Annotated in this window: 43 protein-coding genes and 1 tRNA gene; 14 read left to right on the top strand and 30 right to left on the bottom strand. The window is 52.7% G+C overall.

The window, feature by feature from the left end; genetic code table 11:
- Window positions 1-73: 73 nt before the first annotated feature.
- The 13 genes from ACN0RL_RS17350 to ACN0RL_RS17290 all read right to left on the bottom strand — a co-directional run bounded on the left by ACN0RL_RS17350 (window position 74) and on the right by ACN0RL_RS17290 (window position 17,813).
- On the bottom strand, window positions 74-2,701 hold the full coding sequence (locus ACN0RL_RS17350; RefSeq protein ID WP_417519111.1) for a hypothetical protein: 2,628 nt from the start codon (window positions 2,699-2,701) through the stop codon (window positions 74-76).
- Window positions 2,698-5,952, bottom strand: a complete 3,255-nt coding sequence (gene drmD, locus ACN0RL_RS17345; protein WP_417519109.1) for a DISARM system SNF2-like helicase DrmD — start codon at window positions 5,950-5,952, stop codon at window positions 2,698-2,700. The genes ACN0RL_RS17350 and drmD overlap by 4 nt, the downstream gene beginning before the upstream one ends.
- A gap of 44 nt (window positions 5,953-5,996) precedes the next feature.
- Window positions 5,997-9,089 carry a sacsin N-terminal ATP-binding-like domain-containing protein gene (locus ACN0RL_RS17340; protein WP_417519107.1) on the bottom strand — a complete coding sequence of 1,031 codons (3,093 nt, stop codon included), beginning with the start codon at window positions 9,087-9,089 and terminating at the stop codon, window positions 5,997-5,999.
- Window positions 9,086-12,694 carry a DEAD/DEAH box helicase gene (locus ACN0RL_RS17335; RefSeq protein WP_417519105.1) on the bottom strand — a complete coding sequence of 1,203 codons (3,609 nt, stop codon included), beginning with the start codon at window positions 12,692-12,694 and terminating at the stop codon, window positions 9,086-9,088. Before ACN0RL_RS17335 ends, ACN0RL_RS17340 begins: the two co-directional genes overlap by 4 nt.
- A 29-nt stretch (window positions 12,695-12,723) precedes the next feature.
- On the bottom strand, window positions 12,724-13,356 hold the full coding sequence (locus tag ACN0RL_RS17330; RefSeq protein WP_417519103.1) for a sigma factor-like helix-turn-helix DNA-binding protein: 633 nt from the start codon (window positions 13,354-13,356) through the stop codon (window positions 12,724-12,726).
- A gap of 85 nt (window positions 13,357-13,441) precedes the next feature.
- Window positions 13,442-14,371, bottom strand: coding sequence for a metallophosphoesterase (locus ACN0RL_RS17325; protein WP_417519101.1), 930 nt, complete (start codon window positions 14,369-14,371; stop codon window positions 13,442-13,444).
- Between the two features lie 21 nt (window positions 14,372-14,392).
- Window positions 14,393-15,040 (bottom strand): hypothetical protein, encoded by a 648-nt coding sequence (locus tag ACN0RL_RS17320; protein WP_417519099.1) that lies wholly within the window; start codon window positions 15,038-15,040, stop codon window positions 14,393-14,395.
- 2 nt (window positions 15,041-15,042) lie between these two features.
- Window positions 15,043-15,294, bottom strand: coding sequence for a hypothetical protein (locus ACN0RL_RS17315; RefSeq protein WP_417519097.1), 252 nt, complete (start codon window positions 15,292-15,294; stop codon window positions 15,043-15,045).
- Window positions 15,295-15,396: 102 nt separating this feature from the next.
- Window positions 15,397-15,753 carry a hypothetical protein gene (locus ACN0RL_RS17310; protein ID WP_417519096.1) on the bottom strand — a complete coding sequence of 119 codons (357 nt, stop codon included), beginning with the start codon at window positions 15,751-15,753 and terminating at the stop codon, window positions 15,397-15,399.
- 99 nt (window positions 15,754-15,852) lie between these two features.
- On the bottom strand, window positions 15,853-16,026 hold the full coding sequence (locus ACN0RL_RS17305; protein ID WP_417519094.1) for a hypothetical protein: 174 nt from the start codon (window positions 16,024-16,026) through the stop codon (window positions 15,853-15,855).
- A 24-nt stretch (window positions 16,027-16,050) separates the two neighbouring features.
- A complete protein-coding gene (locus ACN0RL_RS17300; protein ID WP_417519092.1) occupies window positions 16,051-17,052 on the bottom strand; it encodes a helix-turn-helix transcriptional regulator in 1,002 nt (333 codons plus the stop codon).
- Between the two features lie 193 nt (window positions 17,053-17,245).
- Entirely contained in the window at window positions 17,246-17,464 is a 219-nt protein-coding gene (locus ACN0RL_RS17295) for a hypothetical protein (RefSeq protein ID WP_417519090.1), read from the bottom strand.
- 82 nt (window positions 17,465-17,546) lie between these two features.
- Window positions 17,547-17,813, bottom strand: a complete 267-nt coding sequence (locus ACN0RL_RS17290; protein WP_417519088.1) for a hypothetical protein — start codon at window positions 17,811-17,813, stop codon at window positions 17,547-17,549.
- A 141-nt stretch (window positions 17,814-17,954) separates the two neighbouring features.
- Here ACN0RL_RS17290 and ACN0RL_RS17285 point away from each other — a divergent pair, with 141 nt between their 5' ends.
- The 5 genes from ACN0RL_RS17285 to ACN0RL_RS17265 all read left to right on the top strand — a co-directional run bounded on the left by ACN0RL_RS17285 (window position 17,955) and on the right by ACN0RL_RS17265 (window position 21,028).
- The gene (locus ACN0RL_RS17285; RefSeq protein ID WP_417519086.1) at window positions 17,955-18,380 is read left to right on the top strand and encodes a hypothetical protein; all 426 of its coding nucleotides are present in this window, start codon (window positions 17,955-17,957) and stop codon (window positions 18,378-18,380) included.
- 185 nt (window positions 18,381-18,565) lie between these two features.
- Entirely contained in the window at window positions 18,566-18,766 is a 201-nt protein-coding gene (locus tag ACN0RL_RS17280; protein ID WP_417519084.1) for a hypothetical protein, read from the top strand.
- An 88-nt stretch (window positions 18,767-18,854) separates the two neighbouring features.
- Complete coding sequence (locus ACN0RL_RS17275; RefSeq protein WP_417519082.1) at window positions 18,855-19,286, top strand: hypothetical protein; 432 nt, start codon at window positions 18,855-18,857, stop codon at window positions 19,284-19,286.
- 234 nt (window positions 19,287-19,520) lie between these two features.
- The gene (locus ACN0RL_RS17270) at window positions 19,521-19,751 is read left to right on the top strand and encodes a DNA-binding protein (RefSeq protein WP_417519080.1); all 231 of its coding nucleotides are present in this window, start codon (window positions 19,521-19,523) and stop codon (window positions 19,749-19,751) included.
- The gene (locus tag ACN0RL_RS17265) at window positions 19,748-21,028 is read left to right on the top strand and encodes an Arm DNA-binding domain-containing protein (protein ID WP_417519078.1); all 1,281 of its coding nucleotides are present in this window, start codon (window positions 19,748-19,750) and stop codon (window positions 21,026-21,028) included. Before ACN0RL_RS17270 ends, ACN0RL_RS17265 begins: the two co-directional genes overlap by 4 nt.
- 41 nt (window positions 21,029-21,069) lie before the next feature.
- Here the strand turns inward: ACN0RL_RS17265 and ACN0RL_RS17260 are convergent.
- Window positions 21,070-21,160, bottom strand: a tRNA-Ser gene (locus ACN0RL_RS17260).
- Window positions 21,161-21,373: 213 nt separating this feature from the next.
- Here ACN0RL_RS17260 and ACN0RL_RS17255 point away from each other — a divergent pair.
- Both ACN0RL_RS17255 and ACN0RL_RS17250 read left to right on the top strand, forming a co-directional pair.
- On the top strand, window positions 21,374-21,904 hold the full coding sequence (locus ACN0RL_RS17255; RefSeq protein ID WP_417519076.1) for an isochorismatase family protein: 531 nt from the start codon (window positions 21,374-21,376) through the stop codon (window positions 21,902-21,904).
- Between the two features lie 79 nt (window positions 21,905-21,983).
- On the top strand, window positions 21,984-22,634 hold the full coding sequence (locus tag ACN0RL_RS17250; RefSeq protein WP_417519074.1) for a cupin domain-containing protein: 651 nt from the start codon (window positions 21,984-21,986) through the stop codon (window positions 22,632-22,634).
- Between the two features lie 29 nt (window positions 22,635-22,663).
- Here ACN0RL_RS17250 and ACN0RL_RS17245 read toward each other — a convergent pair whose 3' ends face one another.
- The 6 genes from ACN0RL_RS17245 to ACN0RL_RS17220 form a co-directional block, all read right to left on the bottom strand.
- The gene (locus ACN0RL_RS17245; protein ID WP_417519072.1) at window positions 22,664-23,209 is read right to left on the bottom strand and encodes a lipocalin family protein; all 546 of its coding nucleotides are present in this window, start codon (window positions 23,207-23,209) and stop codon (window positions 22,664-22,666) included.
- Window positions 23,210-23,337: 128 nt separating this feature from the next.
- Entirely contained in the window at window positions 23,338-23,688 is a 351-nt protein-coding gene (locus ACN0RL_RS17240; RefSeq protein WP_417519070.1) for a hypothetical protein, read from the bottom strand.
- Between the two features lie 86 nt (window positions 23,689-23,774).
- Window positions 23,775-24,698: a LysR family transcriptional regulator gene (locus ACN0RL_RS17235; RefSeq protein ID WP_417519068.1), complete on the bottom strand. Its 924-nt coding sequence runs from the start codon at window positions 24,696-24,698 to the stop codon at window positions 23,775-23,777.
- 12 nt (window positions 24,699-24,710) lie between these two features.
- Window positions 24,711-25,898 (bottom strand): MFS transporter, encoded by a 1,188-nt coding sequence (locus tag ACN0RL_RS17230; RefSeq protein ID WP_417519066.1) that lies wholly within the window; start codon window positions 25,896-25,898, stop codon window positions 24,711-24,713.
- 3 nt (window positions 25,899-25,901) lie between these two features.
- Window positions 25,902-26,729: a CheR family methyltransferase gene (locus ACN0RL_RS17225; RefSeq protein WP_417519064.1), complete on the bottom strand. Its 828-nt coding sequence runs from the start codon at window positions 26,727-26,729 to the stop codon at window positions 25,902-25,904.
- 42 nt (window positions 26,730-26,771) lie between these two features.
- Entirely contained in the window at window positions 26,772-27,701 is a 930-nt protein-coding gene (locus ACN0RL_RS17220; protein WP_417519062.1) for a chemotaxis protein CheV, read from the bottom strand.
- 188 nt (window positions 27,702-27,889) lie between these two features.
- Between ACN0RL_RS17220 and flgA the strand changes: the two genes are divergently transcribed.
- The 3 genes from flgA to ACN0RL_RS17205 all read left to right on the top strand — a co-directional run bounded on the left by flgA (window position 27,890) and on the right by ACN0RL_RS17205 (window position 29,607).
- Entirely contained in the window at window positions 27,890-28,591 is a 702-nt protein-coding gene (gene flgA, locus ACN0RL_RS17215; protein ID WP_417519060.1) for a flagellar basal body P-ring formation chaperone FlgA, read from the top strand.
- 211 nt (window positions 28,592-28,802) lie between these two features.
- Window positions 28,803-29,129 (top strand): flagellar biosynthesis anti-sigma factor FlgM, encoded by a 327-nt coding sequence (flgM, locus tag ACN0RL_RS17210; protein ID WP_417519058.1) that lies wholly within the window; start codon window positions 28,803-28,805, stop codon window positions 29,127-29,129.
- A 7-nt stretch (window positions 29,130-29,136) separates the two neighbouring features.
- Entirely contained in the window at window positions 29,137-29,607 is a 471-nt protein-coding gene (locus tag ACN0RL_RS17205) for a flagella synthesis protein FlgN (protein ID WP_417519056.1), read from the top strand.
- On the opposite strand, the gene ACN0RL_RS17200 is transcribed toward ACN0RL_RS17205, so the two are convergent.
- Complete coding sequence (locus ACN0RL_RS17200) at window positions 29,608-30,345, bottom strand: pilus assembly protein PilB (protein WP_417519054.1); 738 nt, start codon at window positions 30,343-30,345, stop codon at window positions 29,608-29,610.
- 216 nt (window positions 30,346-30,561) lie between these two features.
- On the opposite strand from ACN0RL_RS17200, the gene ACN0RL_RS17195 reads away from it, so the two are divergent.
- The 3 genes from ACN0RL_RS17195 (at window position 30,562) to ACN0RL_RS17185 (ending at window position 33,628) form a co-directional block, all read left to right on the top strand.
- Window positions 30,562-31,173, top strand: coding sequence for a peptidylprolyl isomerase (locus ACN0RL_RS17195; RefSeq protein ID WP_417519052.1), 612 nt, complete (start codon window positions 30,562-30,564; stop codon window positions 31,171-31,173).
- A 22-nt stretch (window positions 31,174-31,195) separates the two neighbouring features.
- Window positions 31,196-32,920, top strand: a complete 1,725-nt coding sequence (mnmC, locus tag ACN0RL_RS17190; protein WP_417519050.1) for an FAD-dependent 5-carboxymethylaminomethyl-2-thiouridine(34) oxidoreductase MnmC — start codon at window positions 31,196-31,198, stop codon at window positions 32,918-32,920.
- 75 nt (window positions 32,921-32,995) lie between these two features.
- A complete protein-coding gene (locus ACN0RL_RS17185) occupies window positions 32,996-33,628 on the top strand; it encodes a CBS domain-containing protein (RefSeq protein WP_417519048.1) in 633 nt (210 codons plus the stop codon).
- A gap of 25 nt (window positions 33,629-33,653) precedes the next feature.
- Here the strand turns inward: ACN0RL_RS17185 and ACN0RL_RS17180 are convergent, their stop codons facing one another.
- From ACN0RL_RS17180 to ACN0RL_RS17160, 5 genes are all read right to left on the bottom strand, one after another.
- Window positions 33,654-36,362, bottom strand: a complete 2,709-nt coding sequence (locus tag ACN0RL_RS17180; RefSeq protein WP_417519046.1) for a Calx-beta domain-containing protein — start codon at window positions 36,360-36,362, stop codon at window positions 33,654-33,656.
- Between the two features lie 190 nt (window positions 36,363-36,552).
- Window positions 36,553-38,583 (bottom strand): NAD-dependent DNA ligase LigA, encoded by a 2,031-nt coding sequence (gene ligA / locus ACN0RL_RS17175; RefSeq protein WP_417519044.1) that lies wholly within the window; start codon window positions 38,581-38,583, stop codon window positions 36,553-36,555.
- A gap of 77 nt (window positions 38,584-38,660) precedes the next feature.
- Window positions 38,661-39,629 carry a cell division protein ZipA gene (zipA, locus tag ACN0RL_RS17170; protein WP_417519042.1) on the bottom strand — a complete coding sequence of 323 codons (969 nt, stop codon included), beginning with the start codon at window positions 39,627-39,629 and terminating at the stop codon, window positions 38,661-38,663.
- Window positions 39,630-39,776: 147 nt separating this feature from the next.
- The gene (gene smc / locus ACN0RL_RS17165) at window positions 39,777-43,277 is read right to left on the bottom strand and encodes a chromosome segregation protein SMC (protein WP_417519040.1); all 3,501 of its coding nucleotides are present in this window, start codon (window positions 43,275-43,277) and stop codon (window positions 39,777-39,779) included.
- A gap of 1 nt (window position 43,278) precedes the next feature.
- A complete protein-coding gene (locus tag ACN0RL_RS17160; RefSeq protein WP_417519038.1) occupies window positions 43,279-43,962 on the bottom strand; it encodes a GntR family transcriptional regulator in 684 nt (227 codons plus the stop codon).
- A 292-nt stretch (window positions 43,963-44,254) separates the two neighbouring features.
- On the opposite strand from ACN0RL_RS17160, the gene ACN0RL_RS17155 reads away from it, so the two are divergent.
- Window positions 44,255-45,181: a GGDEF domain-containing protein gene (locus tag ACN0RL_RS17155; protein ID WP_417519036.1), complete on the top strand. Its 927-nt coding sequence runs from the start codon at window positions 44,255-44,257 to the stop codon at window positions 45,179-45,181.
- 27 nt (window positions 45,182-45,208) lie between these two features.
- Here ACN0RL_RS17155 and rluB read toward each other — a convergent pair whose 3' ends face one another.
- From rluB to ACN0RL_RS17135, 4 genes are read right to left on the bottom strand one after another with little or no spacing between them, the layout of a single operon-like run.
- Window positions 45,209-46,240, bottom strand: coding sequence for a 23S rRNA pseudouridine(2605) synthase RluB (gene rluB, locus ACN0RL_RS17150; protein WP_417519034.1), 1,032 nt, complete (start codon window positions 46,238-46,240; stop codon window positions 45,209-45,211).
- Between the two features lie 39 nt (window positions 46,241-46,279).
- Window positions 46,280-46,921 (bottom strand): SMC-Scp complex subunit ScpB, encoded by a 642-nt coding sequence (gene scpB / locus ACN0RL_RS17145; RefSeq protein ID WP_417519032.1) that lies wholly within the window; start codon window positions 46,919-46,921, stop codon window positions 46,280-46,282.
- A 46-nt stretch (window positions 46,922-46,967) separates the two neighbouring features.
- Entirely contained in the window at window positions 46,968-47,756 is a 789-nt protein-coding gene (locus ACN0RL_RS17140) for a segregation and condensation protein A (RefSeq protein ID WP_417519030.1), read from the bottom strand.
- Between the two features lie 4 nt (window positions 47,757-47,760).
- Window positions 47,761-48,936: a tryptophan--tRNA ligase gene (locus ACN0RL_RS17135; RefSeq protein WP_417519113.1), complete on the bottom strand. Its 1,176-nt coding sequence runs from the start codon at window positions 48,934-48,936 to the stop codon at window positions 47,761-47,763.
- Window positions 48,937-48,945 lie beyond the last annotated feature (9 nt).

The following is a 48,945-nucleotide window of genomic DNA, read 5'->3' as shown; positions in this document are numbered from 1 at the left end:
GTGTCCACTAAAGAATAAGTGGACACTATCTTGAAGGCTTCGACATCACGCTCAAGATGGGTTGGCCGGACGGTTACAATACTTTAAAGAGTTCGTCATGTACATCGGCCGCCGGAAGCTTTTCGTCCATGTCAGCCTGCCCACTGATAATGGCGATCAGCTGATCCGGAACGGCTTTGCTACGTTCCTTGATGGTGTCGTTAAACACGTCGCCTTTGGTTTCCTGCTGACCTTTCTTTTTGCCAGTCGTGTGGGTTTTGACGTAGTAATGGTTAATCAAGTTACCAGGATTGTTTTTTTGGTAATCCTTATCGCCACCTTCACGCTGCCAAGCCATGGCCGGGTACTCCCGATAGGTGTCGAACCAGGCGCCGACCAGGGCATTACCCGCTTTCAGTTTGTGATCGAGGAAGCCAAATGGCAGGTCGCGATCCATGGTTTCTACCCAGAGCGCCATACGCCCCAGCTCAACCGCCAGCGGGTCTAGGTCTACGCCATACAGACAGCGCTCAACGATGTGCCGCTTTAATTGCGCCTTGAGGGCTTCTTCGAAGCCTTCGTGGCCGGGTTTCAGCTTTAACAGTTCATCACTCAGCAGGCTGGAAATCTTTTCCTCATCCAAGGTCGCTTCACCGGTTTCATCTGCGGGGCGGATGTACTCATGATGAAACAGGGACTCCACTAGTGCATCGGTAAGATAGCGCAAAGCACCCACGAGAAAGGAACCGGAACCCATGGCCGGATCACAGACTTTAAGAGACAGTATCTGCTCAGGATTTTTCGGCGCCCACTGCTTTACTTCCTCCAGCCCGGTGCGACTGTCAATTTCTGTTTGTACCCCGTCGTAGGTCAGTGGCTGCAAGGTGCGCCGAACAGTGGGTGCCGCAAGCTGCGGTCGGGTATAGAAAGTGCCGGCTCCTTTCCGGGTGCCGCCCCACCGAACCAGGTAAAACTGGCCCGGCGCAATCATTTTTGCACACAGTTGTTTAGCCGCTTTTCGCAGCTCATCAGGATCAATTCCCTGGCTTGCCGCTCGGCCGCGCGGCTTTTTCACTAAGCCAGCCATAACGGCTGCTTTTTCCAACCAGTCCTGTGCTCGCGCCAAGTGGTCTTCGGTCAGTGCTGGCTCGACTTGTTCGACTTCTGCCGGTACCTCATCTTCTTCGAGAGTTCCCTCAGCGTCGCCATCAGCATCATCACTGCCTTCGTCTTCTAATTCTTCATCCGCATCAACGGGTGAATCTTCTTCCTCACCTTCATCGGCACCGGACTTTTCCTTCTTTTTTAGCGCTTCAAACAACTGCTTGATTGTTTTGTCATCCATCGCTTCCAATTGCGACAGGGCCAAAGCCGGTTGATTGCCTACTCCAAGGAAAATGACTGGATCGTCGGCAGCGGCTTGCTTGAGCTCAAAGTCCAGCAGCCCCTCGTAGAGGATGCCGATGTACTCCGAAGACAAGGCAGAGAAGTCGACTGGACCGTCTACCCAGGTGTTGCGTCTACCTTGGCGAATTTTCAGGCGAGTCCGCGTTAACAACCGCAGCATATTCAGTACTTGCTGGTCACTGATGAGGTTGTCCGGACTTTCCAGAATGGCCAATGCTCTGGTAATTGGGTCATCGCTTTCGGCGTTGCCAGGTTCAAACAGTGCCCCACCATAGTGAGGTACTGGAATGGCTTGGTGTGCAGAGCCGTGATAAATGAGGTTAAACAAGCCGATGAGCCTTGGCCAAGCGCTGCGCCCATGACTCAAACGATCGCTGCCCCGGCCACCGGAACGACGGTCCAGTTGTTGGCGCAGTCCCTCAAGGCTGTAGGCCTGCTGATAGACAGGGTTGTCCACTGGCAATAACCCACGGGCTTCGGCAAACAACGTGATAATGCAGCGCATCACGATACGTGAACCGGCCACATAAAGGTCGTTGTAATCAAGCCTATGCTGCCCGCCCTGAGACTGCTCAATGGTGGCTTGAGATGCCGTAATCAACTGTTCCACAGCCTGACGAACCCGCTCGCCCAAAATGGAGGAGAGCTCGGCCTGCCCCTTGCGAGATTCGCTGACCGCTTTCATCAACAGACTGCTCTGGCTATCGGGGCTGAGCAATGCATCGCGGTTAATCAGTGCCCGCCATGCCAGGGTCTGGGCGGCCGGCTCGCCTTCCTGAAACCAGAGTTCAATATCCCACTCACACCAGGATTCATAATCAGGGCCAGCATGAATCAGCCGCCATTGGCGTCCGTTCGTAACCAGTGCTAGGGGCTGCTTCTGCCGCCGTAACCACTCTGTTACACGGCTCAATAATTGCCGGGAGCGACCGACGCCCAAACGGCCACTGAATTGGCGAGAAGCCCCTTCTTCCGGCACGAACACAGGCAGAATTTCGCCATTCGGCCCTTGCCAGATACGCCGTGGTTTAACATTGACGCCGGTAAAACTCCGCAGGCTCCAGTGGCTTTCAACCGCTTGAGCTTTCTGCCACTCGGCTTCAGGAATTCCGCTAAAACTCTGAAGAACATAATCCAGTAGTGGAGCGAGGCCGCTGTTGGTGCCATCGAAAGCGGTTACTGCCCGGCGGAGCTGTTCTGCTTGCCAGTAGTTCAGATCAGGCAGTGTTTCGGGGAAGTATTCAGACAGTTTTCCGGCGGAAATCAGAAGGCCCCCATGGTTTAGGGACGACCAGCCTTCATTATGCAGATTCATGCCTTTACCTCCGGCAGACGGATTTCAATAGTTACCGGGAATACCTGTGCTTCTCCATGGAGGCTGAAACGATGTGGGATCACTTGCTCGATAATCCGCTGTTTCTCAGACTTGAGGCGCTCAAGTAAATCTCCAAAGTGGCCCTGACGTCGCTTGAGTTCGTCTTCCAGATCCCGCAATTCTCGTTCGGCGCGCTCGTCAGCATCCTCCAGCAGGTCAAACTGCCGGGCAGATGCGCGTTTCTCCTCGATCTCCCGTCGAAGTTTTTCGATACTCTGGTTGCGCTGAAGCGCAGCTATCTCGTTGATGCGGCGCTCAAACGCTTCCTTTTCGCGTTGATGCGCTTCCGACTGGGCTTCCGCCAGCTCCTGGGTCAGTGTTTGGGTAATTGTTTGTCGAAATTGACCGATAAAGTCTCTAACTTCATCTTCAACTTCATCCCAGATGTCGCGCGCTTCCTCTACACAATCGATGCTCACCGCACCTGGCTTCGGGGCATGATGAGGGCCGCAGTAAGGCAGAGGCTGTTCAATTGAGTCACTGAACACCGGCAGAGCAAGGGTTCGTGTCCAGTGATGAAAGGTTTCCCGCAGGTCGTTAATCGCCATTTCTTCAACAGTAAGCAGTATCAGCGCCTTGGCACCCTCAGGAACTTGCCCCTGGGTTACCACCCACCGGCTGGGCGGTCGAGTGTCCGTTTGGCTTCCAGGAAAACGCAGTCGAGCAAAGGCGTTCAGGGTATGCCGTAACAGAGGGTGTCCGAGATGGAGCAACACGGTATCCGGTGACGGCCGGAATACGGGTCTTCCGTTAACGGTATCGATGAAATACTGATTATCGAAGACCAACCAGGGCATTGAACCCGCAACGCCCTTAACACCCGGCAATCGCAGATTATCGTCCACAATGGCTTGCCAACGAGCTGGCAAAGGTGGCTTTAGCCGCACCCTGCCTTTGGCATCTGGCCCATCGAGAACCTCTCTGCTGGCGCCCAGCCCCATGGCAATTTCCAGCGTTGACTTAAGCGTGTCTGGTGTCAGGTCGAGATCTGACAGCAGTTCTTGCAACTGCTGCTTTTCCTCGATACCGCGCTCTTCGGTGACAACCTGAGCATCATCCGTTGCCCCTTTGCGGCTCGCAATTTGCCGATCCAAGTCTGCCAAAACGTCGGTGTCTTCGTTGAGTTCCATCATCCGTCGCTGGAAAGCTGCATCAAAAATTTCACCTACTGAGCCCAAATCCTCCCGGATATCGTTCACCTTGGCGATAACCCTGGCGACGAAGTTGAGATCCGAGTCATCGTCACTGGCAAAGTGGTATATGGTGACATCCCTCGCCTGGCCATGTCGGTCTATGCGGCCATTTCGTTGCTCCAGTCGGGAAGGGTTCCAGGGGATTTCGTAGTGCATCAGCAACCGTGCGGTGTGCTGCAGGTTTAAACCTTCCGATGCGGCATCGGTTGCAACCAGAATGCGTGCCGATGAAGCGGCATCGTTGAACGCCAGCTTGACCTTCTCCCGCTCTTCGTCGTTCATGCCACCAAACAGCTCAATGACAACCCCGTCGTCTGCACCATATTCGCCCTTGAGACGATTGACCAAGTAATCGAGGGTCGTCTTGTACTCCGTGAAAATGATCAGCCGTTCGTCGTCTTTCCATTGATCGGCGTTGCGAAGTTCTTTGTTGATCAGCTCAATTAGCCGATCAATACGCGCATCGAAAACAGGCGTTACTGAGACAACGGGCTGTTGATTGAGTCCAAGCGCGTCTAGCGCCTGATCGACTGCTTCTATTTCGGTGCTCAATGCGTCTACGAACGGGTGCATCCAGCCGCCGACAACGTGAACGGCGTGTCGACCACGGCTTTCCCGTTCCTGATCATCGTCAATGTCTTCTTCGCTAGCTCGCCTGGCTGCCAAAACTTCCGCAGCCTTAAGCTCCTCCGTTTCGGCCAGACCTTCTTTAAATCTCAACCAGCTATCGGCAAACGTGACCGGACTGGAAAGCAGTCGCTTCCGCAATATTTCAATCGCGAAGTTCAGTACCGTCCTCGCTTCTGGCGTTGTTCGGATCATCCCTTTCAGTCCGTTGCAAAAACGCCTGACAGCCTGAGCCAGATCTTTCTCCGCACGGAGCATATATAACGGTAGGGGTTCCAGGTGGCGCTTCGCAAAGCGAGGGACATTGCCAGACTCCTTGTCTTGCTCATTGATCTCACTTTTAAGCCGGCGAATGAGGACCTGGTTGATCATCTGCCGTTCTTTTTCTGTGAAGTTCGGCGTCTGGGTAAAGCGAACAGGGTCGAGCTGCTCCAGTAGACCCGAGAAACAGCGAGTGTGGCCGTTATGGGGTGTAGCCGTCAGGAATAGCCGGTGCTCAAACCAGGGTGAAATCAGGCTCAGCATGTTGGCTAAGTCGCTATTTTCACCAAAGTTTGAAGGCATGAGGTTATGAGCTTCATCCACAATCAGCAGATCCCAGGGAAGCTGCGCGCCACCTCCACGCTCCTGTGCTGAGCGACAATTAGCAATAAACTGTTCCAGAACGTCAGGCTGCCGGAGGTAGTGATAGGAAGTAATAATCCGCGGGAGCACTCGCCAAGGGTTGGTATCCAAACCCCTTTCTTTCTGAAGTTTGTGCGTTGCTGCTTTATCAACAATGTCGAAACCGAGTGAGAATTTTTCTTCCATTTCCTGCTGCCACTGAGTCCTCAGCGATGCAGGTGTAATGACCAACACTCGGCGAATGCGCCGCTTCCGGATAAGTTCCGCCAGTATCAGGCCTGCCTCAATCGTCTTACCCAGACCAACATCGTCCGCCAGTAGCAATGAGACTCGCGGCATTCGCATGGCGCGGGCAAGAGGGACAAGCTGGAAATCATCGGCACTGACTGCACCGTATACAGGCGCAGTCGGCACAGGATCAGAGCGTTGCGCGAAGTTCTTTGCTGATAGGAACGGCGTTAATGCGCTCCAACGGGTCGAACGCTGAAGAGCTAAAAACTCATCCATCTTCATCGGTGGATCTACGTCGATTCGAGGTAAAGCATTAGGTTCCAGGACGACCGGACCTTGCTCGCGCTCCCAGAGAATAGATTCCTCTGCATCGCCGTCAGAATCACTGAACTCTACGTTTACAAGATGAAGCAGTCTTGAAGTGCCAGGTTCTTCATGAGGTTCCACCGAGGAGATGATGCCTCGTCTATTTCGAACAGTTGCCAACATTCCTACCCTGGGTACAGACGGACTCATTAAGTATTGCTCCTGGAAAAACTTTAGTGCATGCCGATTTTCTGCTAATCCTGCTTATCATTAGCTGCGATGATGGCGTGAAGATCTGCGATATGTGTTTTCGTGAAATAAGCCGTTACGTTCTCGTCGGCTAGAACCAATTCCAGCTCGTTATCTTCCAGGCCCAACACCATGTCTTTTAAGAGGTCTGAAGCGCCGTTGACGTACTCGAACATGGCGGCATGGTTCGGACACAAAGAAAGATAATTCTGATAGTGCTGTTTTCGTAGCTCAGGTAGAAACTGAACCGCTTCGAAGTAAAAACTCCCATCGCCAAGTTTGAATGGCAATGCCTGCTTGCAAACCTGACAGATCATTACGCCGTCGCTGTTCGTATATTGGTGGCGCAGATAAGGTTTTGTGTCCTTTTTTACCATGTCACGGCTTACGGATACCGAGCGTGCACGCATTTCCATCACACGCTCTGGCGCATCTCTGGCTTGATCCAAGGTTCTGGCAGCTCGTCGTTCCGGATTGCTCGGCTTTTGTTCTGGCAACTCATCGGTCAGTTGCCGCTCATGAGCTTCCTTGAAATACTGCCGTTCCGCTGGACTGAGTTTGGCGAACCATGTAGCGTCGTTGAGAGCGTCCTCATCCTCGATACCAAGCACCCTGGCCACTTCTCGTTTGCGCTCAGTGTTTTGTACTTGTTTTGCTGCATCTTCTCCAAAGCGAATAGCCTTTATCCAATTCCAGCCCGGGTCAAACGAAAAGCCCTCGGGCAGCAACGTACTCACTGCTTCTGAAGGCCGGACAAAACTTCCATTACTTTGAGGAACCCAATTACCGTTCCGTAATTGATGAACGATTTGGGAGTCTGCAAACCTGGGACCATTTGCTTGGTTTTTTCGATATGTAGCGTGGAGATGTTGATTCTTAAAACTCTTCAAAGCCATGTTCCAGATGAGATGAGCTAGCTCTAGGTTTGGAGCCACCAATAGGCGATCCAGTCCTTCAATAACATAGTCCCGATCCATCGGAGACGTATGTCGCTCACCTGGAACTGCTCTCAAATAGCTAAAATTCGGATTCGACCGGCAGGACTTTTCAGATATTTCAAGTTCTGTACAAGCCCCAACGTGCGCCGCAAAATCAGCTACTCGCTTTTTTGACAATCCGAGATTCAAATACCGGCTTGCCAGCGCCTCTCGCTTGGAATTGTCGCCAAACGCATCGTAATACCCCGAGAGACCTGTATAAAGAAATGGAGAATCAAGATAAGTCTGCTCGGGTTGCCCCCACTTTCCATCTTTACGCTCGAAGATCCAGTAATCTTTGAAAAGTTCTGCACAACTCGGCTCCTCCTCCACCAGAGCGACAAACCGCTTCAGGTCGGCCTCGTGTGTTAGAGGATCTGGCAAATCCGCTTCTTCGGAATAACGTTGTTCGAGGATAACTCTGACTTGCTCTGCTTCCCCAACTTCTCGAACGCCAATCGCCTCAAGTAATTGCCTCGCACTCTCCTGCTCTTTTTTATTTTTCCCTGAAGTATAAGTTTCTATCGCCACACGGGGCAGAAGCGGATCATCAGTAATACTATCGGTTGGAAAATACGCCTCATCGCCTACCAGATATTCTCCGGTAGAAATACGCGCAAGACAAAGTCCTGCGACTCGATCAAGCTCATCTTCAGGCTCAAGTTCACGATATAGCAGCGCGTACAGCTTCTGGTGCCATTCCAATGGCTTATGTTCAAGCCAAACTGTAAAAGCAGGATCTACTTTAAACTCACATATTGCGGGATCGAATGTACTCATTTTATCGAGACCTGACTCCAGCACTCCCACAAACTGCTCTATATCGAAGTCCTGGATATCCAGTCCGGATAGGAACCGATCGATGTCACTATTTTTTTGTTGAGCACCCACCGCCCAGCCCAGCGGTGCTTGATGATCAGGGAGAAGAAATTTAAGATCTTCCGGCGACAAAAGCGACTTTAGAGCTGCTTTAGCCTGCAAAAGAGACTTAGCGGCCGCATGATTTTTAGCGTATGTGGGCGTTAACGGTTGCTCATTCATTGCCTCAATTATCGAGTCGAAAATCACACTGTAGCGCGACGCCACATTGTCTTTTGGATTTGGAAGCACCGCCAAAAAGTCAGTATTCAACAACCCATGTTCTTTTATCGTAAACAAAGAGCCGACGACCAACTCCGCCAACTGGTCATAAAGCGGCTCATTGGCGGGCGTTTCTTTGATGCTGGCGCGGCTTAATTCCGGAACAAACGGGGCATGCAAATGAAACCGCAGTCCTGAAAACTCTTTCTCAGCGGCAAAGAATACGAAGACCTGGCCGGGGGACGCTGGGGCGATTTGGAACTGCTTGGACAAAGGTTTAGAATTAACATAGTTTTCCGTTCCCGGCTGCAAATCCAACGGATAAGCAATCGCAATATTCTGCCTTTCTAGCCCGATTACTGGTTGAGTAAAGCGGAGAAAATAGGAGTTTTGCTTTACCCTCCCCCCATTTATTTTTCGGGTCTCAACGTGGTGATCCGAGTGCTCCAGGCGTTGAACCTCACTTTCACTGCCTCTTTCTACGACCCAGGTGATCGAGCGTATATTGGAGAGAAATAGTAATGTGGTTGAGGCAATCTGATTAAGACCCGAAGATATTTCTGAGTAAGCATCTGCCGGCGACATTTTAGGATTATTAAAAGGAAATTCGAAGCGAGTGTTCTGACCAATGGTCGAATCTGCTGCTAACTCTTCCGGTAAAACAAGTTCTGTTATTTGAAACGAAAACGTCGGCGACCAGATTCTAGGTGTTTCGGTGTAGGCAAACACCGCTTTAAAACCTACGCCAAAGCGGCCAATTTTATCCTCGTCATCAGTTTTGGTTCCCTCACCAATGTCAGTTATGGCGTAGAGATCCTGCTTCTGAAATGGGCGTCCATTGTGTTCAAAAACAAGAGCCTCTCTTGAGAGGGCGAATTTGGTTTTGGTCGCGCCTGTGTCCTCTGCATTTTGCAGCAGTTCATAAATAAAATGGGCGCTGTCGGGATACAACTCCTCGACGATTTTCCGAATGCCGGTATGCTTTTTGAGCGTCCGGGCAAGATCCTGGTTATATTCCTTAACCTTCCTGATGGGGTTCATTCCTGGAGCCCTTTAGTTACAGTTAGCACACCAACCACAAGTGGATTTGCGTGGATGTCTGCACTATTCGAGGCGTCTTCAAGCTCTCTCATACGCCGTTCGTAGTCATGTATTGCACGCCCTAACTCGGACTCTTTCATGCGAGTAATTCGCTGATTGGTAGCCTGCCGTAGTTGGTCCTCCAGAAGGTTCCGCCGGGCCTGATGGCTGACACTCAAGCTTTGCTGACGGTGCTTTACCAACTCATGGTTCTCCCCAACATGATTAGCACGCGCTGCTCTCCACTTGATATGGTGACTTTGATCGAGTTCAGCTTCCATCCCATCGTCGACACCCGCCTCTGACGCAGCATCATGAGCGTTAATGAGTAATGACAGCAGTGAGCTTTGCACGATGTCGTCATTGGCCACCGCAACCAACTCATCGTCATTTTTCACTCCGACTTTGCGCCAGTGGTACAAAGCGAATGGGTACCGACCTGGACTGATAGTTTCACTATTGGCATGGAGACTGACCTTAACGACATCACTGTGCTCCTGATGCAAGGCCGCTTGACGAACCAGAGGATGCAATACGCCCAGATGGATCACATCTGGATTGGAGGCGGCAGTTTCCTGATCGAACGTAACGGATAACATGGGGTCAGCCCCTTTAAGCCACTTTTCCCATTGTCTAAATAAGGGGTCAGAAGATCGAGGAAGTTGTTTGAAGTCCTCAAGTAGGCGTGCTCTGATTTCATGGTTAAGCCGCAATGTTTTAAGCGGCTTATCGCCGAGGAGAAATTCACCATCGGTCTGAGCCCGCGAACTAAGATAAGCTTTGACACAGGCTAATAGCGCCTCTGACGACAACCAATATGTTTCAGCTGCCTCAATCTCCTCTTGCCAGGATTGAACTGGGACAGTCAGCCCGAATAGTTCCGCCTGTTTCTCTTCGAGTAACTGCTCTTCCTGTACCTGACGTATGCTGTTATCACCGAGCTGCTTCAGGCGCTCTTCACGTTCTTGCTCCGATAGCGTGAAACTTTCTGCGATATTGTGGATCTCCTGGGTAATTTCTCCAAGAATCTCTTCGCTACCACCAACCGCATGCTGAAACACTCCAATACGCAGTAAACAACGCTCATAAATATCAGCATCGACTGTGCCTGGTGTCACCATGTTAACGATGGCCACTGTCTCGCTCTGCTGCCCATAGCGGTCAATCCTTCCTATCCGCTGCTCTACCCGCATGGGGTTCCAGGGAAGATCATAATTAATCAGCAGGTCGCAAAACTGAAAATCGAGACCTTCACAGCCAACTTCTGAAGAGAGAAGGATATCCAGCGTCTGAGGATCATCTTTGGGCAATGCAAAACGATGACGGAGAGCAGCGCGTTCGTCATCCCGCACGCCTCCATGAACAAGGCCAAAGCGCAGGCCAGCTGCTGTGACATAATCCGCCAGATAGGCTAGGGTGTGTCGGAAAGTCGTGAATACCAATGACTTGTTATTGATCATTTGGCTCTTATCGTTCAAAACCCGGATAAAAGCCTCGACCTTTGGGTCGAACCGATCAAGATTTTCAGCGTGAGACAAGAGCTCTGTAATTTCATTACGGACCCCTGCGACAAATTTGAGATCTATTTCTATGTCTGAATCTCCGACCTCCATTAACTCCAGGCTGTCGAGTTTTCCGGTGAGAGTATCTCTTAGAAGTGGTGCAAGACCGTAAATGCAGCTGGCAGCCTGCCTCCGAACCGTTGTCATCATGAATTTAACGTTCTGAGAACCATGAGAATGAGTAAAAATTCGGCCGATGACGCTGAGGAGTTCGTCGTGGAGAGCTCGCTGCTCTGCAGTAAAAGGAACCGTCACCGTTTCAGGCTTCCTGGTGGTGAATTCACCGATATCTCTGCGCCGCGTTCGGTTAATCATCGAACTAAAGGTATAAAGCTCTTCAAGAGCCCGGATCACTCCGACTCGTGCCGTATCACATAGCGATGGCTCACCCAATTCATCGTATACACGCTGAAACGCCGGTGATTCGCGCAGGAAAAGGCGGCCCCAAGAGGTTTCTGCAGCTTTATCCAGAAAAGCCTGGGCTTCATTTTGCCAATATGGCTTCGCGAAACGGCACGACTGTACTGCTTGATTGATAGGCTTATTAGGTTCTGCCATTTGTTGGAAACTGGCGTGGTCGATTACAAGATCCGGGCGCAATGCATTTAGAAGCGTAAAAAGATCCTCACTTCCCAATTGTACTGGCGTGGCAGTGAGAAAGATGGCAGCTTGAGCATTATCACAAAAATAACGCACCGCTTGATGCAGGTACGTATCCGCGTTGCGGATATGATGTGCCTCATCGACGATGACAAGATCAAATTTCGGAGGTGAATCCAAAGCAAGCAGTCCCTCTGTGTTTCGCCTCCCTTTGCCTTCTTTGCCTTCTTTGCCAAATAGAAGGCTTGAATCGAACAGAGAAAATGGAACGATAGCTTTTGAATACTGGTCTGGCCAATCACCATCAAGGTTCGTTTCCTGCAAACAATGCCGAAGCAATGACCCATCGAGTGCGGTAAAGCTTTCATCAAAGCGCTTCATTTCCACAAACCATTTCCGTTCAGCTACCAGCGCCTTTGGGCAGATGATGAGCACCGATGAAATATCCATCCGTGCACGGAGCTCTTTGATAATCAAGCCTGCCTCTATCGTTTTACCCACACCCACTTCGTCCGCAATTAATAGGCGAGGCCGGTCAGCACGGATCAGCTTCAACACTGGACGGTACTGGTAAGGTACAAACTTTATGCGGCCAGACCTGAGAGAATAAAGATTGGCGGTGGACGGAGAAAGCAATTGCAAGCTTGTCAGGTACGCATGCAGTCCAGTAACACTCAATGTTGGCCGCAGAGGCTGAACATCATTACATGATTGCAGCTGGCTTTCGTAGTACGTCATTTTTTTGTTGTTTTGAAAAACTACATAGCGGCACTCAGAGCCGCCCGTTAACACCTCAATAATTGCCACTACGACCGACGAATCCGAGCGAAGCTCCACCAACTCCCCTACCCGGAAGTTTGACTCTCCTTCGGAGGGCCCTTTTATAAGATCCGGTTCACCGTGCGCCGTGCCTTCCGTCCCGGTAGCGAATTCAGAATCGCCACTTTGGCCGGGCGCGATACCTTGTTCAGCCGCCATGTATGCTAAAGCCTCGGCTTTCGCAGCTTCAACCGCTTTAATTGTGGACTCACTGGCGTTGACCATCGTGAGAAACAGGCCAAGTGTATCTGCGTCGCGATAGATCTCACTGGCATCGATTGTCTGGGCGGATAGATGTGCCCATTTATTTCGAACGGTTTGTAGCTCTTTTAACCAGTTTCGGCCTTCACGGGGAAGCTTTAAATCTTGTGATAGCTCGAACCAGTTCTGATCCAAAGTCCTTAATAACGCTGCAAAATCCAGTGAATCGAGCCCATTAAGATTTCGTTCAATAACCATTCTCTGCTGTTGAAAACTGAGCCTATCGACAACTTGTCTGTTCCACCAATCATCAGAGAGTTTCGGCAAAGCGACCGCTAAAAAAGTCGCCAGCTCGGCTGTGGCGAGATGGATCAGATTATTCATATGCCTTAGTCTCCCTGGCTGATTGTTTACTACATTCTTAGGCCAACAACCTTGACGATCATATATTCGGCGGGGCACTGCACGTTATTCACATCAAACTCACCGACAAGCTCAATCAGACGGCCACTTCTGTACGGATGACGCAATGACCTGATAGCTCGCTTCAACAACCTGCTAACCGTGGTTTGACTGACACCCAGTTGCTGCGCGACATACCACTGATAGGGAATAAACCCAGGCGTAAAGCTGTAACGTTCGTTGCTTCGCAGGCAAAATCTGACTCTTAAAACATCTCGGTATTCCGGACGCATCTCGCTCAATACTTCCTGAACCACCTTATGAACTTTACAGGGATAACATGGCCGTAGATTTAGTTCATCTTCGGGGATATCCACATCGGGAACATCCAGATCGCTGCCGTCGAGATACGCCAGTTTGCTCGCTTTTCGGATTGCTCTTGCACGCTCTATCCAGTCTGTTACCGAATCGTACAACTCCTCTGTCATCGGAGGCGGCGGTTCACGGCGGTTCAAACGCATGTCAGAAACTGTAGTCAGGATATCGGATTTCGCACTGTCGATTTGGTGACGATAATCCGCGACCGTCGCTTTCAGATTTTCTACTTCCCGCTCTCGCGCCCACTGATTTTCCAGCAGCAGCATTTTGGTCCTTTCCAACTCGCGAAGTTGTTCTACCGCCAAACTCAGATCCGATAGTCTGCCCATCCAATTCCCTCGATCGCTGTGTCTAACTTCGACTGACCCAGCAGTATCTGTGGTTATCCAAATACTTTGTGCCATCATGCCTGTAAGCGCACAGCTTTCCACCGTCAGCGTCCACCACGCTGTAATCGAGACAGGCGACATGTTCGTTCAGCGGTGCTGGTTCACCCCTCATCCAATAGTGACCAACGAACACCGGTTTTTCGCCGTCATAGCCGGGCAAGACATCATCTGGGATGGGCTTATGGGGGATTTGATGAATGACCTCCACAGGCACCATCGCAAGGTCTCGATAGGTTATGCCATCCAGATCCCACCACTGGGTACGAATGTTGGTACGCGGGTGGTTGTCTTTGTCACGAAACTGATACCCACTAGGTAAGGAAATTTCCAGACCCTTCAAAACCGTTTCTAAGGCCTCAAAGCCTTCGTTTTCCTCATCAGTCAACTGAACCCATGCCTCGGGACGAATCCGGTTATCGTCATCCGTAAAATTGGACAGGGTTTGAAGATGGCTTGGATGCCAGCAAGCATGGACCACACGAAAGGTGTCCATTTCAAGAAATAGGGGCAAGGTTTTAAACCACTTAATCATCTCTCGATGCAGGTCGCTGTTTTCGCCGACCTGCGCCAGAAACTCGCGATGCTGTTTCAAATTCTTGTCGCTATGGGGGCGAAGGAATTCGTTGGGCTTGTTCGGATCTATTGTAGACCAGGCAACAGCATTGAATTCATGATTTCCCATCACGGCGAGAGCGTTGCCACTTTCAACCATGCTCCGAGCAATCCGAACGGTTTCAACTTGTTCTGGCCCGCGATCTACGAAGTCACCGAGGAAGATAACCTTGCGCTCAGGGTGCTGCCAAACGCCACCGATTTCCTGGTAGTCCATCTTAATCAACAGGGCTTTCAGTTCACTGGCGTAGCCGTGGATATCACCAATCAGATCGTACATCGATACTGCATCCTTCTTCGATTACGGTTGCGCTTCGCGGGTGGTGGATGAAATTACACCCAACGCTTTGCTTCCAGTGACTTGGTTGGGGACTGGCCCTTCACGCTTACCTATCACCTCACCATTGCGAGCTAACAGATAGGCTGCGTCTTTTTTATAATAGAACCAATACTGCTCGATCTTCCCCCAAATTCCAAGGTCTGCGCCGGTTTCGTAGACATGTTCGCGAACCATACACTGGGCGCGGCCCAGTTGTTCGTCGAGGGTCAATCGCCAGACGCCTTTTGGAAAGTTCAGGTACCGCTGGTGCTCACAGACAGCGAGCGCAAACAGGGGCTGACTTTTACGTTTGAACCCGGTATCAACCCAGAGGTATGGCTGAAAGGCCGATTTCTCTTCTGCCAACCGCTTCTTCACGCGGGTTATGCGCTGTTCTGTCAGCGACATCTCCATTCCTGTAACCGTGCATAAAGCCCTTAGGAAGCCTTCACTGCTGTATTTGAAGTCGAAACCGACATCGTTTAAACCGAACTCATCACTGTCCAACACGTTTTGAAGGCGTTCGAGGTTGGCGGAGGTTGCCTTGGGATAGCCCATACCCTTTAGGATATCTTCAGGGTGCATGGCGGCTGCGCGGATCACCAAATCGGTTTTGAAGTTATCGATCATCGCTATTCCTCCCCGAGTAGTTTGAATGCGAGGGTCAGCCTACTGACATCGAAGTGTGCGCCGTCAAAAAAACACTTCGAGACTTCTTCGACCAGTGCTTGGTCGAGACTTAATCCCTCAGCTAATCTCTCCGTCACTGCTTCCGCAACGTAGTCGTACTCATCGAAGCAATCGTTTTCTCGGCAGCAGGTGTTCATGGGGTCGGCGTCGAACAGTGCCTTGGAAACTTGTTGTGCGGTTAAGCGTACGCTCATAAGACCCTCCTGGTTGATATGGTTATTATGCAAGGAGGATGCGACAGATGATGTCGGCTTATGGTTAATAGTCTGTTTGGCGAGGGGGTTTGGAATAACTGGCTAGCCCGCCCAATTAACCAGATGTTGTTCATCCCAGATCTCGGCAGAGTATTCGTCAAAAGAGATGAGAATGACTGATGTGCCTAAAAATGCGTGTTTTGCTAAGGGTTGGGGAATAGATACCGGCTCGTATTCATCAAGAGGAAAGACGTTACCCAGCGTAATTCTTTTAAATCGCCTAGCCTCTTGACTGGAATTGGGCAGCGCTTCAATTTGTGGGCGTAACTCGTCCCATTTCAGCCCGGAGTACACAAGCAATCCCGGCCTGTCTGGTGAGGCTGTGATTGCTAACGGTCCTTCTATCAGTGCTTTGAGCTCTGATGAAAGGGTGGACACTGAGATACGATTGAGCAGCAAGCTCCCCTTATCTGGCAGTTGCCTGAGCTCGACCCGATAGGCGCTCTGCCAACTTTCCTGAACAGATCTTGTCTTGTCATTGACGTGCCCTCGGTTTGTTCACTGCACAAAGCCATTGTCGTAAAAATTTGCATAATGGACGGCTGTATCACCAGTCAACTTGCCAATTCCTTCCACGAAAGGAAGGACACTGGTTCGGTTTGAATCTGTTTCATCCAGTTCCCATGGCGATTCCAATACAACGATGGCCCGCCTGGATAGATAACGACTCATTCTGCGCTCCCCATAAATTAACGATTAAACCTTGGAACAAATCCTCTGCAGCCCACTCTCCAAGGTCCTTGCCGTTTCTTCTTTCAACCAATCGGGTTCCAAAATATCAAGGTGCACGGCTTGAGCAGTCAGCCACCAACGCAGGTCTTGGGTATCGCCCACAGTCACGGCAATCTCAAAGGTTGTGTCATTGATCTCTGTGGTGATCTGATCAAAGCCTAAGGGCGACTCGATAAGATGGTTCAGAGCCGGCTTATCACATCGGAGTTTCAGGTAAACAGGCTCGTTTGATCGCAGAATGCCCATCGCGCCAGAGCGAATGTACAAATCCAGATCGAAATCTTCCGGCCGCTCTAACGGCTCTTCCGACAACTCCCCAGTGGTCGCACGGTGGAGGACCAACTGGCGGATGCCTTCCCTACCCTCGATTGTGCCAATCAGGTAAACGTTAGGATCCCGAAAGATCAGCCCAAAGGGGTGCACGACAATTTTCTCCGGCTCCGGCCAGTTACGGGCCTGGTACGTGAGTTTGCATCGATATTCGCAAAGCAGCGCTTCTGTAACTATTTCGAGCACGTCGGCGTCTATAGCAGGGCGCTGACCTCCTAGCCCTCTGTTGATAACTCGAACCCGGTTTGGCCACTGGCCTAGAGGATTCTTTTCTCTCAGCAGTGTGCGGTGCGCTTCTGCGAAATGGGGTCTCAGGTGCGACAGAGTTCTTGGTGGCAGCATCGGCGATAGGTACGCCCTGGCCAATTCGAAGGTGAGCGCTGCCGGTAAATCCAGCGCCGGAATGATGTCCATAGTGGCATTGCGATCAAACGACCAACGATAGGGTCGAGAGCCTTCATCGACGGTCAGTGGGAAATCCACACTCAGCTTTTCCAGATCCCGTTGGATCGACCGCATGGTCACGCTGAAATCATGTTCTTCAAGCCGCTCTGCCAGCTCCGTCGTAGTTATGGATCTGGGGTGGCGCGGCACCATACGGAGCATGGTGAGATAACGGACGGCGGTGTTTGACATCAAAGGATTCCCTGTCTCGTCGGAACACGATCGTAAAGCGACCAAATATGTCGTCTTACTCTAATCGACAGAGATTATGGAAACTAGGGCCGGCGCTTACTGACCTCTTCTGACGGTTATATCGGGCTGCAAATCAATCGTCGGCACGGATGAGCCCGGTAAGTTGTAGCAGTCAAACATCGGATTCTTCCCCTCATTTTTTTGGGGTTAAGGCCCCATTTTTAACCAGAAAATCCTCCATCGTCTCGCCTGGGATACTTTCGGCATCGCTGTCACCCTCCATCGCGTCAACAATAAATCGTTTAATCAACTGCTCGACGGTGATCCCACAGCGCCTCGCTTCCTCACTGATTTCGTCCACGATGAGCTCACGCTCACCGAATTCAATGTGAAAACAAATTTTCCGACCCAAGAGAAATCCTCCTCATCCTCCGCTATTAAAAACACCCAAAATTGATTGCTTGCGGCCGCGCCACGTTGTCGTAGCATCATTGTCAGTTTCCGGTGCCACTTCTCCATACTCGTAGGAGGAGCCAAAACGGCAGAATGAGTCCCCCGATCAAAAGCGCACCTGGCTTAGGGTCTTCGGAGTAGTTACTAATATCAATCGTGATAGCAACAGCACTGACCCCCAGAATTATATGCATGGGTAGCCCAAGTGTGTCGCCGAGCCATGACCAAAAGAAGGCGCCAATAAACAACAAAAGCAGTGCATTAAGAGAACGATTCAGGAAAACCGGATCAAAAAGATCTTTTAACATTATCGAGCAACCTCTTTAGCACTATGCCTAATCAGCTTACGCCAAATAGCGCCCCCAGCAACCTCCTAGTATTTGCTTGCACCTCGGAAATTCTGTTGTAGATTATCGTTGTAACCCATTTCAGAACGACTGGAGATGACAATGACCTATCTATTGTTGATGTTTACAGGTGGTATTACAGGACTGATTCTCTCAGGACCCGCCGGAGCCATTTTTGGATTAGTCGCAGGATTTGCTGTGAGTTCTTGGGAAACACTGACCGAAGGAGTCAAATCTCTTGAAGGTGACTGCAGTCCCAATGATTATAGTTCCTTTAAAACGGAAAGATTTGATGATGATATTGCCTTGAACCTCGGGTTTAGTAATCTGACCACCTGGAACGATGACACCTATTTGAGCAGCCAACATATCAATCCCGCCACCGGGTTGCCGATGATTGGTGACGGAGTCGGCGGATTCGATATTGCGGGCAACCCATATGGGATGGATTGGTCCAGTGACGATATGGATTCGGGGTTTATGTCATCGGATAACATCTTTAACGCATCAGATGACCCGTTTGCTTGATGCTGCAGTCGGCTCTCAGGTAAAAAGACCCCTATCAATTTTTCAATGTATTTCTAATATCTCATTTCTCGAAGCACCCCATTGAATTTGAGCCTTATATACTTTATTGCGGCTCAGTCATTTTGATGTACTGTCGATAATGACATCGAGCCATTTTCTCGAAAATTTGTAGAAGGGATAAGATCATGACAGACATCAATAGACTAGTTAAAGAGATCGTAAATAAAGCGGAAAAATCTGATGACTTCTACGAGGTAGAGGTTTCCGTTCATGTTCGTCTGGCTGGTGGTTTGCGAAGCGAATTTTTCCGCGCCCAATCTCAATGTCCTCTTGAACCAAAAGATGACTCAGATATCGATTACAAAAATCCTGTTAAATGGATGTGAAACATAAGACTAAACTCAGTTCAACTCTTTATGCAATTTCCTTAAAGCTAACTATATTTTAAATATTTAATATCAGGATAAATAAATTATGTTAATGAACACATTTACGATTTGGTCCTGTAGTGAGCATCTCCGTATCATTTCTGAAAACCATCTTTTTAAGAATTATAAGCACCAATTTCTATGGCCGGAAAAGTTCAAGGCTCACCAGCGGTGGATTGAGCAAAAAGAACCACATGCCGGCATAAAACGCTCTTACCTATCAGCTAAGACTGAGGACAATCTCCAACACCTGAAAAACTTTGGCACCTTAGTGGTATATATCGACTCTGCTTATAAAAAACTTGGTTTTAACGAAGACTCCACAATCATCGTTAACGGTGTTAATTCAATCCGAGCTTGTGCCGTGGCAATGACGTTTGTCGCAAACCAACTCGCATCTGACGATCTCCCTCGCCAATCGAGCCTTACCCTTCTCCCAAATACGAAAAAAAATTTAAGCAAGTCAGTCATTAATTAATAAAGCACGCCTGCATACTCAAAGAAGGAGCTCATCATGAAAGTATGTTGTCAAGCTCTCTAACATCGGATTTACCTTAATTTGACGTCACAAAAATGAGTTGTAAATCATTAAATTGGTATTGTGATTCAGCATCTGAGAGCGAGGTTCATCACCAAAGGGACAGAATGCTGCAAAGTCCTTCCGAGCTCTCCGGAAGATCACCTAAACCAATACAATGAAAGAGCAATAGATATGAATGTAGAGATTGAGAGTTCCAGCAAAATTGTTCTGCCGGCCCTGAGTCCCGGGCGCTGGGTTCGCCCGAACCTTCTCTTGGTCTTGTTCGGGATTAATGCTGAACAAGCCAGGAAATATCGCGACCGTGGTTTCTGGTTGGAAAACAAACACTGGCGATTTGATCCGATTCGCCGTGTGGTATACAACCCCACCGAAATCGAAAACTGGTTTGAGGGCAAGCTGTGACAACGAAAGAAAAGTCATTGGCACTGCCTAAAGGCGTTGAAATCCATGGCAATAAGCTGCGGATTTCATTCCAATACGCAGGTATGCGATGCCGGGAGCCTATTACCGGCATCGCGAAAATAACGAAGTCGAGCATTGCTTATGCTGAGAACAAACGTACTTTGATACTGACTGAAATCAAAGAAAACCGATTTGACTACGCCACACATTTTCCGAACTCTAAAAACGCCACGCTCTTCAGTGGATGGGGTGGTCGGGACCTAAGCAAACTGGTTTCAGAGTGCATTGATGAGTGGCTTCCAAAGCAAAAAGTACGAAAGTCGCCGAGCACATACAGAAATTACAAATCGAAATCAAAACACGTTAAGACGAAATGGCCACGGCGTAAAATTGCAGACATAACAAAAACTGAGATAGAGATATTTCAAACTGAGCTTCTGCAAAAAGGATTGGCACCGAAAACAGTGAACGACGTCTTCACTGTTGTACGCGGAATTTGGACGGATTCTTTTCATGACGGCATACTCCAAACGAATCCGCTGGAGCGTATCCCAAACGTGGAACGTGACGAGTATTTCGATTTCGCGGATCCATTCACTCTGCAGGAGCTGGAGCGCATTCAATCGGTCAAAACAATGCGGCAACAGGACATTAATTTGGTCATGTTCGCATGCTGGTGTGGCCTGTCTTCATCCGAGTTGATTGCGCTTTCTTGGGACGACGTGGATATAGTCGACTGGGTGATTTACGTGCGCCGTGCATACGTCGAAGGAGAGTACAAAGCGCCAAAGGTAAAATCGCGCTTACGTCGAGTGGAGCTTGTCGAACCAGCAAAACAGTGGCTCAAGCGTCAGCAGGCAGCGACTTACTTGTTACCACCATCCATTATTAAGGTCCGTCAGCGGGACAATGTGACATTCAAAGAGGACACTGTTCGACTCGTGTTCCGAAATGGGCAGAGTAATCAACCATGGAGCAGCATCAGTTTGCACCGGTGGTTTACCGGTCATCTCCGGCGGGCCAAGGTCCGCCACCGCGGACCGAACCAATGCAGACACACGTTTGCCAGCCGAATGTTATCAAACTATGTAAGTTTGGAATGGGTGGCTCGCCAACTGGGACACGTGGACACGACGATGGTAAAAAAACACTATGCTCGTTGGATTCAGTCCGACACACCCAACATGGCCACTCAGGTTTCGCAGATGCTCGGGTTCAAAGCGGACTATAGCGGACAGGAAAAACCGGATTCTGTCCCAATTTTGCCCCAAAAATGAAAAAGGCCCTGATTTTCTATAAGAAAATCAGGGCCTTAGTATGGCGGAGAGAGAGGGATTCGAACCCTCGATACGCTATTAACGTATACACACTTTCCAGGCGTGCGCCTTCAGCCACTCGGCCACCTCTCCAATAACCTGTTTCAAATCAGCTATGTTGTCGCTCATTTGAGGGCGCAAACTTTAATGGTTTTGACGGCGCTTGGCAACTCTCTTGCGGTATATCCGGGTAAAATTTACAGTTTATGCAGATAATTATCTGTATGGTGTTCGCCGCTCTCGCTGCCGGTACCATGGTAGCCCTGTTACTCTGTTCAGAGTGATGACAAGGCCTGGAGGTTTTGAATGCTCATGAAATCGGATCAATCAACCCTGCTACTGATAGACGTTCAGGAAAGGCTGATGCCTGCAATTGCGCACGGGGCGGAGGTGGTCGACCGTTGCACAACCCTGGCGACAATTGCCGGGCTTCTGGATATACCCGTGCTGGCCACCGAGCAGCTGCCGGACAAGCTTGGGCCGAACATGGAAATCGTCAAAGAGCTGTGCCACCAGACCATCGCCAAATACCATTTTGATGCCTGCCCGGACGGGCTGGTCGAAAATCTCCCCGAAGGTCGGCAACACATTATTATTGCCGGCTGCGAAACCCATGTGTGCATGATGCAAACGGCGCTGAGCCTGATCGATGCAGGCTATAAAGTATGGGTTGTTGCGGATGCGACTGGCTCCCGTAACGAATTCGACAGGGATGTTGCCCTCGATCGACTCAGTGATAGCGGCGCACGCATTGTCACCGTTGAAATGGTGGCGTTTGAGTGGATGCGACACTGCAAACACCCTGCATTTCGCGATGTGCAGGCTCTGATCAAGTAACTTTAGATCCGTTCATCCAGTCAGGGCTTCGGATCGTAGAGGAGCTCTCGACATTTATGATTTATGAAAGAGGTGCGCAATGCTGAACATGGATTTTGACAGCAGGGTTGTTGTCCGTACCAGCGAGCAGGAGTGGGTCCCCAGCCCGGCAGGTGGAGTTCTCAGAAAACCGCTGGCCAGAGAAGAAGCTGAGCGCGGCCATGCCACCAGCGTTGTGCGTTACGAGCCCGGCGCCTCATTCAAAAGGCACGAACACCCCCTTGGTGAAGAGATACTGGTTCTGGAAGGTGTGTTTTCGGACGAAAACGGTGATTACCCAGCCGGTACCTATTTGCGCAACCCACCAGGAAGCGGTCATGCACCGTTCAGCAAACCTGGCTGCACGCTGCTGGTAAAACTGCATCAGTTCAATGAGCGCGATAAAACCTCTGTTCAGATTGATACACAGAACAGCGAATGGTTGCCAGGAATCGGCGGCCTTGAGGTGATGCCACTACACGAGTTTGAACACGAACATGTAGCGCTGGTTAAATGGCCTGCCAATGAGGTTTTTCAACCCCACAGGCATTTTGGTGGCGAAGAGATCTTTGTGCTTTCCGGGGAGTTCTGCGATGAGCATGGCCGCTATCCCGAGGGCTCCTGGATAAGAAGCCCACATTTGAGCCAGCATCACCCGTTTGTCGAGCAAGAAACCATTATCTGGGTAAAAACCGGCCATTTACCATTCTGACCGGTAGTTACTCTATAGTTACTCTATAGTTACTCTACAGGGCTTTGATCGACAACAACGAGTTCCTCCAGATCAAAGCCCGCCTCAACGGCCGTCTGTCTGAAACGAGCTATCGCTTCTGCGCTGACGTCGGGTGTACGTGAGAGAAACCACAGATAATCCCGATCATAGCCGGTAACATACGCGTACTGGTACTCGTCCTTATCAAGCTCGAAGATAACGTAAGACGCATAGAACGGACCAAAGAACGATACCTTGAGGTGGCCGGTGCCTTCATCCCCCACGAACACCGCCCTGCCCTCGGCAATACTCCATTCGCCAGCCTCGGCATCGAACCCGCGATTGATTACTTTAATACTGTCATCATTCTGCAGTTCGTAATCGGCGCTTACCCTGCTGAGCCCTTCTTCAAATGAGTGATCGAGGCGGGCAATTTCATACCATTTGCCCAGATATTTATCCGTATCGAGCCCGGTTACGGGCTCTATACCTTGCGGCACACCTGTGCAGGCAGCGGTTAGAAAAAACAGCGGTAAAAGAACCAGAAGCTTCAGATGGTTACGTAAAAATACCATGGAAATCTCTCCGCTCGTAAAATCAAGAAAGGCGTCAGGCCGTTATTCTACGCAAGGATTGCTCAAAGAGAAAAAAAGAGCCCCGAAGGGCTCTTGAAGAAGGGGATTGCTTAAGTGCTAACTCTGCCTCACCAGTCCGAAGCTGCCAGAGGCTGATTGATTAGACCACCGTCCTCAGGTTCAACACCGCCCGTCTGTACTTCTGCAGGCACTGCGAATACGTGGTAAGCCTCAGGTCCAAACTGATCCAGAGCAGTATCTACATATTCATAGGTCCTGGGTACGGGCTCCCCTGAAAAAGCTACACGGAATTGCCGTTTCAGTGCAGGGGTTCCCACGTTCAGTGGCTGTTCTACCCAAAGGTAAACGGCTTTGTGCGGGATAATGTATTCGCAACGAACTACCCTGTAACCTTCGGTAAGCGATAAGGTGGTCGGCTCTTTACCCGGTTCAATTCGGAATTTATGGATAGTTTTCATGGCTGCTTCTCCTTTTGGGTTACTGCCTTTTACGTCTCCATAGTGCCGGGGATTAAAGCTCGATAAAATAAGGTTTTGTAATCAATTCACATCGATTTTTTCGATGTATTTCTGGCGTTCCTGAAATCTGTTCGGGCTTCGCAGATTGCCCGGACGCCCTCGTGGTCCAGCCTGCTTCCACGAGTGATAGCGAACAGTTCATCTGTTACATCATCAATAGCCAGAATGTGCTCCACTTCATACTGCCGGCAAACCTCATGCCGAATGACGGTAGGTGCGGCAAAAACACCGAAACCCTCACGCCCGAAAACCTTGATTAATGCACTGTCGTCAACGCGGGCCACAAGGTTCATGCGAACGCCACTCAGTGAAAACCAGTTCATCAGGCGCTCGAAGTAAGGCACATCGGTGGCATTGGCGAGAAAAGGCTCGCCGTTGAGTGATTCCGGCAACCCGGGGCTCAATCTTTGCGCCAGAGCCGGTGCGGCAAAGAGGCTGATACTGGAGCTGGCAATCGGGTGAACGGTCAGATTGGCCTCTTGCTGGATTCCTGGCATGCGATCGGTGAGCACCACATCCAGTTCTTTTCGCTTGAGGCTTAAAATCAGCCCCTGAGTTCGGCCTGTCTGGCATTCAAGCTGAACGGGGCGCTTGATCGCCATAGCTGGCTGCAGAAGGTAATAAACGATAAGTTTGTGGATAGAGGCAGAGATACCGGCTGATAGCGCCAGCGGTCGATCTGCCGGGCCGGAGCGCAAGGTTTCCGTTAACTCTCCGGTCAGGGCGAAAATGTCATCGGCATAACCAAGTGTCAGCCGGCCCAAGTCTGTCAGTACTAGTTTTCGCCGCTCCCGCAGAAACAGGCGACCGCCAACGGAAGCTTCAAAGGTCGCAAGCTGACCACTCAGAGTCTGCGGCGCCAGATCCAGAACATCGCTGGCGCGGGCAATCGAGCCTTCACGGCTTATTACCCAGAAATAGTAAAGGTGGCGCAGATTAAGCTGGTCCATAAATGCCTCAGATTACGAAGGCTCACTGGCTCTGGCTTCTCCGCGGGTTAACCAGATCACCATCAACACACCATGAATGACGAGGAAAGGCACAGCGATCATTACCAGTGCAGACCAGCCAAGCCAGGATAGAATAACGCCCGCCGATAACGCGGCCGTGGCTTGCGAGCCAAATACAAAAATGTCGTTCAACCCCTGCACCCGGAAGCGCTCAGCGTCTGTGTAGCCACGGGGCAACAGAGTGGTGCCGCCCACAAACAGAAAGTTCCAGCCAACACCCAGCAACAGCAGCGCCGACAGATAATGGTGAAAACTGACGCCATTGGCGGCCAGAACAACACACCCAAGATAGGCCAACAATCCGGCGGCCATCATCATAGGTATACCGACAACCCGCGTCAGCCAGCCGCTGATGAGCGAAGGCAGATACATGGCCATAATGTGCAGCTGAATAACCCGCTTCGCATCATCCAGATCATGCCCTGCCATTTCAGTCATGCTCAGTGGCGTTGCAGTCATGATAAAGCTCATAACAGCATAGCCGATGGCGGCAGAGCTTATAGCTGCCCAAACCAGAGGGTTAGCGAGAATTTCCCGCAGCGGCCTGCCACCGCCTGCGTGTTTTTCTCTTACCCGCTCGCCTTTTGCCTGGTACCCCACGCCGAGTATTACCAATGCCGCAAACTGAACACCCGCCAAAGCCAGCCAGCTGGTGAGGAAGGGGTGATCAGCCCCGGCTCCGTTGCCGAATGCGGCAACCTCAGGCCCCAGCCACGCGGCAACCAGTCCGCCGAGCAACACCCGCGCAGCAGCTGAGCCCGCCATGTTATCCGGCACTGATTCCATCGCGGCGAAGCGATACTGGTGAACCACTGCCAACCCGGTCCCACCTACGACAGCAGCCAGGCAAAGCAATGGAAACTGGCCAAGCCAGGAGGCCAGAGCCCCGAGAATACCGGCAAACATTCCCATTGATGCGCCAAGCAGCATCACGCGCTTGCGTCCTAACCTCTCCATCAACCAGGTTGCGGGTTTTATGGCAAGAACGGTCCCCACGACTACGAGCCCCACAGGCAGCGTGGCGAACTCCGGGGCCGAGGCCAGAAGACGCCCCTGAATGCTCCCGATAAATACAATAAAGGGCGCAGTACACATGGCCAGAGCCTGTGCCGCGACGAGCACCCAAACATTAAATGGCATGGCTTACTTTTTCCTGTAAATAATCCCTGGGTGACACTGCACCATCTCATATAAGTCCGGCAATCCGTTAAGTGACTCAGAGGCGCCGAGAATCAGGTAGCCGCCGGGGTTCAGGGTGGCATGAATGCGGGTCAGAATGTCTTTTTTCAGGTCTGCAGAAAAGTAGATCAGCACGTTACGGCACATCACTATGTCGAATTTTCCCAGCATGTAACGCTCGAGCAGGTTCAATTCCTTGAATTCAACCATGCTTTTGATCTGCGGCCGGATCTGCCAGCCGCCGTTTGAGGAGGGCGTAAAAAAATGCTTCTGGCGCTCAGGCGACAGGCCCCGGCCGATGGCGATCATTTCGTATTCACCACGACGCGCGACTTCGAGAACGCTTTTCGATATGTCCGTCGCGGTGATTTTTACATCACGCAGCTTTCCGGGCTTTTGGCGCCTGAACTCATCGACGATCATACTGGCCGAATACGGCTCCTGCCCCGTAGAGCATGCAGCAGACCAGACCCGCAAAGGAGCAAGAGAGGCGCGCGCAGCAAATTCGGGAAGCAGTTTTTCCTGAAGAATACGGAACGGATGATTATCCCGGAACCAGAGAGTTTCGTTGGTGGTCATCGCATCTATAACCACCTCTTTGAGGCTGGCCCGGCCCGGTTTTTTCAGACGCTCCAGCAACTCCCCGAGAGAATTCAGCCCATTATCTTCCAGAATCCTCCGCAACCGGCTTTTCACAAGGTATTGTTTGTTGTCGCCCAACAAAATACCACACGCATCCTGCAGGAACGTTTTGAAGGATTCATATTCCTGTGGCGTAATTTCTGCTTTCATTGGATCTCAGTTCTGAATGAATTGCCCGACAAAGAAGTAGAGTCAGCTCTGATCTACTATTTCCATGATTCGTTCAGCGAGCTCATCAGGGCTGAATTTTGCCATAAAATCGTCCGCCCCGACTTTCTGCACCATCGCCTTATTGAACACACCGCTCAATGAAGTATGAAGCATAACAAACAGCGAGCTGAGTGCGGGGTCGTTTTTGATCCGGGTGACCAGCGTGTAGCCGTCCATTTCAGGCATTTCCACATCGGAGATTATCAGTGACAGGTGATCCTTTCCTGTCGATCCGTCCGCCGTGATTTCTTTAAGGTATTGAAGCGCCTGCTTACCGTCATTCCGGGTGACCACTTCCATTCCGATCGCAGTAAGGCAGCGCTCGATCTGGCGACGCGCCACTGAGGAGTCATCCACTACCAGAACGGGCAAATGCCCCGGAATTCGTTCAGCGCTCCTGTTCCGGATTTCCTCTGTGACATCCTCCCGAAGCGGAGAAACCTCTGAAAGAATCTTCTCTACATCTATGATTTCGGCCAGTTTATCGTCTATTTTTGTGACTGCCGTAAGGTAGATATCCTTACCTGTACCCTTGGGAGGAGGAAGAATATCTTCCCAGTTCATGTTCATGATCCGGTCGACCGCGGTTACCAGAAACCCCTGGGTCTTTCGGTTGTACTCAGTAATGATCACAAAGCTGCTGGATAAGTCTTCCTGCGGAATTCCAGGCAAACCGATGGCCATGCCCAGATCGATAACAGGGATGGTCTCGCCCCGGGTATGCGCCACGCCACGCACAACAGCGCGACTGTTAGGTATGGAAGACAGCTTCGGGCACTGGAGTACTTCCTTGACCTTGAACACGTTGATGCCGTAGATCTGGCGTCCGCGCAAACGGAAAAGAAGAAGCTCAAGGCGATTCTGCCCGACCAGCTGTGTACGCTGGTTAACACTGTCCAATACACCTGCCATCGCAGTCTCCCCTTGCCTGCCGGAAACGCCGGCATGCATTTTGCTGTTCTTTGGAATAAGTTGCCTGGGTGACGGATTAACGTCACCCAAAAACGGATTAATCAGTTTAACGGCCAGTACACCGCAATCCTTAGGTGTTTGCCGCTAATTTTGCCGTTTCACTGACAGCATAGGACAAACCAGAGCATATGCGCACCACGCTTTTAGTCTCGCTCCTGATTATGTCAGCCCTGACCAACTCTGCGCTGGCACAAACAACTGCGAAAGAAATTCGCCTGGCTGCCACATCGTTTCTTGAGGCCTTTGCTCGCACTCAGGCTACAGAGGGCTATCAGATTACCTTTGAGACTGGCAACATTGACAGCAGAATCAACCTCGCACCATGCACAGCTCCGCTTGCGGTTGAATTTACCGGTGACCCCTGGAGAAGCGAACACCCCTCTGTCGAAGTCGCCTGCAGCGGCGAGCGGCCCTGGCGTATGTTCGTAACAACCACGGTTTCGATCAATGGCCCTGCGCTGGTAGCAGCCCGTCCGTTCGGGCGCGGCGAGCGGATAACGCAAGACATGATTAAAACCCGCTCAGTCGTCGTGAATGCCAGTCGGCGCGGAATAATAACCGACGCGGGCCTCATAGAAGGCATGGTTGTGCGCCGGCCCGTAAACAGCGACTCGGTTCTGACCCCGGATCTTCTTGAAGCACCAGACGCCGTTGCGCGGGGCGACCATGTTATTATCACTGCCCGCAGCGGATCTTTTTCGGTTCGTTCCCGGGGCAAAGCCCTGGCAAACGCATCTGTTGGCGAGCAGGTTCTGGTAGAAAATCTGACATCATCGCGAACTGTCAGAGCCAACGTCACTGCTCCCGGGCACGTTGAGGTGCCAATGTAGTTTTCTCGGCGATCCTTGGCAGGCAGATCTTTTCCACCGGCAAAAAACTGCCACCGGATGGCCAGTTCCGCAAACACCCGATAGAAATGTGACGGAATGTTAACAAAAAGTGTCCATCTGACCCTAAAGTATGCCGGCAATGTGCCGTTAAGAAGATATAAACCCGAGTCAGCCCACGTGTGTGCGGCCTAACTGTAGAGCAGGTAACGATATGTCAGTTGACTTAAATGGAATTGGCCAAGGCCAGGTCAACATCCAGAGACCAACGGCCGACAAGCCAGCCACAAGCCAGAACACCGGGCAAACCACACCGGAGCAGGCTAATGCCAAGGCCCAGAGTGCGCGTGGCGAGAACGTTAATCTGAGTAGTCAGGCCAAAAATCTCAAGCAGCTTGAACAGAAGCTGGGGGATTATCCCGAGATGGATGACGAGCGGATTGAAGAGATTCGCTCAGCGCTTGCAAATGGTACTTACAAAGTAGACGCAGAAAAGCTGGCCCAGAAAATGCTTGATATGGATAAAAGCATTTTTGGGTGAGTAAATCATGGCTGCAATTGATGATCTGAAGAACCTTCTGTCCCTGGATATCCGCCAGCTTGATTCTCTGGCGGACATTCTGCAAAAAGAAAACGCTTGCCTTTCTGGCTCCGATGCCAAGGCACTAGAGACATTAACCCGGGAGAAGAATGCCCTTCTGGGTGAGATCAGGGAACGCGCAAAGCAGAAGATCCGCACGCTGGTAGCAATGGGATTCCGCCCGGACAGCGGCGAGCCCTCCCGCTTCATCCGCAGCGCTGGCCTCGACGACCTTTACACACTCTGGCAAAAAGCTGATAAAAAGCTTCGGGAATGCCACACCCTTAATGAAAACAACGGGCGAATTATCAACCACCTGCAGAAACGCCTGACCCGCCTTACAGATATCTTCAGAGGGGCCTCCGGTCAGCAAAAGCTCTACGGCGCCAAGGGACAGCAAACAACTGTCTCAAGCCGCACGGTTCTTGCCAGCGCCTGATCAACGCGTATGGATAGTCATTCTGGAATCGGGGTGGAAGCGGATATTCTGGATACTTACGTTGCCCATGGCAGGGCTGCTCCCAATGCTGACCCGGATATTATCCATACGGATTTCCTCGATACGTTCTGGTAAAGCCAGAGTCAACGCCCCACCCTCACCGACCACGTACCTCGGCTCTCCCTCCCGGTAATACACGCCAGAAATCGAAAAATCCGAATCCAGTACATTGAGTAAAGGAAAAAACACATTAGCGGTGAGCTTCAGGCCCTCAATAATATCAGGCTCTGGCTGACCTTCCCGCTCACCCGCGGCTTCTGCCATACCGGCAACCAGGCTGATGCGTTCAAGCAACGAGCTATCACCCTGCCCAGCGACCGCCGATAATTCGTCTTCGGTCAGTGGCGACATTCCACCTGAATCAAAAAACTCTCCGGCTTCTGCTGCCTGAAACGCACTGGTATTGTTACTCGCGGCAAACGTAACCAGCGGCTGAAATGGCAGAGTTGCCATGGTCACCATCGCCGCAGCACTACGATAACGGGATTGATGCTTCAATACCCGGCTGAGCTCTTTTTCGGTTATCCAACCGGCGGAAATGAACACCTCGCCGAGGCGCTTACCGCTTTCACACTGCTGCCTGAGACCCTCCTCAACCTGGCCCTCAGACAAATAGCCGCGATTGATCAGCAGCCGCCCAAGGCGTGACTTTTCCTCAAATCCTTTACGGAATCTCACTAAACCTCTCCCTTTTTCCATAGTGATTACCGTACAACCCGGCCCGGTGAGTTATCTCGTACGCGCTTGCAAATGAAAGTCTGGCTGCCAGCCGCCAATTCTGTGCAAGCGAGCTTCCCGAACTGCGAATCAAATCTGTTAAGATCGGGATACAATCAACTTCAAGTGATTATTGCAGGAATTACACCTGCCGCTAACCGACTGAGAGCCCCAACGATGATAAATCTGGCAAAACCCCTGAGTAATGTGATCCACGTCGTAGTTATGATTCTCGGCTTATCTTTTTTAACGCTTCCGGCTCATGCCCAGACCGATAGCAAAGATGTCGACGCTGAGCTACCGAAGGTACGGATCCTCACCAGTGAAGGCGCTATCGAGCTGCAACTTCGGCCTGACGTGGCTCCCCAGACGGTTGAGAACTTCCTGCAATATGCCCGGGAAGGTTTTTTTGACGGCACCGTTTTTCACCGGGTTATCCCGGGCTTCATGATCCAGGGCGGCGGTTTTACTGAAGATATGGCACGCAAGGAAACTCGGACGCCGATCAAAAATGAAGCATCGCCAACGCTTCCCAATCTCCGCGGTACAGTTGCCATGGCGAGAACCAATGCCCCCGATTCCGCAACGTCGCAGTTTTTCATCAACGTAGCAAAAAATGATTTTCTGAACGCAGGCGTTCGCGGCGCAGGCTATGCCGTTTTCGCGAAGGTAACAGCAGGTATGGGTGTGGTTGACACCATTGCCGGTGTTCAGACTGCCCGCGTCCGGGGCATGGCCGATGTGCCGGTAAATCCCGTTGTAATCGAGAGCGTTACTTTACTGGAGTAACGGGACACAACAGGACAGCTGAATGACTTCCCCTGCCATTCCGCCAGCCATAGACGCGGCGGAATTGACCTGGCGCGATGATATGCCCGAATCGAAACAATTCGGAGATATCTACTGCAACCGCTATAACGGGCTGGAAAAGTCTCGCAAAGAGCTCATCGAAAGCAACAATCTGCCTGCGCGTTTTGCCGCCGTTCCTGAGGCGGGATCCTTCGTGATTGCAGAGGCCGGCTTCGGCACAGGCCTGACTTTTCTGGCGACATGGCAGGCCTGGCAAACCCATGGGCCTGCCCATGCGGCGACGCTTCACTTTATAGCCGTTGAGCCTTACCCACTGACCCGGCAAGACCTGGAAAGAGCGCTGTCAGCCTGGCCAGAGTTTCGAAACTTATCGAAAGAACTTATATCCAATTATCCACCTCTGGTTCGCGGCGCTCACCGCCTGATCCTGGACGGCGGCCGTATTCGCCTGACACTGTTCTTTGGCAACAAAGACAACGCGTGGGACGAGCTCGATTTCCAGGCTGACGCCTGGCTAGGGGATGATCTTGCACCTTCGGAGAGATCAGTAACACGGGATGCGCCCGGGGCGCCTGGCAAATCGGTCGCTGTTATTGGTGCTGGCATTGCAGGCTGCCTTCTTGCAAACAACCTCGCACAAAGAGGTTATAGCGTTACACTGATAGATTCCGCTGATGAGGCGGGCTCTGCAGCATCCGGTAACCTTCAGGGCGCGATGTACGTAAAGCTTGGTGTGGAGTTTAATCACCAGACTCAGCTTGCCCTGTCTGCACTGACTTTCAGCCAGCGCTATTACAGCCCCTATCGCGGCCAACACTGGCACCCGACAGGCCTGCTGCAACTTGCCTGGAATGAAGGTGAAAAGGATCGCCAGCGGCGGTTTATCGAGCGTAACCGGTACCCGGAAGAAATTCTGCGCGCGGTAACCAGGCAGGAAGCCGAAACACTCACGGACAGTCGCCTTGAGAGTGGTGGGCTATGGTTTCCCTCCAGCGGCTGGCTCGCGCCTGGCGAGCTCTGTAAATCACTCGCTTCGCACCCGGGCATTCACAGAGTTTTTGGCTTTTCAGTTGGGCAGGTGGCTGCCTCCGAAGGCAAGTGGCTCCTGTCCGGCACCGGCAACCCGAACATCCTGGCAGACCGGGTTGTTATATGCGCCGGGCACTTGAGCCCAAAGCTGGTTCCGGGTCCGGGAACATTCCGCTTCAAAGCCATTCGCGGGCAGGTCACGCATATGCCCGCCCCCCTGATTACAAATCCGAAGGCTGTTATCTGTGGCGCCCGCTATTTCAACCCGGCTCAAGGCACCGAGGGCGAGCAACTGGCTGTTATTGGAGCAACGTTTGACCTTCACAGCGACGAACCTGCCCCGACAGCAGAGAGCCACCGTGAGAATATCCGGGAGCTTTCCGCAATGGTTCCGCAAATGCTGTCAGCGGAAATGGCATCCGGTAATCTGCCAGATCAACTGGCGGGGCGCGTCGGCTTCCGTTGCACCACCCATGATTATCAACCCGTTGCCGGGCCGCTCTTCGAAGCAAATGGGCAGGTTCAGGAGGGCATTTACCTTCTGACCGGTTTAGGGAGCAAAGGCTTAACCTATGCACCCCTGCTTGCAGAATTCGTTGCGGACCAGTTAACGCAACAGCCATCGGCACTTCCTGCACAACTGGCAAAAAGAGTGGCTACCGGGCGAATGCACCTGCCAAAAGTGGCGCCTTCGTAATTAATTATTACTAATGCTATGCACTCTCGCGCCGATACACTGTCTGAAAGGTGTCGTCTTCAGAGGGTAATGCAGGTGTCTATTCATGTCAGCGAGCCAGGCCGTCCCGTCGGGACAAGATTGCCGGAAATATTCCGGGGGCGACGCGTGGGTGATGTCAGCGAGCTGACGGAGAGCCAGCCGATCAATCCCCAGCGCGGTGAAGCAACAGACGCCGAGTTTCAGTTAGCAGCTCAGTCGGGCCGACACCGTGCTCTGGAAGAGTACGGCGCGGCCGCAGCGGGTGAACGCAAAGACCAACGGCCTTATTTGCCAGTCTCTTCTATCTGCTCTCCATCACTGTACTCAATACCCGCCTCAGCAACCGTGGGTGAAACGATCACCATGATGGACGAACAAGGCTCCAACCACCTTGTCGTTACCGCCGACACGAACGTTGCCGGGCTCGTAGCACAGCAGTGGCTATTGGCCTGGCTGCACGAAAACCCGACCAATGCCATGAGCCAGAACCTGACCCACATCGAGCTACCGGCATTCCTGACAGCCTCTCCTGAAACCGATGCCCACCAGCTTGCCAGGCTGATGCTGGCACACCAACTTAATGCAGCTCTGGTTGTAGATGCCCAGGGGCAGGCTATTGGCGTTGTCACCAGCACGGACTATCTTCGCCTGTACGCCAGTGCAGGTGGGCAACAAGGCAGCGTTTAGAGTTAACCACCAGGTTTGCCACTCACTAAAGGTTCAGCAACACACCCTCGGGGCTGAACAGCAATATCAACCAGAATGAACCCACCCGTGCCAGGGCCACAATTTCGTCGTCCCGGTAGTTGGCAAGCCGCAGGATTTCCGAGTCACCAGCAATCAGCTGACCACGCCATTCGTTTCGGAACACACTGTTTTCCGCATCCGGTTCAGATTCTGGCACCAATGACACCCGAGAGATAATGCCGGCGCTACTGCCACTGGTGCCAGCGGTACCAGTATAGTCACCACTGGTCTTCCCGGCTGCGACCAGATCACCGGCAAAGCCCGTTAATGCCACGAACCGCTCTTCCGAGACATCCCCGTCATCATTCAGGTTAAACGCGCGGACAAGATCACCAGCGGTGGTATAGCCCAACACGAAGCCGCTTGCGCTGGAGTCGGGCTGACTTGTCAGGCTCAGGCTGTCTTCTTCCTGCTCGACCGTATATTCATTGCTGCCGTTGCCCAGCAACCACAGGGTGCTTCCGTCTACTATACCGCTGGCAATCTGCTCATCCGCGTCTGTACCTCTCTGATATACCATGAGGTTACCGTCACCTGATGCCGTGGTGTAAAAATAGGCGTCCTCGCCCCCCAATGAGGGCTCACCGTTAACGGCACCCCGCGCCGACCCGAACACTGAAGGGCTGATACCCGTCGCACTTGCGCCTGCCACGCGGTCATCTGCAGATGATCCGACCTGCCGTGTCCAGGCCAGCGCCGGAGCGAAGCCGTTTCCATCAGCGAGTGAATCTATCCGTTGCAGAAAACTGTCAAAGCCTCCGGTTGCCGCTTGCCCGGGCCAGACACCATCGGTCTCGCCGGCAATCACAACAAAACCGCTTGCGGTGTTCAGGCCTGCCCAGCGAACCAGGTCATCACCAGTGGTACCCGTGCGGGTCGTCCAGGTTTCAACATACTCACCGCCATTACTTGCTTCGTCGTACCAGTACAGCGAGCTGACAATATCCATACCGCCCTGCTCTGTGGTACCGGCCACGGCTCTATCTGTGCTGTAAGTCACCAAAAGCTCGAAGCGATCAGTCTTGATGTTGTTCTTTGTCACCTCGCGCCTGGCCACGCTGATCATTGGTTCTGGCCCGGATAACTGATCTCCGGCCCCCGACACTTCAAGCATTTGAAGCAAGCCACCTTTCTGGCTGAAAATACCAACCATAACCCTGTCGTTATCCACACTGGCGTATCCGGTCACAAAGATTCTTCCCGCATGACCCACAGTTACATCCGTTGCGACAAAACTGTTTCCGGAGCCGAAAACCAGTGGTGACACAAGCTCGTTGATACTGATACGTAGAGTTTCATCTTCCGCTGCACGAGCATAGTTTTCACGACCGAGCTGAAAGCTCTCGTTCAGGCCCAGCAGGATAAAACGATCATCCAGGCCCGGGTTGGAATAAGTGCCCGGGTCGATAACATTGATCATGAATGTAAGCTCATCCACGCCCTCCGGAAATACAAGCTCATCTCCAGGCAGGCTGGTGCTGAACTCGGTACCCAGCCGGGCGGTGGAGTCGTCTGAATGACCCAGCTTTGCACGGACCGCACCCTCTCGTTCCCCGGTCAGGCGCGCTACGTATGTCCGGGAGCCGCCAACATTCAGCGTATCCCGCGATCCACCAACGATGGTTTCAAGGCTTACTCTCGGCTCATTGTCATCAATCACCAATGTGGTGCGGACACCCCCGTTGGTTTCTCCCAGCCCGGCGAGTCCGGAACGCACTTCCGTGAGGTTCAGCTGCAAGGCCTCCGAAGGCTCGGGAAAGCTATCGTCTACAACCTCCAGACGAATGTAGCACTCTGTAATTCCTGGCTCGAATGTCACAACACCGCCGGTATTAACTCCGGTGTTATCGGCTTCATAGGTCAGGTAGGAAAGGTTTTCCAGTAGGGAATCACTGCCACTGCCCAAAGCCACGATATCCTGCCCCGGGATGGCATCGCCGGCATTGGCTTTGCCATGATCACAACGCTGATCAGGCGCAGTCACGCCAGGATCGCAACTGGATGCGTCGTAATCGGATGTCAGATCGAAAGCAACCGCTACCCGTGTTACCGAAGGCCGGTCGAGCAGTACTTTTACGAAAACCGACCGGGTAGGCAGCGTAAGATCGCGGGTGCCGGAAACAGCACCGTTTGCATCGTAGGTATTGATGGTGAAGCTGTGTTCACCGGGAGTTTCGAGATCGGGCAATTCACAACGCTCCCGGCGAGTATCCGGAATAGTCGGTGATGCGCCCTCTGTAAAAGGATCTGATTCCAATGCGAGTGCGTTGTATTTGACTTCAATATCGAATGGCTGAGCGCCCGCCATCTCGCCGTCTGTGCTCACAAGATTAATGTTTGTCAGCTTACCAAGGTCGGCATCGCCTCGGGCGCCGCCACTGAGGCCTGGCACACCGCGCATGATGACTCCCTGCCGGGCTTTGTTGCTGGTATCTTCAAGAGCCAGCCAGGACGGCGCATTCGTCAGCGTATAATCGAGTATGTCCTCGCCACCGTAAGCACCAAAATTGTAGTAGTACTCCACACCCAGATAGGCAGTCGCCGGTGGTATCCCCAGGATCGTTGGCTGATCCGGATTTTTCTCGGTTTTGCAGCCTGAGGCGGTAAGGGCAAGCAGCAGAACAATGACCACCTGCATAATCATGACAGGGCGGGGAAACAACTCGGCGCGCATGGAAAAATCCGTTTCAGAACGTTGTTGTTATGGCCGTGTGGGCACGCTGGCGCAAACCAGTGATTTACACACCGTTACAGAGCAACGCCATGTTAGCCAGTTTCGGAAACGGGGTATCTGCGCGAGTTCTCAGATTCACCGGCCAGCCACAGCCTGCGGGGCTGTTCCCCGAAAACTGTGACGCCAGTGCTCAAAACAGATTGTGCTCCTTCAGCATATCCAGTAACGCCGGCTCATCCAGGATCAGCACGCCAAGCTGTTCTGCTTTTGCCAACTTGGAACCGGCCGCCTCACCTGCCACAACACAGGCTGTCTTTTTAGACACGCTGCCAGCTACCTTCGCGCCCAGCGATTCCAGCTTTTCCCGGGCCTCATCACGGGTAAGTTCCGACAGGGTTCCCGTGAGCACCCAGGTCTGGCCCTGAAGCGGTCTGGCGCCGGCGGTAACTTCCTCTTCCTGCCACTTAACGCCGGCCTCACGCAGCGCATCCAGTGTTTCCCGGTTATGGGGTTGCTCAAAAAAGCTGCGGATATGGCCTGCAACAATCGGCCCGACATCCGGCACTGCAATAAGTGCTTCTTCATCTGCTTCGGCTACAGCCTCAAGAGTGCCGAAATGGGACGCCAGGGACTTTGCCGTGGCCTCACCTACTTCCCGGATACCCAGTGCGTACAAAAAGCGCCACAATACTGGCTCCCGGGAACGATCAATGGCTTCTACCAGATTGGAAGCCGATTTTTCTCCCATGCGCTCCAGGCGGGTTAAGTCTTTCGTGGTCAGCAGATAAATATCCGCAACGGTTTTCACCATGCCCTGGTCTACCAGAATATCAATCCACTTGTCGCCAAGCCCTTCAATATCCAGGGCCTTTCTGGAGGCGTAATGCCGAATCGCTTCTTTTCGCTGCGCTGGACAATACAGACCGCCTGAACATCGCGCGATTGCCTCACCTTCAATCTGGATAACATCCGAATCGCACACAGGGCATTGTTTGGGGAGTTCTACCAATTCAGCATTTGCCGGGCGTTTTTCAAGTACCACCTTCACAACCTTGGGAATAACATCACCGGCCCTGCGGATAAACACTGTGTCGCCGATCCGGACGTCCAGGCGGCGAATCTCATCCATGTTGTGCAAGGTCGCATTGCTGACCGTCACACCACCCACAAAGACTGGCTTGAGGCGCGCCACGGGGGTAACGGCGCCTGTGCGCCCTACCTGAAACTCCACATCCTCAATGATCGTCAACTCTTCCTGGGCAGGAAACTTCTGGGCGATTGCCCAGCGCGGCGCCCGAGAGACAAACCCCAGCTTTTCCTGGTAATCCAGCCGGTTCACCTTGAATACGATGCCGTCAATTTCATACGGCAGCGTATCGCGCTTCTGCATCAGCTCCTCATAGGCCGCGAGGCATTCGCCTGCGCCCAGGGCCTTGCGCATTTCGGGATTGATACGGAAGCCCCAACGCTGAACTTGCTGAAGGCTCTCCCATTGCGTATCCGGCAACAGACTTTCATCGGTTACCGCAACACTGTAGGCACACATTTCCAGGGGGCGCCGCGCCGTGACAGTGGACTTTTTCTGGCGCAGGCTGCCGGCCGCTGCGTTCCGGGGGTTTACGAAGGTTTTCTCACCCTGATCCGTCAACCGGCTGTTCAAAGCTTCAAAGCCCGCTCTGGGCATATAAACCTCACCCCGGACTTCCACCAGATCCGGAACATCCTTACCTCTCAAACGCAGCGGCACAGAGGGGATAGTGCGGATGTTTGCCGTGATATCCTCGCCGGCATAGCCATCGCCCCGGGTTGCCGCCCGCGTAAGCGAGCCCTTCTCGTAATGCAGGCTGACAGCAAGCCCATCCAGCTTTGGCTCACACACGTACTCAACGTCTTCATCACTGCTGAGCCGTTCCCTGACCCTGCGGTCGAAATCACGGAGCTCGTCTTCACTGAATGCATTATCCAGCGACAACATAGGCAGTCGATGGATCACTTCTTCAAAACTGGTCTCTGCACTGCTGCCTACACGACGGGTGGGCGAATCGTCCGACGCCAGATCAGGATATTCATTCTCGAGTTTTTGCAATTCCCGGAACAGGCGGTCGTACTCCGCATCCGGGATACCGGGATCATCCAGCACGTAATACCGGTAATTATGCTCATCAAGGGCTGACCGCAGTTCCTCTACCCGCTTGATAGTGTCCGGTGAAGGCTTACTCATAGATTCGTGCTCTTGGCTGTCAAAAAAATGCCCGGATGGCTCCGGGCATTGTTATTTCAGTTCTGACCCAGACCGGCTCAGCGGAGTGGCGATCGCTGCTTGCGCTCGAACTCGCGGATGCGCTGGCGACAGTGCTCAATGGTCTGGGCTGTCATAACGCTACGACGTTCATCTTTGAGCTCGCCGCCAAGATTACGAACAACACACTGGGCGGTTTCAAGCATGAAATCGAAGGCCTGCAACGCACTGGTCGGGCCCGGCATGCTCATGAAAAAGCTGATACCCGGCGTGGTCATTGCCGCTACGTCGTCAGGCTTGAATGTGCCTGGCTCAACCGCATTCGCCACACTGAATTGCACAGGGCTGGTGGTATCTTCTGCTTCGTGGCGATGATAGATGTCCATATCGCCATGGGCCAGACCGCAGGCTTCAAAAAGTTTCTGCAGCGCGCTGCCACTGAAATCCTCTCCCTGGCGGGCAAGCACATTGATAACAATAACCTCACGGGCTTCCGGACGGTTAGCGCCGGCCAGAGGCTGTTCCGGATCGGCTTTTTGCGGCTCGCGGCGGGCGGTATCTTCTTCTACATCGATTGTCGCCGTTGCAGAAGTTTCTGGTACAGATAACTCCTCATCTTCAGCACCCCAGCCGGAATCAACGGTCAACTCTTCTTGATCAATGGAAGAAAACCCCGTCTCTTCACCATCAATCGGGAATGACTCATCCGGCGAAGTATCTTTTTCCTGCAACGCTTCGCGAACAGGCCGAGTCGGTTTCTGTTGCGGAGCGCGAAACCGTGAGGGTTTTTCGCGCCGCACGTAGCCGCGCTCTTCCAACGTATCTTTAGAAATAGCCCTCGCCCCTCCGTTCGGAAGCTCAGGATTATGATCCTCATCCAGCGGCGAGCCTTTCAGATCATCAGCGCCCATACCGGAAGAAATCGCGATAGACTCCTTACGGGCACGGCGCATGCGCCTTAAACCATCTATAACAATGCCGATGATAACCAGGGTACCGATGGCAATTAACCATTCCCTAAGTGACATAGTGCTGCTGTCCTGTTTGCAGATCGGGTCCGGGAGCGAATAAGGGGCTCCGGCTATTACTCTAAAAAAAGCCCGTAATGAATACAACGCAAAGCCGCATCACATGGCTTTATTGTCATTCTTGACGAATTTATGGTCAGTTCTCTCTCAGGCCTCCGCCAGCGCAGCCGCCTCGTCCACATCCACCGAAACCAGGCGCGAGCACCCTGGCTCATGCATGGTAACGCCCATAAGCTGGTCCGCCATTTCCATAGCGATCTTGTTATGGGTTATGTAGATAAATTGTACCTGTTTCGACATTTCCTTGACGAGATTGGCGTAACGACCAACATTAGCGTCGTCGAGCGGAGCGTCAACTTCATCAAGCATACAGAAAGGCGCCGGGTTGAGCTGGAATATGGAGAATACCAGCGCGATAGCGGTTAACGCCTTTTCGCCCCCCGAAAGCAGATGGATAGTGCTGTTCTTCTTGCCTGGCGGCCTCGCCATGATCGTCACACCCGTTTCCAGCAGGTCCTCGCCGGTCAATTCCAGATACGCATTGCCGCCACCAAAAACTTTTGGAAATAAAGCCTGCAGGCCTCCATTTATCTGATCGAACGTCTCCTTGAAGCGTTGACGGGTTTCACGATCAATTTTGCGAATCGCTGTGTCAAGAATCTCCAACGCTTCTGTCAGGTCTTCGTGCTGGTTGTCGAGATAGGTTTTGCGCTCACTCTGAACCTGATACTCATCAATTGCCGCAAGGTTGATGGCCCCGAGGCGCTGAATCCGGCTACCGATTTTCTCAAGCTCCGCAGCCCACTCGTCCTGATTCGCGTCCTCCGGCAACTGCGGCAGTATGTCCTGCAACCTTACATGCAGCTCTTCAAGCTGCTCAATGTAGTTACCAGATCGGATTTCAAGCGCCTGGGATTCCATTTTAAGCTTCTCGAGCTTGGATCGTACGTCCTGAATCCGGTGATCTGTGCCGCTCCTGCCCTGCTCTTTTTCCCGCACCTCACGATCAATCTCTTCCAGCGCATCACGGGCCACGCCGAGTTTTTCCTCCTCCGCGAGCCGGCGATCCAGCAAGCCCTCAAGTTGCATCTGGAGGTCTTCCATGGGCTCTTCCGCGCTTTCCCGGGACTCTCTGAGCATTTCCAGGCGCTCTTCCAGCCGTTCTTTCTGCAGCTGCATGCGGTCTATCGTCTGCTTCAGACCGTCGCGCTGACTGCTGAGTGACTGCAATTGCAGTTGCAGTTGATGCGCATGATCGCGATCGTGGCGAGCTTCCTGGCGCAAACCGTCGAGTTTTTCCCGGAGCATGTCACGTTGCTCGAGCAGACGTTCTTTTTCATCATCTCCGTCTTCGGTCAACATCAGCGCCTGCTGCCATTCCTCACGAGCGATGCCAAGATTTTCTTGCTGTTCTTCCAGGTTCAACGCTACGTCCGCAACATCCTCCTGTATGCGTGCGAGCCGCGCATCAATCTGTTCGGCGCGGGCGCGAAGCCCGCTGATTCGGGAGACAACCTGGCCAAGCTCGCGATCGCTTTCGCTCAGCCGGGCCTGAGCATCGTCCCTTGCGGCCTCCGCCTTCTCTGTGCGTTCCTGCAGGGCTTCATAACGAGCCCGCACCTCTTCGAGAGACTGTTCTGCCTGAGCCAGCTGCTGCGCAAGTTCATCCACTTTTTTCTGTCGTTCGATAACGCCAATCTGACCGGCATCAGAATCCGGCATCAGAACCCAGTCGCGTGCAACCCATACACCCTCACGGGTGATGAGGCTGTGGCCTTCTGGAAGCCCAGCCCTTTGTGACAGGGCATCACCGAGGGTTTCCACGGTACCGATACCCGCCAGCATGGCGCTGACCGAAGCCATACCGTGAACCCGGGCGGCCAACCCCTGAGCCTGGGCCGAAGCGCCACCACCAGAGCCAGACTGGATAACGGCCAGACCCTTTGGTGCGCCTTGCAAAGCCTTAGTCAGCTGATCAATATCGGGCAGCAGCAACCCCTGGCTGAAGCGCCCGATAACCTGTTCCAGCGCAAACTCCCAGCCATCGTCTATGCGGAGATTTCCGGCAACCCTGGGTAGATCCGCCAGCTGATGTTCCGCCAACCATGCCTGCAAACTGTCATCCTGACCGCCCATTTGCTCGTCGAGCAAAGACTGTTGGGACTCCAGAGCGGCCTGCAGGCTTTGAACCCGCTGACGGGTGTCAGACAGGCTCTGTTCGGTATCACGCTGGTTATGGCGAGCATCCTGAAGTTCACCATGCACGGTTTCAATGCGCTCTACAGTTTCCTCGCGTTGAAGCTCCAGCACCTCCTGTCGCTCCTGAAACGACTCAAGCTCAGCCCGGTCAATCTGACCATCCAGCTGCGCTTGTTCTTCGTGAAGCTTTTCCTGGCGAGCCAGCAACTGATCTATAGCCTCTTCAAGCGAGCGGATGCGGGATTGGGCAAGCTCTGCCTCGCGGCGAGCATCTGCGGAGCGTGAGCTGAACTCTTCCCAGCGCTGCTGCCACTCGCTCATGGCATCTTCCGCCTGTTGAAGCTTCTCACCGGACTCTTCCGAACGGATATTCAGGGCCTCTTGTTCAGGCTCAATCATGGCGAGTTCTTCGCGGATCCCTTCGAGCTTTTCCTCGTCCTGGCTCAGTTCCCGGGCAAGCTCGCGCTGGTTAGCCATGGCCTGATCCAGTTCTGCGGCGGTCTGGCGACTGCGCTCTCGCTGATGCTCAAGGCTTTGTTCAATTCGGGCAATATCCGCTCCAGCCTCATAATAACGGGCCTGCGCACGATTAAAGTGTTCTGTGCGTTCGTGATGGCCATCCCGGAGGGACTCAAGAGACGTCTCCAGGCTGATGCGCTCGGTCAGCTGTTTCTCAAGCTCCAGCTCGGTATCACGAATTTTGCCACGCCAACTTTGCAGGTCGTTATCCAGTGACTGCCACCGCAAAACAGTGAGCTCGGCTTTTTTCTGACGCTCCTCGTGTTTGTAGGCTTTGTATTTCTCAGCGGCCGCAGCCTGCCGTTCAAGATGTTGCAGCTGGCGCCCGAGCTCTTCGCGAAGATCGGTCAGGCGCTCAAGGTTTTCCTGGGTGCGACGCATCCGGTTTTCAGTTTCCCGGCGACGTTCTTTATATTTCGAGATACCGGCCGCTTCTTCAATATACGTTCGCAGCTCTTCTGGCTTGGCTTCAATCAGCCTAGAAATCATGCCCTGTTCGATAATGGCGTAACTTCGGGGGCCGAGGCCGGTGCCCAGAAAAAGATCGGTAATATCCCTGCGGCGACACTTTGCACCGTTGAGAAAGTATTCCGACTGACCTTCACGGGAAACCCTGCGGCGCACTGAAATTTCGTTAAAACGGACAAATTCTCCGGGAGCGGAACCGTCACTATTATCAAAGACCAGTTCGATGGACGCCTGGCCTACTGGTTTTCGGGCACTGGAGCCATTGAAAATAACGTCGGTCATGGATTCGCCCCGCAAGTACTTGGCGGAGCTTTCACCCATCACCCAGCGGACGGCATCGATAATGTTGGATTTACCACAGCCATTAGGTCCTACCACCGCCGTCAGATTCGTGGGGAACGGCACTGTGGTGGGGTCTACAAATGACTTGAACCCGGCAAGCTTGATGGACTTCAGGCGCATGTCACGCGCTCTCCTCCTCCCTGAGAATACTCAATACCTGTTGGCGCTGGTGCTCGCCAAAGGCCTTAATTGCTGCCTGTAAGCGGTCAGAATCTCCACTCACCGCTGCCTCTCCGAGGCGACTGAAAAATACAGCTGTCTGCCCGATACCTTCCCGGAAATTCTCCAGGGCAACAAAATAGGTGCGACTGATGGCCGGCCGTAAGTTTTCAAGGGTCTCCTCAAGAAACGGATTATCGACCAGTCCGTAGGCGTAGCGCATTACCCCGAAGCCGGCCTCGATAACCTTTTCTGCAGCATCGGGACCTGTTGAGTTCACAGCCTGAATAACCGCCTCAACTTCCCGAACCCGCCCCATAACGCCGACCAGTTCATCGCCGGTCCAGCGTTCGATAACTTTGCGCCCGAGCATGCACAGCAAGTCAATATAGATATCGTAAAGGCTGTTGACGCTCGCCACGGTCAGGCTGGAAACAACCGCGCCGCGGCGAGGGAAAATCTCAATCAGATGCCTGCGTTCCAGAATCAGAAGGGCTTCACGTACCGAGCCGCGACTGACATTGAGGTCGCCGGCAACCTTGAGCTCCTGAATACGACTTCCGGGTATCAGATCTCGCGTCACAATCCGCTGCCCCAAATGCTGGGCGATCTGTTCAGAGAGACTTTCTGGGGCCTGAAACGTCATAGGGAATGTTGCTCACTTCTGAAAACGGCGCGGGTATTGGTCGCAGAGTTTAACACAGGGATTCTCCATCCCCATCCCCTCACGAAAAGGCATTTTGCGCCAGGAAACGTATCCATCGGAACAGGCTTGCCGTTTTTTTGACGCTCAGGCTTGCGTTGGCTGCCAGGCCCTTCAAATTACCTTAATACTTCAATATATCTAACTGGTTTATATAACAAAATTAAATTACGGCATAAACCATGCTTTTATCACCCTCAAGCGCATGACCAATTCCGCCAGAGAGTGAGTCTCAGTGAAAAACATATCGTCGATACAGAACACTACCTCTCAGCCGAAGGATCTGGCAGCTCTGCGACAGGCCTACCAGGGCTGGTCGAACACTCCCGACCCATTCAGCAGGCTCACAAGACGCCTTGCCACTACACTGTCTCTGGAGACTCAGCTCGGCATTCTGGCGGAAGAGCTGGGAAGCATCATCCCCTTCGATTCCCTGAATTATCGCCACCAGATAGCGCACCGTGATTTCGTGTATGCAACCGGGATTGGTGGCCCTCACCGCTGTGAGTATCGGCTGAACCTTGAAGGCGTGTACTACGGAACGCTGACGTTGAATCGTCGGCAAAAGTTTTCGGCCGACGAGCTGCAAGGCATTGAAATGATGATCAGTGCGGCTATCTGCTCGCTCCGCAATGCCTGCCAGTTTATCGCGATTGAACAGGCAGCCCTGACCGATGCTCTGACCTCAATTCCGAACAAGCGCGCCCTCGACGAACACCTTCAGCGCGCATGCCTGCTTGCGGAACGCCATGCCGAGGAGTATTCCCTGATTCTCTGCGATCTGGATCATTTTAAATCGGTAAACGATCAACATGGGCATGTGGTGGGCGATCATCTTCTGCGGTTAACCGCTGGAGCTCTGGAAGCTGCAATCAGAAACTCAGACAGCGTTTATCGGTTTGGCGGCGAAGAATTTGCAATTTTGCTGCCACACACGGGCGAGCAGGAAGCGCGGGATGTAGCAGAACGGGTACGCAGCGCCATTGCAGGCCTTAGGGTGGACTGCGGTGGCACCGAGCTGTCTGCCACAATCAGCTGCGGTGTTGCCCGCCATATGCCGGAGGAAAACGCAGACCAATGGATAGCCCGCGCCGATGAGGCCCTTTACAGAGCCAAGGATCAGGGCCGGAACTGCACAAGGGTGTTTGCTACCATCGGCTGAAAAACACGGCCCGGAACGAAACAGGACCTACCTGCCCGACTTACCGGCACTTCCTGAATGGGACTTACGGGGCCTGCCAGATCCTGTTTTCGGCTTGCCCGCTCCGCCACGAGTCTTATCGGAGCCACCGCTGCGAGCCGGCTTGGTATCGCTGACATCCCAACGCCGCCCTCCGGTTTTTTTGCTGCCACTGCCCGGGCTCTTTCTTCTCAGCCGGTCATGAGCCGCCTGCTCGTCTGGCGTTTTTTGCGGTATATCGATTGAATCAAGCCCTACCGTTTTGCTCAGGGTATCCACTGCTTTTTGGTCCAGTTCTTCCCATTTGCCAAGCGTCAGCCTACTGGGCAGAAAAACAGGTCCATATCGCACACGCTTCAGGCGGCTTACGCGCACTCCCTGAGACTCCCACAAGCGCCTCACCTCACGGTTACGGCCTTCCAGAAGAGTAACGTGAAACCAGCGATTGATTCCGCTGCCGCCGGCCGGGCTTAAATCACTGAATTTGGCCATGCCGTCTTCAAGAAGGACCCCCGCCATCAGGCGTTCGATCATGGCATCATCAACTTCACCAAAAACCCTGACTGCATATTCCCGGTCAATCTGACTCGAGGGGTGCATCAGGCGATTTGCGAGTTCGCCGTCGGTAGTAAACAGCACAAGCCCGGTGGTATTGATGTCCAGACGCCCTATGGATATCCAGCGGTTATCCTTGAGTCTGGGCAAGCGGTCGAATACCGTCGGCCGGCCCTCGGGATCTTTCCGGGTAGTCACTTCGCCTTCCGGCTTGTTGTAGATAAGCACCCGGCGCACAGTCGTCCCGGCGCCCGCAACCTCAAGTCGTTTCTCATCCAGTTCGAAGCGATCATTCACGGTTGCCTTCTGGCCCGGCACTGCAGCCTCACCATTGACCGTCAGGCGCCCGGTTTCCATCCAGCCTTCAATTTCTCTTCGCGAACCAACGCCTGCGCGGGCGAGGAGCTTCTGGATCCGCTCCGGGCCTTCGTTAGTAACCGTTTCTGCGGTCGGTTTTGCCTTTCTTCCGGGGCGTTCTGACGCCATGAACATAATCCTTAATCGCTGACTGACACCCGAATGGTATCAGTGAAGTGTCTCACCCGGAGGATTATCCTCGCCGGGTTCTGCCGGAGTTGAATCGAACTCAATCTCGGCCTGAATGCTCTTTTCAATTTCTCTGCCTATTTCTTCCAGGTCCCGGATCTCGGATAAAGGTGGCATCTGATCCAGGCCGGAAAGATTGAAATAGTCCAGAAACTGTCGGGTGGTTGCATACATCGCAGGCCGGCCAGGAACGTCCCGATGTCCCACAACCCGAACCCACTCTCTCTCAAGTAATGTGCGAATGATATTGCTGCTTACCGTAACACCACGGATGTCTTCAATTTCACCGCGAGTTATTGGCTGTCGGTAAGCAATAAGAGCAAGAGTTTCCAGCAAGGCCCGGGAGTAACGCTGCGGTTTTTCCTCAAACAACCGGCTGACCCAGGGGGCATATTCCTCACGAACCTGAAGCCGATAGCCACTGGCCACTTTACGAAGCTCAAAACCCCGGCCCTCGCACGCATTACCAAGGAGCATCATCACATGCTCCATAACCTGTCGGGCCGGGCGCTCATCCTCGGTAAACAGTTCCCTTAACTGGTCTAAGGAGAGAGGCTTACCGGCTGCCAGCAGCGCAGCTTCGGCAATCGCCTGAATTCTGGAAAGATGCTCTTCGTTCATGATGGCTATCCGTTCTTCGGTGCGCCGTTTTCCGATGCGGAATGATCTAGCGGGCAGCCCGGGCGCGCATGTGAATGGAACCCAGCACGTCTGTCTGCACTACTTCAATCAGCTGCTCTTTCACCAGTTCCAGCATAGCCAGAAACGTAACCACTACCCCGAGCCTTCCTTCCTCTACACTAAAGAGGCTCTGAAAAGTAACGAACTGATCATCCTGCAACAAAGACAGAATGGCTGACATTCGCTCTCGGGTGGAGAGCTTTTCTCTTTCCACATGGTGGCTGGTAAAAAGATCCGCTCGCTCCAGGACACCCCGAAGCGCAAGAATCATCTCCCGAAAGTCGACATCGGGATGCTGCTGGGTCGACGGTAGTTTCGGCAACGATGCCGATACAGAGAAACTGTCACGCTCCATCCTTGGCAATGCGTCGATATCCTCGGCGGCCTTCTTGAAACGCTCATACTGTTGCAGCCGGCGAATCAGTTCAGCCCTGGGGTCCAACTCTTCGTCTTCATCACTTTCGTGCCTCGGCAGCAGCATGCGGGATTTTATTTCCGCGAGAGTGGCTGCCATCACCAGATACTCCGCAGCCAACTCGAAGCGCATGGCTTCTACGGCTCCGATGTAATCCATGTACTGCCGGGTGATTTCACTCACGTCTATGTCCAGAATATCCATGTTCTGGCGACGAATGAGGTAAAGCAAAAGATCGAGCGGCCCCTCAAAGGCTTCCAGAAATACCGCAAGTGCATCTGGCGGTATATACAGGTCTTTGGGAAGATCGACCAGCGTCTTCCCGGATACCTTTGCTAATGGGGCCGGCTCTGGCTTCACTGGATTAACGATAGCTCAGGCCCATTGCGGCACGGACTTCGTCAAGCGTATCACGAGCCGCGTCCCGGGCATGTTCACGCCCTTCCTGCAGAATCGAATGCACCAGATCCGGGTTACCTTCGTATTCCAGGGCCCGCTCACGCAAGGGGCGCTGCTCTTCGATAATCGAATCAATCAGTGGTTTTTTGCAGTCAAGACAGCCGATACCGGCGCTGCGACAACCAGTCTGAACCCACTCTTTGGTTGCGTCATCAGAATAAACTTTGTGCAGGCCCCAAACCGGACACTTCTCTGGCTCACCCGGATCTGTGCGTCTCACCCGCTGGGGGTCAGTCTGCATGGTGCGGACTTTCTGGGCGACGCTATCCGGCTCTTCTCGCAGTCCAATGTAATTGTTGTAGGATTTGGACATCTTCTGCCCGTCCAGCCCCGGCATTTTGGATTCCGGCGTCAGCAATGGCTGCGGCTCCGGAAGTATGACCTTGCCGCCACCTTCAATAAACCCGTAGAGGCGTTCACGATCACCGATGGAAATGTTCTGCTGCTCCATCAGCAAAGCGCGAGCCGTCTCAAGAGCTTCAAGGTCGCCCTCTTCCTGGTAACGCTTTTTCAGGGTGCGATAGAGTTTGGCGTTTTTCTTGCCCATTTTGACGATGGCCGACTCCGCCTGATCTTCAAACCCGGGCTCGCGCCCATAGATGTGGTTGAATCGTCGGGCGATCTCACGGGTAATTTCAACATGAGATACCTGATCTGCACCCACCGGCACTTTGCCCGCGCGATACATCAGTATGTCGGCAGTTTGCAGCAGCGGGTAGCCGAGGAACCCGTAGGTTGCCAGGTCTTTTTCCCGCAGCTTTTCCTGCTGGTCCTTGTAGGTAGGGATGCGCTCCAGCCAGCCAAGGGGCGTAATCATGGAGAGTAAAAGGTGCAGCTCTGCATGCTCAGGCACCTGCGACTGAATGAACATGGTGGAGGACCCGGGGTTAACGCCGGCTGCGAGCCAGTCGATCACCATGTCCCAGACGCTTTGTTCGATGCCGGAAGGGTCATCGTACTGTGTCGTGAGGGCATGCCAGTCGGCAATAAAGAAGAAGCACTCAAATTCGTGCTGGAGTTTCACCCAGTTTTTCAGCACACCGTGGTAATGACCAAGATGAAGCTTGCCGGTCGGACGCATACCGGACAA

The sequence above is a fragment of the Marinobacter sp. genome (assembly GCF_048259445.1).
Classification (GTDB): domain Bacteria; phylum Pseudomonadota; class Gammaproteobacteria; order Pseudomonadales; family Oleiphilaceae; genus Marinobacter.
This window is presented reverse-complemented; position numbering and strand designations above follow the sequence as displayed.

Coding starts and splice junctions, on each gene's coding strand:
- ACN0RL_RS17305 (WP_417519094.1), bottom strand. CDS start 16,026: ATGAGTCGTTATCTATCCAGGCGGGCCATCGTTGTATTGGAATCGCCA.
- rluB (WP_417519034.1), bottom strand. CDS start 46,240: ATGGCGTCAGAACGCCCCGGAAGAAAGGCAAAACCGACCGCAGAAACG.
- ACN0RL_RS17225 (WP_417519064.1), bottom strand. CDS start 26,729: ATGAAAGCAGAAATTACGCCACAGGAATATGAATCCTTCAAAACGTTC.
- flgA (WP_417519060.1), top strand. CDS start 27,890: ATGCGCACCACGCTTTTAGTCTCGCTCCTGATTATGTCAGCCCTGACC.
- ACN0RL_RS17160 (WP_417519038.1), bottom strand. CDS start 43,962: ATGACGTTTCAGGCCCCAGAAAGTCTCTCTGAACAGATCGCCCAGCAT.
- ACN0RL_RS17280 (WP_417519084.1), top strand. CDS start 18,566: ATGACAGACATCAATAGACTAGTTAAAGAGATCGTAAATAAAGCGGAA.
- ACN0RL_RS17255 (WP_417519076.1), top strand. CDS start 21,374: ATGCTCATGAAATCGGATCAATCAACCCTGCTACTGATAGACGTTCAG.
- smc (WP_417519040.1), bottom strand. CDS start 43,277: ATGCGCCTGAAGTCCATCAAGCTTGCCGGGTTCAAGTCATTTGTAGAC.
- ACN0RL_RS17285 (WP_417519086.1), top strand. CDS start 17,955: ATGACCTATCTATTGTTGATGTTTACAGGTGGTATTACAGGACTGATT.
- ACN0RL_RS17335 (WP_417519105.1), bottom strand. CDS start 12,694: ATGAATAATCTGATCCATCTCGCCACAGCCGAGCTGGCGACTTTTTTA.
- ACN0RL_RS17300 (WP_417519092.1), bottom strand. CDS start 17,052: ATGTCAAACACCGCCGTCCGTTATCTCACCATGCTCCGTATGGTGCCG.
- ACN0RL_RS17350 (WP_417519111.1), bottom strand. CDS start 2,701: ATGAATCTGCATAATGAAGGCTGGTCGTCCCTAAACCATGGGGGCCTT.
- zipA (WP_417519042.1), bottom strand. CDS start 39,629: ATGTCACTTAGGGAATGGTTAATTGCCATCGGTACCCTGGTTATCATC.
- ACN0RL_RS17250 (WP_417519074.1), top strand. CDS start 21,984: ATGCTGAACATGGATTTTGACAGCAGGGTTGTTGTCCGTACCAGCGAG.
- ACN0RL_RS17230 (WP_417519066.1), bottom strand. CDS start 25,898: ATGCCATTTAATGTTTGGGTGCTCGTCGCGGCACAGGCTCTGGCCATG.
- mnmC (WP_417519050.1), top strand. CDS start 31,196: ATGACTTCCCCTGCCATTCCGCCAGCCATAGACGCGGCGGAATTGACC.
- ACN0RL_RS17325 (WP_417519101.1), bottom strand. CDS start 14,371: ATGTACGATCTGATTGGTGATATCCACGGCTACGCCAGTGAACTGAAA.
- ACN0RL_RS17195 (WP_417519052.1), top strand. CDS start 30,562: ATGATAAATCTGGCAAAACCCCTGAGTAATGTGATCCACGTCGTAGTT.
- ACN0RL_RS17290 (WP_417519088.1), bottom strand. CDS start 17,813: ATGTTAAAAGATCTTTTTGATCCGGTTTTCCTGAATCGTTCTCTTAAT.
- ACN0RL_RS17180 (WP_417519046.1), bottom strand. CDS start 36,362: ATGCGCGCCGAGTTGTTTCCCCGCCCTGTCATGATTATGCAGGTGGTC.
- drmD (WP_417519109.1), bottom strand. CDS start 5,952: ATGAGTCCGTCTGTACCCAGGGTAGGAATGTTGGCAACTGTTCGAAAT.
- ACN0RL_RS17320 (WP_417519099.1), bottom strand. CDS start 15,040: ATGATCGATAACTTCAAAACCGATTTGGTGATCCGCGCAGCCGCCATG.
- ACN0RL_RS17315 (WP_417519097.1), bottom strand. CDS start 15,294: ATGAGCGTACGCTTAACCGCACAACAAGTTTCCAAGGCACTGTTCGAC.
- ACN0RL_RS17220 (WP_417519062.1), bottom strand. CDS start 27,701: ATGGCAGGTGTATTGGACAGTGTTAACCAGCGTACACAGCTGGTCGGG.
- ACN0RL_RS17245 (WP_417519072.1), bottom strand. CDS start 23,209: ATGGTATTTTTACGTAACCATCTGAAGCTTCTGGTTCTTTTACCGCTG.
- scpB (WP_417519032.1), bottom strand. CDS start 46,921: ATGAACGAAGAGCATCTTTCCAGAATTCAGGCGATTGCCGAAGCTGCG.
- ligA (WP_417519044.1), bottom strand. CDS start 38,583: ATGAGTAAGCCTTCACCGGACACTATCAAGCGGGTAGAGGAACTGCGG.
- ACN0RL_RS17340 (WP_417519107.1), bottom strand. CDS start 9,089: ATGAACCCCATCAGGAAGGTTAAGGAATATAACCAGGATCTTGCCCGG.
- ACN0RL_RS17330 (WP_417519103.1), bottom strand. CDS start 13,356: ATGCTGCTGCTGGAAAATCAGTGGGCGCGAGAGCGGGAAGTAGAAAAT.
- ACN0RL_RS17270 (WP_417519080.1), top strand. CDS start 19,521: ATGAATGTAGAGATTGAGAGTTCCAGCAAAATTGTTCTGCCGGCCCTG.
- ACN0RL_RS17135 (WP_417519113.1), bottom strand. CDS start 48,936: ATGCGTCCGACCGGCAAGCTTCATCTTGGTCATTACCACGGTGTGCTG.
- ACN0RL_RS17235 (WP_417519068.1), bottom strand. CDS start 24,698: ATGGACCAGCTTAATCTGCGCCACCTTTACTATTTCTGGGTAATAAGC.
- ACN0RL_RS17205 (WP_417519056.1), top strand. CDS start 29,137: ATGGCTGCAATTGATGATCTGAAGAACCTTCTGTCCCTGGATATCCGC.
- ACN0RL_RS17240 (WP_417519070.1), bottom strand. CDS start 23,688: ATGAAAACTATCCATAAATTCCGAATTGAACCGGGTAAAGAGCCGACC.
- ACN0RL_RS17275 (WP_417519082.1), top strand. CDS start 18,855: ATGTTAATGAACACATTTACGATTTGGTCCTGTAGTGAGCATCTCCGT.
- flgM (WP_417519058.1), top strand. CDS start 28,803: ATGTCAGTTGACTTAAATGGAATTGGCCAAGGCCAGGTCAACATCCAG.